The organism is Ideonella sp. FW305-24, assembly GCF_058788035.1.
Window position 1 is genome coordinate 169,080 of sequence record NZ_JBYTAI010000009.1, and the last position, 57,258, is coordinate 226,337.

Annotated in this window: 46 protein-coding genes and 1 pseudogene (2 of these 47 running past the window's edge); 22 read left to right on the plus strand and 25 right to left on the minus strand. The window is 68.2% G+C overall.

Features of this window, described 5'->3' with window-relative positions:
- On the minus strand, positions 1-98 hold the 5' end (the start) of the coding sequence (locus AC3WR5_RS22915; protein WP_492487405.1) for an IclR family transcriptional regulator. It extends 694 nt beyond the left edge of the window; only the first 98 of its 792 coding nucleotides appear in the window; the start codon lies at positions 96-98; its stop codon lies off the left edge, out of view.
- Positions 99-199: 101 nt separating this feature from the next.
- On the opposite strand from AC3WR5_RS22915, the gene AC3WR5_RS22920 reads away from it, so the two are divergent.
- From AC3WR5_RS22920 to AC3WR5_RS22960, 9 genes are all read left to right on the plus strand, one after another.
- The gene (locus AC3WR5_RS22920) at positions 200-1,165 is read left to right on the plus strand and encodes an MBL fold metallo-hydrolase (protein ID WP_492487406.1); all 966 of its coding nucleotides are present in this window, start codon (positions 200-202) and stop codon (positions 1,163-1,165) included.
- Between the two features lie 3 nt (positions 1,166-1,168).
- Positions 1,169-2,857: an FAD-dependent oxidoreductase gene (locus AC3WR5_RS22925; RefSeq protein ID WP_492487407.1), complete on the plus strand. Its 1,689-nt coding sequence runs from the start codon at positions 1,169-1,171 to the stop codon at positions 2,855-2,857.
- Positions 2,858-2,872: 15 nt separating this feature from the next.
- Positions 2,873-3,100, plus strand: coding sequence for a DUF2783 domain-containing protein (locus AC3WR5_RS22930; RefSeq protein WP_141284741.1), 228 nt, complete (start codon positions 2,873-2,875; stop codon positions 3,098-3,100).
- Entirely contained in the window at positions 3,097-4,071 is a 975-nt protein-coding gene (locus AC3WR5_RS22935; RefSeq protein WP_492487408.1) for a Bug family tripartite tricarboxylate transporter substrate binding protein, read from the plus strand. The genes AC3WR5_RS22930 and AC3WR5_RS22935 overlap by 4 nt, the downstream gene beginning before the upstream one ends.
- 14 nt (positions 4,072-4,085) lie before the next feature.
- Positions 4,086-5,405 (plus strand): homogentisate 1,2-dioxygenase, encoded by a 1,320-nt coding sequence (gene hmgA, locus AC3WR5_RS22940; protein WP_492487409.1) that lies wholly within the window; start codon positions 4,086-4,088, stop codon positions 5,403-5,405.
- 13 nt (positions 5,406-5,418) lie between these two features.
- The gene (gene fahA, locus AC3WR5_RS22945) at positions 5,419-6,744 is read left to right on the plus strand and encodes a fumarylacetoacetase (protein ID WP_492487410.1); all 1,326 of its coding nucleotides are present in this window, start codon (positions 5,419-5,421) and stop codon (positions 6,742-6,744) included.
- 614 nt (positions 6,745-7,358) lie between these two features.
- A complete protein-coding gene (locus tag AC3WR5_RS22950; protein WP_492487411.1) occupies positions 7,359-7,808 on the plus strand; it encodes an H-NS histone family protein in 450 nt (149 codons plus the stop codon).
- Between the two features lie 146 nt (positions 7,809-7,954).
- Positions 7,955-9,517, plus strand: a complete 1,563-nt coding sequence (locus AC3WR5_RS22955; RefSeq protein ID WP_492487412.1) for a C25 family cysteine peptidase — start codon at positions 7,955-7,957, stop codon at positions 9,515-9,517.
- Positions 9,518-9,524: 7 nt separating this feature from the next.
- Positions 9,525-9,788: a hypothetical protein gene (locus tag AC3WR5_RS22960; RefSeq protein ID WP_141284723.1), complete on the plus strand. Its 264-nt coding sequence runs from the start codon at positions 9,525-9,527 to the stop codon at positions 9,786-9,788.
- An 83-nt stretch (positions 9,789-9,871) separates the two neighbouring features.
- Here AC3WR5_RS22960 and AC3WR5_RS22965 read toward each other — a convergent pair whose 3' ends face one another.
- From AC3WR5_RS22965 to AC3WR5_RS23005, 9 genes are all read right to left on the minus strand, one after another.
- Entirely contained in the window at positions 9,872-10,906 is a 1,035-nt protein-coding gene (locus tag AC3WR5_RS22965) for a WcbI family polysaccharide biosynthesis putative acetyltransferase (RefSeq protein ID WP_492487413.1), read from the minus strand.
- A 60-nt stretch (positions 10,907-10,966) separates the two neighbouring features.
- The gene (recD, locus tag AC3WR5_RS22970; protein WP_492487414.1) at positions 10,967-13,075 is read right to left on the minus strand and encodes an exodeoxyribonuclease V subunit alpha; all 2,109 of its coding nucleotides are present in this window, start codon (positions 13,073-13,075) and stop codon (positions 10,967-10,969) included.
- Positions 13,069-16,785, minus strand: coding sequence for an exodeoxyribonuclease V subunit beta (gene recB / locus AC3WR5_RS22975; protein ID WP_492487415.1), 3,717 nt, complete (start codon positions 16,783-16,785; stop codon positions 13,069-13,071). The genes recD and recB overlap by 7 nt, the downstream gene beginning before the upstream one ends.
- Positions 16,782-20,462: an exodeoxyribonuclease V subunit gamma gene (gene recC, locus AC3WR5_RS22980; protein WP_492487416.1), complete on the minus strand. Its 3,681-nt coding sequence runs from the start codon at positions 20,460-20,462 to the stop codon at positions 16,782-16,784. The genes recB and recC overlap by 4 nt, the downstream gene beginning before the upstream one ends.
- 60 nt (positions 20,463-20,522) lie before the next feature.
- Complete coding sequence (locus AC3WR5_RS22985) at positions 20,523-21,251, minus strand: hypothetical protein (RefSeq protein WP_141287853.1); 729 nt, start codon at positions 21,249-21,251, stop codon at positions 20,523-20,525.
- A 68-nt stretch (positions 21,252-21,319) separates the two neighbouring features.
- Positions 21,320-21,706: an MAPEG family protein gene (locus tag AC3WR5_RS22990; RefSeq protein ID WP_492487418.1), complete on the minus strand. Its 387-nt coding sequence runs from the start codon at positions 21,704-21,706 to the stop codon at positions 21,320-21,322.
- A gap of 83 nt (positions 21,707-21,789) precedes the next feature.
- Positions 21,790-22,137 (minus strand): PilZ domain-containing protein, encoded by a 348-nt coding sequence (locus AC3WR5_RS22995; RefSeq protein ID WP_492487420.1) that lies wholly within the window; start codon positions 22,135-22,137, stop codon positions 21,790-21,792.
- Between the two features lie 124 nt (positions 22,138-22,261).
- Positions 22,262-23,344, minus strand: a complete 1,083-nt coding sequence (locus AC3WR5_RS23000; protein WP_492487421.1) for an alpha/beta fold hydrolase — start codon at positions 23,342-23,344, stop codon at positions 22,262-22,264.
- Between the two features lie 56 nt (positions 23,345-23,400).
- Positions 23,401-23,817, minus strand: coding sequence for a tautomerase family protein (locus AC3WR5_RS23005; protein WP_170200872.1), 417 nt, complete (start codon positions 23,815-23,817; stop codon positions 23,401-23,403).
- Positions 23,818-23,919: 102 nt separating this feature from the next.
- On the opposite strand from AC3WR5_RS23005, the gene AC3WR5_RS23010 reads away from it, so the two are divergent.
- On the plus strand, positions 23,920-24,843 hold the full coding sequence (locus tag AC3WR5_RS23010; protein WP_492487423.1) for a LysR family transcriptional regulator: 924 nt from the start codon (positions 23,920-23,922) through the stop codon (positions 24,841-24,843).
- A gap of 7 nt (positions 24,844-24,850) precedes the next feature.
- Here AC3WR5_RS23010 and AC3WR5_RS23015 read toward each other — a convergent pair whose 3' ends face one another.
- Positions 24,851-25,126 carry a metal/formaldehyde-sensitive transcriptional repressor gene (locus AC3WR5_RS23015; RefSeq protein ID WP_141287848.1) on the minus strand — a complete coding sequence of 92 codons (276 nt, stop codon included), beginning with the start codon at positions 25,124-25,126 and terminating at the stop codon, positions 24,851-24,853.
- A gap of 112 nt (positions 25,127-25,238) precedes the next feature.
- Between AC3WR5_RS23015 and dmeF the strand changes: the two genes are divergently transcribed.
- Complete coding sequence (gene dmeF / locus AC3WR5_RS23020) at positions 25,239-26,243, plus strand: CDF family Co(II)/Ni(II) efflux transporter DmeF (protein ID WP_492487425.1); 1,005 nt, start codon at positions 25,239-25,241, stop codon at positions 26,241-26,243.
- A 39-nt stretch (positions 26,244-26,282) separates the two neighbouring features.
- Here the strand turns inward: dmeF and AC3WR5_RS23025 are convergent, their stop codons facing one another.
- Complete coding sequence (locus AC3WR5_RS23025; RefSeq protein WP_492487427.1) at positions 26,283-27,335, minus strand: hypothetical protein; 1,053 nt, start codon at positions 27,333-27,335, stop codon at positions 26,283-26,285.
- Positions 27,336-27,543: 208 nt separating this feature from the next.
- Here AC3WR5_RS23025 and AC3WR5_RS23030 point away from each other — a divergent pair, with 208 nt between their 5' ends.
- The 4 genes from AC3WR5_RS23030 to AC3WR5_RS23045 all read left to right on the plus strand — a co-directional run bounded on the left by AC3WR5_RS23030 (position 27,544) and on the right by AC3WR5_RS23045 (position 32,660).
- Positions 27,544-29,298 carry an ABC transporter ATP-binding protein gene (locus AC3WR5_RS23030; protein WP_492487428.1) on the plus strand — a complete coding sequence of 585 codons (1,755 nt, stop codon included), beginning with the start codon at positions 27,544-27,546 and terminating at the stop codon, positions 29,296-29,298.
- Entirely contained in the window at positions 29,282-31,090 is a 1,809-nt protein-coding gene (locus AC3WR5_RS23035; protein WP_492487430.1) for an ABC transporter ATP-binding protein, read from the plus strand. The genes AC3WR5_RS23030 and AC3WR5_RS23035 overlap by 17 nt, the downstream gene beginning before the upstream one ends.
- A 213-nt stretch (positions 31,091-31,303) precedes the next feature.
- Positions 31,304-31,882 (plus strand): choice-of-anchor R domain-containing protein, encoded by a 579-nt coding sequence (locus AC3WR5_RS23040; protein WP_492487432.1) that lies wholly within the window; start codon positions 31,304-31,306, stop codon positions 31,880-31,882.
- A 7-nt stretch (positions 31,883-31,889) separates the two neighbouring features.
- Positions 31,890-32,660: an ABC transporter ATP-binding protein gene (locus tag AC3WR5_RS23045; protein WP_492487433.1), complete on the plus strand. Its 771-nt coding sequence runs from the start codon at positions 31,890-31,892 to the stop codon at positions 32,658-32,660.
- 2 nt (positions 32,661-32,662) lie between these two features.
- On the opposite strand, the gene AC3WR5_RS23050 is transcribed toward AC3WR5_RS23045, so the two are convergent.
- From AC3WR5_RS23050 to AC3WR5_RS23080, 7 genes and pseudogenes are all read right to left on the minus strand, one after another.
- The gene (locus tag AC3WR5_RS23050; RefSeq protein ID WP_492487435.1) at positions 32,663-34,408 is read right to left on the minus strand and encodes a diguanylate cyclase domain-containing protein; all 1,746 of its coding nucleotides are present in this window, start codon (positions 34,406-34,408) and stop codon (positions 32,663-32,665) included.
- A gap of 91 nt (positions 34,409-34,499) precedes the next feature.
- On the minus strand, positions 34,500-36,047 hold the full coding sequence (locus AC3WR5_RS23055) for a S10 family peptidase (RefSeq protein ID WP_492487437.1): 1,548 nt from the start codon (positions 36,045-36,047) through the stop codon (positions 34,500-34,502).
- Between the two features lie 63 nt (positions 36,048-36,110).
- Positions 36,111-36,851, minus strand: coding sequence for a 2OG-Fe dioxygenase family protein (locus AC3WR5_RS23060; protein ID WP_492487438.1), 741 nt, complete (start codon positions 36,849-36,851; stop codon positions 36,111-36,113).
- Positions 36,852-37,167: 316 nt separating this feature from the next.
- The gene (locus AC3WR5_RS23065) at positions 37,168-40,500 is read right to left on the minus strand and encodes a hybrid sensor histidine kinase/response regulator (protein ID WP_492487439.1); all 3,333 of its coding nucleotides are present in this window, start codon (positions 40,498-40,500) and stop codon (positions 37,168-37,170) included.
- Between the two features lie 8 nt (positions 40,501-40,508).
- Positions 40,509-40,937 carry a response regulator gene (locus AC3WR5_RS23070; protein WP_492487441.1) on the minus strand — a complete coding sequence of 143 codons (429 nt, stop codon included), beginning with the start codon at positions 40,935-40,937 and terminating at the stop codon, positions 40,509-40,511.
- Positions 40,930-41,370, minus strand: a complete 441-nt coding sequence (locus AC3WR5_RS23075; RefSeq protein ID WP_492487493.1) for a sensor histidine kinase — start codon at positions 41,368-41,370, stop codon at positions 40,930-40,932. Before AC3WR5_RS23075 ends, AC3WR5_RS23070 begins: the two co-directional genes overlap by 8 nt.
- A 51-nt stretch (positions 41,371-41,421) precedes the next feature.
- A pseudogene (locus AC3WR5_RS23080) lies at positions 41,422-42,552 on the minus strand (PAS domain S-box protein); the annotation flags it as partial.
- A 364-nt stretch (positions 42,553-42,916) separates the two neighbouring features.
- On the opposite strand from AC3WR5_RS23080, the gene AC3WR5_RS23085 reads away from it, so the two are divergent.
- Complete coding sequence (locus tag AC3WR5_RS23085) at positions 42,917-43,783, plus strand: hypothetical protein (RefSeq protein ID WP_492487443.1); 867 nt, start codon at positions 42,917-42,919, stop codon at positions 43,781-43,783.
- A gap of 9 nt (positions 43,784-43,792) precedes the next feature.
- Here AC3WR5_RS23085 and AC3WR5_RS23090 read toward each other — a convergent pair whose 3' ends face one another.
- Positions 43,793-44,785, minus strand: coding sequence for a quinone oxidoreductase family protein (locus AC3WR5_RS23090; protein ID WP_492487444.1), 993 nt, complete (start codon positions 44,783-44,785; stop codon positions 43,793-43,795).
- A gap of 97 nt (positions 44,786-44,882) precedes the next feature.
- Here AC3WR5_RS23090 and AC3WR5_RS23095 point away from each other — a divergent pair, with 97 nt between their 5' ends.
- The 5 genes from AC3WR5_RS23095 (at position 44,883) to AC3WR5_RS23115 (ending at position 50,424) form a co-directional block, all read left to right on the plus strand.
- Positions 44,883-45,797: a DMT family transporter gene (locus tag AC3WR5_RS23095; protein ID WP_492487445.1), complete on the plus strand. Its 915-nt coding sequence runs from the start codon at positions 44,883-44,885 to the stop codon at positions 45,795-45,797.
- Between the two features lie 37 nt (positions 45,798-45,834).
- Entirely contained in the window at positions 45,835-47,232 is a 1,398-nt protein-coding gene (locus AC3WR5_RS23100; protein ID WP_492487446.1) for a cache domain-containing protein, read from the plus strand.
- Entirely contained in the window at positions 47,229-47,885 is a 657-nt protein-coding gene (locus AC3WR5_RS23105; RefSeq protein ID WP_492487448.1) for a response regulator transcription factor, read from the plus strand. Before AC3WR5_RS23100 ends, AC3WR5_RS23105 begins: the two co-directional genes overlap by 4 nt.
- Positions 47,886-48,139: 254 nt before the next feature.
- Positions 48,140-50,206, plus strand: a complete 2,067-nt coding sequence (locus tag AC3WR5_RS23110; protein WP_492487449.1) for a carbon starvation CstA family protein — start codon at positions 48,140-48,142, stop codon at positions 50,204-50,206.
- On the plus strand, positions 50,203-50,424 hold the full coding sequence (locus tag AC3WR5_RS23115) for a YbdD/YjiX family protein (protein ID WP_492487451.1): 222 nt from the start codon (positions 50,203-50,205) through the stop codon (positions 50,422-50,424). The genes AC3WR5_RS23110 and AC3WR5_RS23115 overlap by 4 nt, the downstream gene beginning before the upstream one ends.
- Before the next feature lie 6 nt (positions 50,425-50,430).
- On the opposite strand, the gene AC3WR5_RS23120 is transcribed toward AC3WR5_RS23115, so the two are convergent.
- A complete protein-coding gene (locus AC3WR5_RS23120) occupies positions 50,431-51,708 on the minus strand; it encodes a hypothetical protein (RefSeq protein WP_492487453.1) in 1,278 nt (425 codons plus the stop codon).
- A gap of 330 nt (positions 51,709-52,038) precedes the next feature.
- On the opposite strand from AC3WR5_RS23120, the gene AC3WR5_RS23125 reads away from it, so the two are divergent.
- Positions 52,039-53,118 carry a DUF3466 family protein gene (locus tag AC3WR5_RS23125; RefSeq protein ID WP_492487455.1) on the plus strand — a complete coding sequence of 360 codons (1,080 nt, stop codon included), beginning with the start codon at positions 52,039-52,041 and terminating at the stop codon, positions 53,116-53,118.
- A gap of 60 nt (positions 53,119-53,178) precedes the next feature.
- Here AC3WR5_RS23125 and AC3WR5_RS23130 read toward each other — a convergent pair whose 3' ends face one another.
- The 4 genes in view from AC3WR5_RS23130 to AC3WR5_RS23145 are tightly spaced (at most 31 nt apart) and all read right to left on the minus strand, a layout consistent with a single transcriptional unit that may run on beyond the window.
- Positions 53,179-53,967, minus strand: a complete 789-nt coding sequence (locus AC3WR5_RS23130) for an SDR family oxidoreductase (protein WP_492487456.1) — start codon at positions 53,965-53,967, stop codon at positions 53,179-53,181.
- A gap of 31 nt (positions 53,968-53,998) precedes the next feature.
- A complete protein-coding gene (locus AC3WR5_RS23135) occupies positions 53,999-54,973 on the minus strand; it encodes a DMT family transporter (RefSeq protein WP_492487458.1) in 975 nt (324 codons plus the stop codon).
- On the minus strand, positions 54,970-55,815 hold the full coding sequence (locus AC3WR5_RS23140; protein WP_492487460.1) for a GNAT family N-acetyltransferase: 846 nt from the start codon (positions 55,813-55,815) through the stop codon (positions 54,970-54,972). Before AC3WR5_RS23140 ends, AC3WR5_RS23135 begins: the two co-directional genes overlap by 4 nt.
- A 7-nt stretch (positions 55,816-55,822) precedes the next feature.
- Positions 55,823-57,258 carry the 3' portion of a gamma-glutamyltransferase family protein gene (locus AC3WR5_RS23145; protein ID WP_492487461.1) on the minus strand. The gene runs 181 nt beyond the window's last position, so the window shows 1,436 of its 1,617 coding nt (coding positions 182-1,617); the start codon falls outside the window, past its right edge; its stop codon occupies positions 55,823-55,825.

A 57,258-nucleotide genomic window follows, 5' to 3' on the forward strand; every position in this document is an offset into this window, starting at 1 on the left:
GCCGGCCGGCCCAGGTGCACCAGCGCCCGCAGCAGCCGCCCACCGACCTCGATGCTCTGGATGCCGCGCGAGCCGCCGCCCTCGTCTTCAACGCTCATCGTTACCACACATTGGTAGTTATACCTAAACGAATTGTTTTGACATTATCAAACGAATTGACCAAGATCAACACACTTTCACATTGCCTAATCGATTCGTCATGAGCAAAGAACCCACCAAGGCATTTGCCTCGCAAGCCGATCTGGAGGAGAAGAAAGTCTCGTTCACGCGGCTGTCGGCCAACGCCTATGCCTACACCGCCGAAGGCGACCCAAACACCGGCATCATCATTGGCGACGACGCGGTGATGGTGATCGACACCCAGGCCACGCCGGTGATGGCGCAGGACGTGATCCGCCGCATCCGCGAGGTGACCGACAAGCCCATCAAGTACGTGGTGCTCAGCCATTACCACGCGGTGCGCGTGCTGGGCGCCAGTGCCTACCAGCCGCAGCACATCATTGCCAGCCGCGACACCTACGACCTGATCGTCGAGCGCGGCGAGGCCGACAAGGCCAGCGAGATCGGCCGCTTCCCGCGGTTGTTCCAGGCGGTGGAGTCGGTACCGGACGGCATGACCTGGCCGACCATGACCTTCACCGGCCGCATGTCGGTCTGGCTGGGCAAGCTGGAAGTGCAGTTGATCCAGCTCGGCCGCGGCCACACCAAGGGCGACACCGTGGCCTGGCTGCCCGAGCAGAAGATCCTGTTCAGCGGCGACCTGGTCGAGTTCGACGCCACGCCGTATGCCGGCGACGCCTACTTCAAGGACTGGCCGCAGACGCTGGACAACATCGCCGCGCTGCAGCCCGTGGCCCTGGTGCCCGGCCGCGGCGCCGCGCTGACCACGCCCGAACAGGTCGCCGCCGGCCTGGCTGGCACGCGCAGCTTCGTGTGGGACGTGTACGCCGCCGTGCAAGCTGGCGTGGCGGCCGGGCAGGACTTGAACGCGGTCTACAAGTCGGTCTACGCCCAGCTCAAGCCCAAGTACGGCCACTGGGTCATCTTCGACCACTGCATGCCTTTCGACGTGACGCGCTGCTATGACGAGGCCACCCAATACGTCGATCCGCGGGTGTGGACGGCCGAGCGCGACCGCCAGATGTGGGAAACGCTGGAGGGCTGAGCCATGGCCGCGGTCGAAACCGATTTCCAGCAACTGCGCTTTGGCTACCAGCGCAGCGCCGACCAGGACGCCGTCATGCCGGTGCGCCGGCCGGTGGTCGTCGTCGGCGCCGGGCCGGTGGGCCTGAGCCTGGCCATTGACCTGGCGCAGCGCGGCGTGCCGGTCGTGCTGCTGGACGAGGACAGCCAGCTCTCGGCCGGCTCGCGCGCCATCTGCTTTGCCAAGCGCACGCTGGAGATCTTCGACCGGCTGGGCGTGGGCGAGCGCGTGGTCGCCAAGGGTGTGAAGTGGAACGTCGGCAAGGTGTTTTTCGGCAACGAGGAAATCTACCGCTTCGACCTGCTGCCCGAGCCCGGCCATGAGCGACCAGCCTTCGTGAACCTGCCGCAGCACGCGGTCGAGGGCTACCTGGTCGAGCGCACGGCCGAACTGCCGGGGCTGGACCTGCGCTGGCATCACCGTATCACCGGCATCGCCCAGCAAACGGACCACGCGAGCCTCACTGTCAGCACGCCCGAAGGCGACTACACGCTGGAAGCCGAGTACGTGGCCGCCTGCGATGGCGCGCGCTCGCCGCTGCGCCAGATGCTGGGCCAGGAAAGCAGCGGCCGGGTGTTCCGGGATCGTTTCCTGATCGCCGACGTGCGCATGAAGCACGCGCAGCCCGCCGAGCGCTGGTTCTGGTTCGATCCGCCCTTCCATCCGGGCCAGAGCGTGCAAGGCGGGCAACGCACGCCGACCAGTGTGCTCATGCACATGCAGCCCGACGGCATCTGGCGCATCGACTTCCAGCTCGGCTGGGACGCGGACCCAGAGGTCGAGAAGCGGCCCGAAAACGTGCTGCCGCGGGTGCGTGCCCTGCTGGGCGAGGATCAGGACTTCACGCTCGAATGGGCCAGCGTGTACACCTTCGCCTGCCGCCGCATGCCGCGCTTCCGCCACGGCCGGGTGCTGTTCGCCGGCGACTCGGCGCACGGCGTGTCACCCTTCGGTGCCCGCGGTGCCAATTCCGGCGTGCAGGACGCCGACAACCTCGCCTGGAAACTCGCCGCCGTGCTGCAAGGCTGGGGCAGCGACGCCCTGCTGGACAGCTACGCCGACGAACGCGAAGCCGCGGCCGACGAGAACATCCTGAACTCGACCCGGTCCACCGACTTCATCACGCCCAAGAGCGAGATCAGCCGCGTCTTCCGCGACGCCGTGCTGCAGCTCGCCAAGCACCACCCGTTCGCCCGCAGCCTGGTCAACAGCGGCCGGCTCTCGCTGCCCAGCACGCTCACCGGCTCGCCGCTGAACACAGCCAGCGAGACGCCCGAAGGCTGCCGCATGGTGCCCGGTGCGCCGGCAGCCGATGCACCGCTGCAAGCCAAGGGCGATCAAGCGAGGTGGCTGCTGCGCGAACTGGCAAGGCGCGACCAGGGCTTCACGCTGCTGTTCTTCAATGAGGCGAACGATTGGTCTGACGCCGCATTGCGCCACGCCGCTGAAGGCTTGGCGCCGCTGCAGTTGCTGCACCTGCGTCCGCAAGACGACACGCAAGGCCTGCTGGCGCAACGCTACGCGCTGTTGCCCGGCAGCGCCCTGCTGCTGCGCCCCGACCAGCACCTGGCCGCGCGCTGGGAACGCCTGTTGCCCGACGCCACAGGCCAGGCCAAACTCCGCGCCGCGCTGCAACGCGCGCTGGCCCGCTGAACACCGGACACCGCCATGGCCTTGATCCTCACGCCCAACCTCGCCGCGCCCGACGACTTCTATGAAGCCCTGATCGCCGCGCACCAGGACCTGGACACCGCCGCGAGCCACGCGCTCAATGCTCGCCTGGTGCTGCTGCTGGCCAACCACATCGGCGAGCTTCCGGTGCTGCTCGAAGCGCTGCAGGCCGCGCGCGACAGCGGCCCCGCGCCCAAGAACAACGACCTGAGAGACAACGCATGACCGCCACCCACGTTTCCCGCCGTGCCGCCTTGCTGGCGACCTTGGCTTCGACCGCCTCCCCGCTGTTTGCGCAGGCCCAGGACCGGCCGCTGGAATGGGTGCTGGGCTACGCGCCAGGGGGCGGCTCGGACGTGGTGGCCCGCACCGTGGCCGATGCAATGAGCAAGACGCTGAACCGGCCCATCGTCGTCAACAACAAGCCCGGCGCCGCGACCAACATCGCCGCCGACTACGTGGCCAAGTCCAAGGACTACGGCAACGTGATGTTGACGGCCGACTTCGCCACGCTGGCTGCCAACCCCTCGCTGTTCAGCAAGCTCAGCTACAACGCGGAAAAGGACTTCACGCCGGTCGGCCTGCTGGCACGTTTTCCGCTGCTGCTGGTGGTCGCGCCCAATGTGCCGGTGAAGAACTGGAAGGAATTCCTGGCCTGGGCCAACAGCCATGCGGACGGCACCAGCTATGCCTCGGCCGGCGCCGGCAGCCCGCACCACCTGGCGACCGAGCTGCTGCGCGAGCGCACGGGGCTCAAGCTGATCCACGTGCCCTACCGAGGCGCCGGCCCTGCCGTCACCGACCTGCTGGGCGGTCAGGTGCCATTCGGCATGATGGACACCGCCAGCGTGCAGCAGTACCTCGGCAGCGGCAAGCTGAAGGCCATTGCGGTGGCCAGCCCGCAGCGCCTGAAGGTGCTGCCCGAGATCCCGACCTTCGCCGAACAAGGCCTGCCGAACTTCGTCGCCTATGCCTGGCAGGGCCTGGTCGTGCCCACCGGTACGCCGCCCGAAACCGTGGCTAAGCTGAACAAGGCCTTGCAGGCGGCGCTGGACAGCACCTTCGTCAAGGCCCGCTTCCAGACATTGGCGCTCGAAGCCCTGCCCGGCACGCCGCAGCAGATGGCCGACTACGTGCGAGCCGAGCGCGAACGCTGGGGCCAGCTGATTCGCGCCAACCACATCACCCTCGATTGATTCATCCCTGCCTCATGTCTGAATCCCCCCTCCGCTATCAGAGCGGTTTTGGCAACGAGTTCGCCACCGAAGCCTTGGCTGGCGCCTTGCCGCAAGGCCGCAACAGCCCGCAGCGGGCGCCATTCGAGCTGTATGCGGAACTGGTTTCCGGCACCGCATTCACCGCACCACGGCACGAAAACCGCCGCAGCTGGCTGTACCGCCGCCAGCCCTCGGTGGTCGCTGGCCGCTACCAGCCGTATGCACAACCTCTTTGGGTGACCGGCAAGCCCGAGGGCGCAGTGCTGCCGCCCGAGCCGCTGCGCTGGGGTCCGTTCCCGATGGACGATGCGGCCGCGCTCGACTTCGTCGACGGCCTGCGCACCGTCGCCGCCAATGGCGATGTCGAAGCCCAGCAAGGCTTGGCCGCGCTGGTCTACGTCTGCGGCCGTTCGATGGACCAGCGCGCGTTGGTGAATGCCGATGGCGAGATGCTGCTGGTGCCGCAGCAAGGCCGGCTGCGCATCACCACCGAAATGGGCTTGCTGGACGTGGCGCCCGGCGAGATCGCGCTGCTGCCGCGCGGCCTGGCCTTCAGCATCGCGCTGCCCGACGGCCCCTCGCGCGGCTACGTCTGCGAGAACCATGGCGCGCAGTTCCGCCTGCCCGAGCTGGGCCCGATCGGCTCGAACGGCCTGGCCAATGCGCGCGACTTCCAGGCCCCGGTCGCCGCCTTCGACGACACACCCATCGGCCCGGCCGGCAGCTACCGACTGGTCAAGCGCTTCGGCGGCCAGCTGTGGGCGGCAGACGCGCACCGCTCGCCGTTCAACGTGGTGGCCTGGCACGGCAACCTCACGCCGGTGAAGTACGACACCCAGCACTTCATGACCATCGGCTCGATCAGCTTCGACCACCCAGACCCGTCGATCTTCACGGTGCTCACCTCGCCTTCGGACACGCCCGGCACCGCCAACTGCGACTTCGTGATCTTCCCACCGCGCTGGATGGTGGCCGAAGACACTTTCCGCCCGCCCTGGTACCACCGCAACCTGATGAGCGAATTCATGGGCCTGGTCTACGGCCAGTACGATGCCAAGCCCGAAGGCTTCCGTCCTGGCGGCGCCTCGCTGCACAACTGCATGGTGCCGCACGGCCCCGACCAGGAAGCCTTCGAGAAAGCCAGCGGCGCCGAGCTGAAACCGCACAAGCTGGACCACACACTGGCCTTCATGTTCGAGAGCCGCTACCGTTTCACCCCAACCGACTACGCGATGCAGACCAGCGGCGCGCTGGACGCCGACTACCCCGCCTGCTGGGCCGGCCTGCAAGACCGCTTTGCCGCTTCGAACTGAAATGAATCTCCCGATGACCGCATCCTCCGACATGACCCTGAACCCGGCGCTGAGCAGTTGGGTGACCTCCGCCAACGCGGCCGACGCCGACTTCCCCGTTCAGAACCTGCCCTACGGCCGCTTCCGCCGAGCCGGCAGCGCGGACGCCTGGCGCATCGGCGTGGCCATTGGTGACCAGATCCTGGACCTGAAGCTGGCGGCCGACGTGCCCGGCTGGGCCGATGGCCTGAAGGACCTGCTGCTGCCGCTGGCCTCCGGCGAGCTGAACGACCTGATGGGCCAGCCCGCTGCGGCCCGCCATCAGTTGCGCGCCGCACTCTCGGCAGCGCTGCTGGCCAACAGCGTGTACGAAGCCGCGCTCGCGCCTTGCCTGCTGCCCCAGGCCGAAGCCGAAATGAGCGTGCCCTGCCGCATCGGCGACTACACCGACTTCTACACCGGCATCCACCACGCGACTACGGTCGGCAAGCTGTTCCGGCCGGACGAGCCGCTGCTGCCCAACTACAAGTGGGTGCCCATCGGCTACCACGGCCGGGCTTCGTCCATCATCCCCAGCGGCCAGCCCTTCCACCGGCCGCAGGGCCAGCTGAAGCCGCCCGAGGCCCAGCTGCCCTTCCTGGGCGCCACCAAGCGGTTGGACTACGAGCTGGAGCTCGCCATCTACGTCGGCCCCGGCAACGCACTGGGCGAGCCGGTGAGCCTGGCGCAGGCCGAGTCGCACATCTTCGGCCTGGGCCTGCTGAACGACTGGAGCGCGCGAGACGTGCAAGCCTGGGAATACCAGCCGCTGGGTCCGTTCGGCGCCAAGAACTTCGCCAGCACCGTCTCGCCGTGGATCGTCACGCTGGAAGCGCTGGTCCCGTTCCGCGCCGCCTTCGAGCGCCCTGCCGGCGACCCCGCTCCGCTGCCCTACCTCGCCAGCGACGCCAACCAGGCCAGCGGTGCGCTGGACATCCAGCTCGAAGTCTGGCTGCAGACACCCAGGATGCGCGAAGCCGGTGAGCCTGCCATCCGGCTCAGCCAGTCCAACTATCGCGACGCCTATTGGACCGTGGCGCAGCTCATCACCCACCACACCATCACCGGCTGCAACCTGCAGCCTGGCGACATGCTGGGCAGCGGCACCCTCTCCGGCCCGCGGCCCGAACAAGCCGGCTCGCTGCTGGAACTCACCAACGGCGGCAAGCAGCCGATCACGCTGCCCAACGGCGAAACCCGCCGCTTCCTGGAAGACGGCGACACCATCACGCTGCGCGCCTTCTGCCAGCGCGAAGGCGCGCGCCTCATCGGCCTGGGCCACTGTTCCGGCACGGTCCTGCCGGTGCGCGCGACGGCCTGACCAGACCGCCGACATACGTTTCCAGTCGAAACAGCCACAGCCGCAGCGGTCATCCCCTGCAATCGGAAAGAGAAATCTTGCGGGTAAACCACGAGATTGGCGTCAAAAATGGCGCCCGTCCGTGCAAAAGACGGCGGCTTCTCGGCAGAACCCCTAATCCCGAGAGAAACCCGGGGCTGGCCCGAATCCTGCAGATGAACGATAATGAGGGGCTGGCCGGAGCGCTTCTATCGTCTCATTCGTCTTACAGGGGAGGTGATCCAGGGTGAAAGCCTTGGGCGTTCATGATTTCGGGGGTCAACCCCGAAGGATCCGGCAGCCGTTGTTGAACCATTTTGTATTTTGAGGAGCGCATTCTGGCCAAGGACGATCCCAAGACCTCCATCGACGCTGGTGGTCTTCGTTACCGCTCGAAAGTAGCGGGTTCTCCCTTCTCTGCGACGGGTGCGTTTGGCGCCGCCACCATGTCGTGTTTCCTGTGTGGCAAACATCGCCCACGTGCCCAGCTGAAGTCCCGTAAGCTGCTGGGCAAGGCACAGGCGGTCTGCGCGCCGTCTTGCCGCGAACTTGACCAGGCTGCTCAAGCCTGATCCGCTGCGCACCGCGCTGGCGCGGTGCGCAGCCTCTTCTTCTTCGGGTTCCCCATTCCGATGCACGAGCATGAGCCGGCCGATGATGCGCGTCTGGACGCGAACGCTGACGCCGAACCCGGTGCCGACCGTCCGCTGAACCGACGCGAACGCGGCGTGGTGCTCGCCCGGATCCAGGCCTTGATGGAGTTCTGGGGCATCACGATCGACGACTTGCTGCAGGACACCCCGGCCCCCGAACCGGTTTTGATTCCCGACCTGCCGCCCAAATACCGTCACCCCGCGACCGGCGAAACCTGGGACGGCCAAGGCGCCCAGCCGGACTGGCTGCGCCGCGCGCTGCTCAAGGAAGGCATGCGCGTCGAAGAGCTGCGCCAGGCTGCGCTCGCGTCGCCGCCCCCACCACCACTCGTCGAGCCTGCGGCCGACGATGCTTCGCCCGCCGCCGACGACACGCCGCCCGCCGGCCACTGAAGCGCGCTGCCCTGCTTTACCACGCCTGCATTGCGCAGCGCGGCAGGGCAAGCCCACAATCCCCTCGCTGCCCACCGCCAGCATGCCAAGCCGGAATGCCTGGCAATCGCACGCAGCCAATACCAAGGGACCAAGGGAGATCGTCAATGGCAGAGGACAAACTGATCCTCATGCACCGCGCGGCGCTGCAGCGCAAGTACGGTGAAAAAGGACTGGCCAAGGTCGATGCGGCGCTCAAGCGCCTGGTCAAGGCCGATGCACGCCGCGGTTTCGACAGCCGGGTGATCCACCTGGACGATGCGGCCACGATGAAGCCCTGGGGCGGCGCCGTCTCGACCGAGCCCACGCCCAAGGAAATCAAGCAGGCGGTGGACCGCCTCTACGCTGCACTGTCGCCGCACTACCTGCTGCTGCTCGGCGGACCCGACGTGCTGCCCCTGGTGCCGCTGCGCAACCCCGCCTTCAGCACCGCCAACGGCGACCCGGACAAGTTGGTGCCCAGCGACCTGCCCTATGCCTGCGACGCCGCCTACAGCACCGACCCCGGACGCTTCCAGGGCCCCACCCGCGTCGTCGGCCGGCTGCCGGACCTGCCCGGTGCGCGCGAGCCGAGTGCACTGACATCGCTGATCGACGCGTCGGCGCGCAGCATCTCGCGCCCGCGCAACGACTACGCCCAGGCCTTTGGCATCAGCGCGCAGGCCTGGGAGGCCTCGTCCAGGCTGAGCATGAAGACCCTGTTCGGCAGCGCCAGCGCGCTGCACCTGGTGCCGCCACAGGCCTTGCCATGGAAGCCGGCGGACCTGGCTGCGCGGCTGCACTTCATCAACTGCCACGGCGCCAAGGACATGCCAGAGTTCTATGGCCAGCCGCCGGGCGTCAGCGAGTTCCCTGTGGCGCATCGCGCACGCAGGCTCAAGGGCCGCATCAGCGCCGGCACGGTGGTGGCCGCCGAATGCTGCTATGGCGCCCAGTTGTACGACCCGGCGCTGGCCGTGCCCTCCGGCGGTGGCGTGGACGAGCCCGGCATTGCACTGGCCTACCTGCTGGACGGCGCCAGCGCGGTCTTCGGCAGCACCACGATTGCCTACGGTCCCAGCGAAGGCAACGGCATGGCCGACCTGATCTGCCAGTACTTCCTGCTGCAGGTGCTGGCCGGTGCGTCGACCGGCCGGGCAATGCTGGAAGCCCGCCTGCGCTTTGCCGGCGCGCGCACCCACCTGGACCCCTGCGACCTGAAGACGTTGGCCCAGTTCTGCCTGCTGGGCGACCCTTCGCTGCATCCTGTCGCCTTCGAGGGCCACGCGCTGAACCGTACCAAGGCCTTCAAAAAGGCCTTTGCCGGTACGCAGGACCGCACCGTGCGCGGCCTGCGACGCGAGAAGCTGGCGCGGGACGGCCAGTTGCTGGGCAAGGCCTTGCCCAAGCTGGTGAACAGTGAAACGGCACCCGGTGAAGCCGCCACCACCACCTTGCGCGCAATGCTGCGTGAGTCCGGCCTGGATCCCAGCCTGGCCCCCGTCAGTTTTGAGGTGCGCGGCGGGCTGCAGGCACAGGCCAGCAAGCGCGTGGTGCACCTGGTGAACGGCCGGCGGGCGCTGAACCCGACCGAACATCCGCTGAACTCGCCTGCAGCCGGCCTGGTGGCGTTGGTGTTGACCGAGCAGGACGGCGAGCTGCTGCACGTGCGCCGCCTGCACGGCCGTTGAGACCCCTATGTCCACCAACGACCCCAACGCCTGCACCGCCAGCCTCTGCGGCCGCCTCGAATCGGCCGAGCGTGCCCGCGGCAGCAAGAGTGAACACCAGGCCACGCTGCTGCGCGACGATGCGGGCGACCTGCACCCGCTGCGCCGTGCCGGCGGCTCGCCGTTCACCGACCCCGCGCTGCAGGCACTGGAAGGCCAGCGCGTGAACCTGCATGGCCAGCCGCGCGACGGTTATTTCCTGATCATCCGCATCGAAGTGCTGCCCGGCTGAGGCGGGCAGCCGATTACGGCGCGGGCCCCAGCCGCAAAGTCTGCGCGGCTGCCCGGCAGGGATGGAAGGCCCTTCGTGAGGCGCTATCGCGAGCGGCTTTTCACAATGTCGCGCAGCCGGCCAAAGGCTGCATCGACCGGGCCGGGCCGCACAGGGGCGGCACTTGCCTTGACCACCTGGGCAGGGACCGGGTCACGGGATATCACCGAGTCCGGATCGCTCACAACTCCGTCGCTTTCCTGCCCGTCCACGGTGGCGAAATTCTGTCCGGTCCAGGCTTCCCGCAGCGCTTGGCCGTGCTGCACATACTGCGCGTAGCTCCTTTTGATGAATTCCTCCAGCTTCAAGAAACTCCCACCGCGCGAATCAGGTTGCCTAAATGCCATCGGCGTGGTGTAGCTCAAGCCATGCGCCTTGCCGAGTTCGCGGTACACGGGCCAGATCACCGAATTTGCCAAAGGGTTCTTGAGGAAGGCCGCCGGGAACCTGGGGAGGGTCATGCCAAGCTCCGCGGCCAGCCGGGCGCCATAGGCTTGAAACACCACCGAAGTCGGGTGGTTGAAGGTCATGAGGGTGGGAAGTTGCGGCACCATGCGCAGGAACTCCTGGGCAAAGGGGACGTCCACGCCGGCGTCACGCTCAAGCAGCTCATTTGCCGAACGCGCATAGGCGTCGAAGTAGCCGCGACGTTCGTACTCAAGCTGGTTGAACATGGCAACGCAATCTGCCTGTGATTGCCCTTCCAGAAAGGCGTCGAGGACGATGCGACTGTGATAGTCCCCCAAAGGCGACTGCAGGCGAGAATTCATCGCACCGACATAGGTGATGTCCGGATGCAGGCCGTTAAAAAACAAATTGGTGATGGTCTTGACCCTGGCGCCGCGCCGACGAAGTGCCTCGGTCGAGTAGCCGCCATGGTCACCTTTGATGGGGAAGGTAAATACCTGGGTCTCGGCCACGTCGAGCAGGGGTTGCAACTCCGCATCGATCTCGACAAAGCGCTTCGAACCCTGCTCGTTGACGGCCAGGCTACGCGCCGTGGGGACGCCGGGCAATTGCTGCAGCGTATTGGCCAGCGGCGCTGCCTGGCAATTGCCGATGACGATGACGATGGGCATGGATGAGCTGCCTCCCCTGATCTTCAAGATTGAGTCCGTGCCCGCGATCGTGTGTGCGGGTCATGTGGTGCGCAGCCTGTCCAGCAAGCCACTGGCGCGGCGCGTCGGCAGCGAGGCGGCCTGGGTCATCAGGCCGGGTCGCGGCGCGAGCAGCGAAAACGCCTCACGGGCTCGGGTAATGCCGGTGTAGACCAGTTCGCGCGACAGCAGCAGGCCTGCCTGTTCGGGCAGCACCAGCGCAGTATGCTCGAACTCGGAGCCCTGGCTCTTGTGCACCGTCATCGCAAATGCAGATTCCACCTGGGACAGCCGGGTGACTGCGACCGAGCGGAGTTTCGGGCCGTCCAGGAACCAGGCGCGCAGGTTGCCGCCATCCCCGGCCGCGGGAAGCACGATGCCAATGTCGCCGTTGAACACACCCAGCGCCGCGTCGTTGCGCGTCACCATCACCGGCCGGCCGATGAACCACTCGCCGCGAACCTGCAGCCAGCCCGCCTCGGCCAGGGCCTGCTGCACCGCGCGGTTCAGCCCGGCCGCGCCCCACGGGCCTTCGCGTACGGCGCACAGCAGCCGGAAGCGCTCGAACTGCAGCAGCACGTCGCGCACCCAGGCGCCGTGCGCGTCCACGTCGCCACTCGCCGGCCGCAGCGCCAGGCGCGACAGATAGGCCTGGTAGCTGGCCGGCGCGCCGGGCCGGCCGTGCAAGGCCAGCCGCACCACGTCGGCCTGCGTCGCGGTTTCCAGGCCCCACAGCGGGCCGAGCTCACAAGGAGCCGCAGGGCCGTCCCAGGTTTCCTTGACCCCCACGGGGGGCGGGTTGGGCGCAGCCCGACCCTGGGGGCACTCATCACGCAGCAGCTGCTGGGCGCGCGCACCGTCGCCCGCATGCACTGCCAGCGCCAGTTGGCCGATGGGCCCGCCGAAGCGGCGGCTCTCGCGCAGCATCACCGTGTGCTGGGCCAACAGTGCAGGCCGGCTTGCCTGCGCAAGGTATTCCTCGGGCAGGGAAATGCCGGCGACCGCCTGGGCATAACGTGCCGTCTGCTCGCTGTAGCCGCCCTGCTCCGCGCCTTCGCATAAATCGGCCAGCACCGCGCCGGCTTCCACCGAAGCCAGCTGATCCTTGTCACCCAGCAGGATCAGCCGGGCGTGGGGCGGCAAAGCGTCCAGCAGCGAGGCCATCATCTCCAGGTGAACCATCGAGGCTTCGTCGACGATCAGCACGTCCACGTCCAGCGGCTGGCCGGCATGGTGGAGGAACTGCCGGCTGTCGGGCCGCGCACCGAGCAGCGCATGCAGCGTGCGGGCCGCGCCAATGCGGCCGGCCAGCAGCGTCAGGTCCAGCTTTGGCTCGAGGCGCTCGGCCAGGCCTTGCAGCGCGCTGTCCAGCGACTGCTTGAGCCGCGCCGCGGCCTTGCCGGTAGGCGCGGCCAGCGCAATGCGCAGGCGCTCGGGCGCCGGGTCCACCGCGAACAGCAATGCCAGCAGTCGCGCCGCGGTGTAGGTCTTGCCGGTGCCCGGCCCTCCGGTGATGACGCTGAAGCCACCGCGCAATGCGATGGCGCAGGCCAGCCGCTGCCAGTCCACCGTGCCGGGCTTGGGCGCATCGAACAACGCATCCAGCCATTCGCGCGCCGCGGCTTCGTCAATCGGCTGCGCACGCCGCGCGCGGTCCAGCACCTGGGCCGCCACGCGGCGCTCGTGGTCCCAGTAGCGCCGCAGGTACAGCCGCCCTGCGGCCAGCACCAACGGCTGGCCGGCATCCGCCTCGCCTGCATCGACGCTGCGCAGCACTGTGCTGCCTTGCAAGGCTTGCTGCCAGCCGGCCGGCGCCGCGGGCATCGCCGGCCACAGCTCGGCCAGCGCCTGGGCGCCTGCCAACGGCCAGCCCAGCAAGGCATTTGGATCGCCGCACAGGTCCTGCAGCGGCAAACAGGTGTGACCTCGACCTTCCATCTGCGACAGCAGCGCGGCGGCCAGCAGCAGCTCGGGCGACGCGGCCGCATCCAGCTCGGCCAGGAAGACCGGCAGCGCCGCGTCCAGCCGACGCAGCCAGCCGGCGTCTGCCCAGGCCGGTAGCAGCGCGAGCACCGCCTCGCGGCTGGTCGCTGCTGGCTCAGGCGCAGGCTCGGCGTCGAACAGCGACAGCGTGGTGTCCGTCCTCAGCATGCGGCCTCCGGGGTTTGCAGCAGCGCGTCGAGTGCGTCCAGCCAACCGACATCGGCCGGCAGCAGGCAGACGCCGCCGGTCGGACCGTCGATGCCGCGCAGGAACAGGTACAGCGCGCCGCCGAGCTGCGCGGCCGGGTCGTAGGCTTCGCCCAGGCGCGCGCGCAGCAGCCGGTGCAAGGCCAGCAGGTACAGCGCGGCCTGCACGTCGTAGCGGTGCTCGCCCATGGCCGCGGCCAGCGCAGCCTCGGTGTAGGCGCTGCCGTCAGCACCCAACTGGTTGCTCTTGTAGTCCAGCACCCAGTAGTGGCCTCCGTGCTCGAAGACCATGTCGGCAAAGCCCATCAGCATGCCGTGCAGCTCACGCGACGGCAGCACCGGGCGCGGCTGACCGGGCAGCAGGTGCTCGCGGCACAAGGCGTCGATCTCGGCGGCCGGCAGGCGGCCGGCGGGCAGCCAGAACTCCATCTCCGGCAGCACCCGGTCCAGCCCGGCCAGCGCCACGCCAGGGCCTGGCAAGGGCAGCCGCACGATCGCGCGCAGCCAGGCCAGCAAATCGTCCGCCTGGGCTGTGCGGCCGGCACGCTGCGCGCGGCGGCGCACGGCTTGCGCCAGCGGCTCATCCGGCTCGTCGCCCAGCCCGAAGCGCTCGCCGGCCAGCCACTCCAGCTGGTCATGCAGGAAGTTGCCGGCGATGGCGCCGCGCTCGAAGCGGTGCCAGGGCGGCAGGTCCGCAGGCTGACGAACCGGGCCGGGCAAAGCTTCGGCCGCGGCTGTTTCATCATCGGCCGGGCGAGGCAGGGCATGCACGATCTGGCTTGGCCCGTGCTGGATCGCGCGCACCAGCGACGAGAAGCTGGCAATGCCCCAGTGCTGGTCGAAACGGCCAGGGTACGGCGGCGCGTCCTGCAGCGGCGGAAGCTGTTCGCGGGCAGCCAGCCGCGTGACCGGCACCACCGCGTCTTCGGCGCAAGGTGCGCGCTGCCAGGCCATCACGGCGGCATCGCCAATCTCGGCAGCCAGGTCTTCGATCGCCACCTGCAAACCTTCCGGCGTGACCGGCTCGGGCCCGCCCAGCAGGTAGCCGATGGCGCTCAGGTGGCTCAGCGTGTCCGGCACTTCCTTGTTGCGCGAGCTGCCCACGGCCAGCGGCACCAGCCCCAGCCACAGCGCATGCCGCGCACGGGTCAGCGCCACATAGAACAGCCGCAAGTCCTCGCGCAGCCGCTCGCGCTCGGCCTGGGCCATGGATTCATCGCTCAAGCTCAGGTCCAGCGTGCGCCGGCCGGCCTCGTCCACCAGCGCGACAAAGCTGGTGTTGCGCCGAGTTTCCGGGCGCAACGCGCCGGCAAACGGCAGGCAGACGACCGGATATTCGAGCCCCTTGCTCTTGTGCACCGTGACGACCTGCACCAGGTCCGCATCGCTCTCCAGCCGCACGATCTGCTCGTCGCCGCCCGCCATGCCCTCTGCGGCCTGGTTGATCTCGCCGGTCAGCCAGCGGATCAGGGCCAGCTCCCCGTCCAGCTGGCTGCTGGCTGCCTGCAGCAACTCGGCCAGGTGCAGGTAGTTGGTCAGGCGGCGCTCGCCATCCGGCAGCGGCAGCCAGCGCGCCGGCAGGTCCAGCTCGTGCAGCGTGCGGCGCAGCAGCGTCAGCACGCCCTGGCTGAGCCAGACCTGGCGCAGCGCGCGCAGCTGCTCGGCGCGCGCGTCGAAGGCCTCGTCGTCGCGCGCCAGCCAGGCCAGTTCGACCAGCGAAAGGCCCACGGTCGCGGTGGCCAGCGCAGCGCGCACCAGGCGCACGTCCGTCGGCTGGGCCACGGCGCGCAGCCAGCGCAGCAGGTCCGCCGCTTCGGGGCTGGCAAAGACCGAATCGCGGTCCGACAGGAAGACCGAGGCCACGCCGCGGCGGCGCAGTGCGCGGCGCACTGCACGGGCTTCGGTGCCATTGCGTACCAGCACCGCAATGTCGGCCGGGCGAAGCCGGCGCAACACTTCACCTTCGCGCGCAAAGCCGGCCTGTGCATCGTTCAGCCAGCCGACGATCTGCTCGGCGCACAGCGCTGAATGCTGCTGCCGGTAGCCCTCGGCATTGCAGGCTTCGGCCTGCCACTGCAGCAGCAGCGCAGGCACGTCGCCCAGGGTGCTGACAAAGCGCTCGCGCCGGCCGGCAGCGGCCACCGGCAGGAAGGGCAGCGGGTTGTCGCCAGCCGGCTGCCGAAAGCCGAAAGCGCCCTCGCCTTCGCGCTGCTCGCCGCGCAGGAAGATCGCGTTGACCGCCTGTACCACCGCGTCGGTCGAGCGGTAGTTGGTGTCCAGCACGTAGTGGCGGCCGGCCGTGGCGGCGCGGGCCTGCAGGTAGCTGTGGATGTCCGCGCCGCGGAAGCGGTAGATCGACTGCTTGGGGTCGCCGATCAGCAGCAGCGCCGTGCCGCGTGCATTCGCCGCCGTGTCGTAGAGGCGATCGAACAGGCGGAACTGCAGCGCCGAGGTGTCCTGGAATTCGTCGATCAGCGCGACCGGCGTCTGCGCCAGGATGCGCTCGCGCAGGCGGTCGCCGTTGGGGCCTTGCAACGCAGCGTCCAGCCGGCTCAGCAGGTCGGAAAAACCGAACTGGCCGGCCTGGCGCTTGAGCTGGTCCAGCCGTGCGGACACGCGGGCCGCAGCATGCAGCCGCAGCGCCGGCGCGATCTCAGGCAAGGCGTCCAGCGCCGTGAGCAGCGATTCGAAAGCCTCGAACACAGGCGGCAGATCAATGGCCGGTGCACCGGCCTTGCGCATGCCCCGCACACCGGCCGGCGTGAGCCGCTGGCGCCCGGTCTTGAGTTCGGGCAACTCAGCTTCGCTGTCGCCCCGCGCCCAGGTGGCCAGCGTGTCCAGCCACGGATTGAAGTACCGCGCCTGAAGACTGCGACCTTCCCAGCCCAGCTTGAGGTCGCACTGCGCCTGCAGCCAGTGGCGCATCTGCTCGGCTCGCTCGGCCCAGCCGGCACGCAGCGCGGCCAAAGCCTCGGCCCGCACCTGGGTGGCCTGGCGCAGGCAGTCGGCCAGGCTGCCCTCGCCAGCACCTTCAGGCAGGGTTTGCGTGCCCAGGCTGCGCACGTCGGCCACCAGCGCCGGCAGCCCGCGCCAGACGGACAGCACCGCGTTCAGCGACGCGCTGTCCAGCGGATAGCACTGCTGGCGCCAGTAGTCCTGCGCGGCCTCCAGCCACAGCGCCTGCTCGTCGGCCAGCAGCTCTTCGTCGAACAGGCTGCCGCTGTCGAAGGCATGCTCGCGCAGCATGCGCTGGCACCAGGCGTCGATGGTGTGCACCGCCGCGTCGTCCATGCCTTCGGCGGCAGTGGCCAGGCGCCAGGCGGCGGCTTCGCGCGCTTCACCATCTTCGTAGGCGGCCAGCAGCTCGCGCAGCAGCGGGTCGATCTGCGTGTCATCCAGCTCGCCACGAAAAGCCTTGGCGGCGTCCAGCAAGCGGGCGCGGATGCGGTCCGACAATTCGCGCGTCGCGGCCCGCGTGAAAGTCATCACCAGGATCTGGTCCGGCCGCAGCGGGCCGCCGAAGCGTGTGGCGTCATCACCATGGCCCAGCACCAGGCGCAGGTAAAGCGCGGCAATCGTCCAGGTCTTGCCGGTGCCGGCGCTGGCCTCGATCAAGCGGCTGCCCCACAGCGGAAAGTCCAGCGGCCGCAGGGCCTGGGCAGCAGCCGTCATGCGGCCTCCTCGGCCATGTCTTCTGCGCTCGGGTGCCAGGTCACGCTGACGTGGCGCTGCGCCCAGTCGCGAAGCGGCGCATACAGCGCCTGTGCCCAGTGGCCGAAGTTGGCTCCGGCGGCCTCGGCTTCGGTCAGCGCCTCGAAGTCCGGAAACAGCCGCGCCAGGCACGGTTCGTCCACCTCGCCGCGGCGTTGGAAATCACCCTGGTAGGTGGCGAGCGCGGTGACCTGCGCTTCCAGCCAGGCCAGTGCGGTGCGCGGCGCGACCGGCAAGGGCTGCTGCTGCGCCACCTGCCACGCGGCCAACAATGCTTGCGCCGCCGCGTTGGCCATCTCGGGCGCGGGGGGCGTGAAATACAAGGTCGCATCGCGGCCGATCAGCAGCAGGTCCACCGGCTGGCCGCTGGCGGCTGCGGCCATCGCGCGCAGCCAGGGGCCGACCAGCTTGTCCAGCCGCGGCGTGGCCTTGCCGCTCGCGGGCTTCTTGCCGCACAGCCGGCTGGCTTGCACCTGCAACCAAACAGGTCGTTCTTCGCCAACGCGCAAGCCGTCCAACCAGTCGTCCAAATGGTGCCCCCGGTCCGCCGGGTACGGCGCACCACCCGCCGAGCGGGTTGGCGCAGCCGCCTTGGGGCGGCCCGGCGACGGCTGCGCTGCCAGCATCGCCGGCACGTCCAGCGGCAACGCGTCTTCCGCCTGCGCCAGGTGCAATGGCAACCTCGGCGCGGCTTGCGGAAACTGCCGCTGCGCCTGCTGCCAGGCCTGCAGCATCGCAGCCAGGTCATGCGCCAGCAGCGCCTCGGTGCGCTCGCCAAAGCCGGCCAGGGGCAAGCGACCAGCTCGCCTCAGCCGGGCCAGGCGCTGCGTGACCACGGGCGCCAGTTCGGCCTCGGGCGCGGTCTCCAGCGTGCGCTGCAGTTCGGCCAGCGAGTCGGCAAGCAGTTCGTCGACCAACTGGTGCTCGTCCAGCCCGGCGATCTCGAAGGCTTCGTCGTCGGCGTCTTCCACTTCGTCCGCATCGAACACCACCTGCAAGCGGTGGCGGAAGAAGGCCTTGACGGGGTTGCGCAGGAAGGCGGTCAGCAGGTCCAGCGTGAGCGCCACGGGTGCGCCCTGCTGCTCAGGCGCAGCCGCCTCGGGCAAGGCCGCGGGCTTCGCTTCGGCGTGGGCTTGCCGCCATTCGCGGGCCCAGGTGTGCGCCGGGCTGCCGGGCTCGAAGTAGCGGCGGCTGAACGGCTGCAGCGGGTGCTCGTGGCTGCGCGCGTCCACCGCGGCCTGGCCCCAGGCCGCGGCCAGGTAGTCGCGCAGCTGCGAAAGCAGCACCGAAGGCGGCTGCTCGCTGTTGTCGCGCGCATTGCGGCCGGCCCAGCTGAGGTAGAGCACGCGGCGGGCGGACAGCAGGGCCTCCAGCATCAGCTGGCGGTCGTCGTCGCGGCGAGAGCGGTCGCCGGCGCGGGTCTGGCCAGGCGTGGCCATCAGATCGAAGTCGCTGCGCATCGCTCGGCGCGGGTAGTCGCCGTCGTTCATGCCCAGCAGGCACACCACCTCGAACGGAATGGCGCGCATCGGCATCAGCGTGCAGAAGGTGACGCCGCCTGCGCGAAAGCGGCGGTTCAGCGCCGGCTCGTCCAGTGCGTCCAGCCAGGCTTCGCGCGCCACGGCCAACGGCACCTCGGCCTCGAATCCCGCCTGGGCGCAGGCGTCCAGCCAGGTGGCCAGTGCGTCGTCCAGCGCGGCCAGGGTCTGGCGCTCGTCGTCGCTGCCGGCGCGAAAAAAGTCGGCCAACAATGCCCTGCCCCGCTCTGCCCATTGCACCGGCGTGGCGGGCGTGCGCAGCAGGGCCCACCAGTGCGCCAGTCGCCCCAGCAACTGGGCCAGGCCGCCGGCCAGCTCGGCGTCCAGTCCGCCGACTTCTGCGTAGGGCTCGATGCCGTCGAACGCCGCCGCTGGCGCGGCCTGTCCGTCAAAGTCCTGCATCACGTCCAGTGGCGCCGCGCCGCTGGCATAGCCCAGCAGCATGCGGCGCAAGGCCCACCAGCCGCTGTTCTGCGCACCACAGGCGCCCAGGCCCAGCGACGCGCGCTGGGCCTCGTGCAAGCCCCAGCGCATGCCGGCGCCGGCCATCCAGTGCGTCAGCTGCGGCAGGCTTTCAACGTCGAGACCAAACCGTGCGGCCAGCGCCGGCACGTCCAGCAGGTCGCGCAGTTCGCTGAAGCGGCAGCGCTGCTGAGGCAGGCGCAGCAGCCACTCCAGCGCGCCCACCAAGGGGCTGGCCTGGCGCGCGCCCAGGTCGGCAATGTCGAACGGAATGTGGCGCGCATCCTGCCGGGCGTATTGGCCAAACACCGCGCGCACGGCCGGTGCCACGGCGTCGATGTCCGGCACCATCACCACGATGTCGCGCGGCTGCAGCGCCGGTCGTTCAGTCGACGCGGGCTGGGCCAGCAGCGTCAGCAGCTGATCATGCAGCACCTCCAGTTCGCGCATCGCGCTGTGCGCACTGTGGAAGACGATGGACTGGTCGGCCGCGTCCAGCGGCGCTTCATCGTGTTCGGCCAGCGGCACCAGGTCGCGGATGCGGGCCTGCACGCGCGTGAGCAGCGGCGCATGTTCGGCCGGGTCTTCATCGAACAGGTCCAGCCGCGGCAGCTCGGCCTGTTCGAGGCCACGCTGCTGTTCGTCGAAGGCGTCCAGCTGGCGCACGAAGTCGCGGCCCTGGCGGCCCCAGGCGGCCAGCAGCGGGTGTGCATGGGCATGCATCTGCGCGAGCGGCAGCGCAGCCAGGTCGCGGCCCTCGCGCAGCGGCTGGCGGCGGCGCTCGATCTGCAGCAGCTCGCGGCCGTCCAGGATGTCGGCCCAGTGAAAGCGGCAGGGGTTGGGCACGGCCAGCAGCACCTGGCTGTGCGGCCCCATTGCGGCCAGCGCCTGCAGCGTGGGCAGCGGCACGTGCGTCATGCCAAACAGCACGATGCGACGCGGCAGCGGCAGGTCGCCGTGCGCCGCCTCGGCCAATCGCGCCAGCACGCGCTCGTGCAAACGCGGGCGGATCGCGGCGTGCTGCGCCTCCTGCAGCGGCGCCAGCAGCTCGCGCCACAGCATGGCCTGCCAGCGCTGGTCCACCGGCAGCGGGCAATCTGGCCTGCCCGGGTTGCGCAGCACGTCGCGCCCCTGCGCCCAGCCTTCCAGCCAGTCGGCGCGGTAGACCTGGTACTGGTCGAACAGGTCGGCCAGGCGACGGCTGAGCTGCAGCAGGCGATCCGGCTCGTCGCCCATCAGGAACCCGGCGACGGGCTCAAAGCCAGGTCGCTGCGCCAACTCGGGCAACAGCTGCATCAGCCGCCAGGTCAGCGGCGTCTTGTCCAGTGCCGAGTGCATCGGCACCTGGTCCCGCCCCAGCACCTGCCGGTACAGCCTCCACAGGAAACGCGCAGGCAACTCGACCCGCGCCGCAGCGCAAATGCCCGCCGGCCCGCCGGACTGCGCCAACGACATCTTCAGCCACTCCGCCATGCCGTTGCTCTGCACCAGCATGACCTCCTCTTCCAGCGGCGCCAGCGGATGCGCCCTGAGCCAGGCGAACAGCGTTTCGGCCAGCAGTTCCGCGCGGTTGCCGTGCAAGACCATCAAGCCTTGCGGGATCGCGGGACGGTTATCGGGAGCAGGTGGGAATGTCATCAGGGCGCGGAGAAGCGAACAGGCGCCTGGTGACTGTAAGCGACCGATCCGCCGGCACGATCAGTGCTCCCATTGATCTAGCCAAGGTCTCGGACAGGCAGCAGGACGAACGGCGAACTCAGGCGGCACCACATAGCCATCAGGCACCACCAGCCGCATCTGAAAGGCAATGCGCTTGATCACCCCATTGCGCTGCTCCTCACTGAGGTTCGCGGCTGACTTTCCACTGTCCGGACTTGGCCCGATGCCCGGGATCACGTCGGCGCTCGTGATGCTGAGCGTTGCTCTCCCCATGGGAAGGGCACCCAACTGAGCCACGCTCGTCTCTTGAGATTGAACAGGTGCGGAAAAGATCAGTTGGCGCACTGACCAGGACGCCTTCTTTCCATCTTTCACTGTGTAGTTGAACCAGAACTCCCGCTTCAGGCCTTTGTAGACAGCATCCTGCGCCTGGAAACCACCGTAACTGAGATCCAGATAGCTGTCGTTCCGATTGCGGTAGGGACGATTGAGAGGATAGATGTATTCCAGTTCATCGTCAGGAGGCTGAAGCCGGTCTGGCGGCCGAACTTCCATTTGCCAGCCACCCGAGACTCCTTTGCTGGGCACCATGACAAAGATGGCCTCGGGTCCGATCACGCGCCGAAACTCGTGGTGGCTGCTCACCGCGCCGGAAAACCCAAAGGCCTTGCACCCCATTGCGGGCGCGGCGGCAGATGCGGACTGCGAGGCAAGGTCGCAAGCGACTGCTGCTGCAAGCACGAATCGGCTGGCATGAGTCCGGATCATTGCGTCTCCTTGGATGTCAGGCACTTTGCCCTGAATTCCGCCACAACTTCAACATCCGATTTCCGGCCTCACCGAAAAACAGCCATCACTGCGCCCAGCAAACCCATCCCCAACAAGCCCAGCACCGGTGTCATGCTGACTGCATAACCGAGCGAGCGGCTGGTGGGGTCGCGGGTATAAGCGCGCAGGTAGATCACGCGGCCGACGAGGTAGACGGCGCCAGCGCCGGCTGTCCAGAGCGGCGACCAATGCTGGGCGGCCAGCCACAGGCTGGGCAACAGCACGACCAGCAGTTCCAGCGTGTTCATCTGCACCCGGTAGAGGCGCTCGAAGCCTTCATGGCCTGACACGGCCGGCGCATGAATGCCGTAGCGCTTGCGGCCCCAGCTCACCAGGATGGCGAAGTACACATACTGCAGCAGCGCAAGCGCCGCGACGATTTCAACCCAGGCCATGAGAGATTCCAAACTGAGGAGGTGAAGCGGCGCCCGCGCGGGAAAGGCCCGGCGTTCCGGTCTCCGGATGAACAGGCCAGCGTCTACTGACCCTTGAGAAATCGCGCAACGGCCTGCTCGCCAGCCGCCGACAGTCCTTCAAACTGCAGCCCCACCATGAACGCACCATGGTTGCTGCTGAGCACGCTGTGGGCGACCTGGACCTTGACTTCGACTGGCGTGCCGCCTCCCGTGAGCAAAGGCACCAGGAAGCGGATCACGCAGCGCAGCTTCGGTGGTGGATTGGCCGAGGCGATGATGGCGATGCCGCCGGCGCTGATGTCCCAGGTGCGCACTTCCAACGGCGGCTGGCTGGGGAAGACCAGCTGCGCCGTGCCGCGCAAGGGCTTGCGCTCGTGCAGGCGGCGCTCGGCCCCCTTCAGCTCCGCCATGGGGCGCGCAGTGCCGATTCCGGCCGGTCAAGGGTGCTGCGGCGGGGACTTGGAAGCGGTGCGGTACACATCGTGGGCGCAATCTAACATCGACCGCCGCGGCAGCGCTACCGCCTGCCAGCGCTCATTGGGTGAGTGGCAGTACCCGCTCTTTCAGGTACTTGAACTGCGCCCCCAGCATCGCCGGGTTCGGGTCGTGGCCCGTGCGAGGCAGCAGCACCCAGTCCTTCTGCGGCGCGTCGATGCTGTCGAAATAGCGGCGGGCCACGTCGGGCGTGGTCACCAGGTCTTCCTCTCCCTGCACGAAGAACACCGGCAGCTCGAACTTCAGGCCCAGGCTGGGCAGGTCGGTGGACGACAGCATGCCGTCGCCCTTCAGGCCGACGAACTGCAGGTAGGAGTAGTCCTCGCCGGCCTCGTAGTCGGCCTCGGCTTTGGCGGTGGTGTAGAGGGCGGAAGGCTGCCACCAGGCCTTGGGCGCGGGGTCGGTTCGGGCGGCTTCGTAGCGGCGGGTCACGCGGCGCAGGATGCCAAAGTTGCGCGGATCACGCCACGGCGGAGGGCCCAGCGCCTCCAGTTTCGCGATGTTCTCCTGGTCGCTCAGCGACTTGGCCCGCGCCAGCGTCGCGGCGTAGCTGGAAGCCAGGTTGACCTGCCCGTTCACCAGTTGGGCGGTGGTGATGTAGGCGTGGAACAAGTCGGGGCGTGCCTTGGCGATCTGGATGCCGAGGATGGAACCCCAGGAGCCGCCCATCAGGATCAGCTTGCGCGCACCGAGGTGCTGCATCACGTAGGTGGCCACGGCAATGCCATCGTCCCGCAGCTGCGCCACGGTGAGCGGTTCGTCTTCGGCTGGCCGGTTGCGGCCGTAGGTCATGCCGGAACCGCGCTGGTCCCAGTGCACGATGGTGAAGTCCTTCTGCCACGGGCCGTAGAGCCCGTCCGAGAACATGCTGACCGGGTTGCCCGGCCCGCCATGCACCACCAGCACCACCGGGTTGCCACAACGTTCGCCCTTGATCGTGACCCACTGCTCGATGCCATTGATCGGCACGAAGCCTTGTTCGTCCAGCCTCTGGGACGGCGAGCTGCAGACCGAGCCGGTGGTGGCCGGCGGCGCAGCTTCCGCGGCGCCAACGGCTTGCGCGCACACGGTCAGCGCGCAAGCCAGCCAGCGGCAGAGTGAAGAAGAGCGCAACAGGTTCAAGAGGACTCCTACCCAGCGGGGTACCGGCCCGCCGAAAGTCGGAGTATCCGCGAGCCTCAGTTCGCGGCCATTGACTGGCGCGAGGCATGGCGCTGCGCCTGCGTCTCGCCATCGTAGCCCCAGCTGTCGCCCGGGACCTGGTGCAGCACGACATACAGCGGCGCCTGCGCGGGCCGGCCGCTTTCGGCCAAGATCAGCGCGTTCGCCTCGGCGATGAAGCGGCGACGTTCTGCCGCGGTGTTGCTGCCATCGGTGATGAACACCTCCAACTGGGCAGACCAGTCCTGCGCGCCAAGCGCAGCACCGGCCACCGACCAGGACCCAGGCGGCGCCTGTTCGACGGCCACGACGGTCAGGGCTGCGTCCTTGCGCAGCGTGCTGGCCATCAGGCGGGTCAGGCCTGACTGAAGGCGCTGGCGGCTCGCGTCGTCAAACTCATTGGCGCTGGCAAGGGTCAGGCGGAGGAAAGGCATGGCGTCTCGAAGAAGAAGTGAAGGTGCGCCATCGTGAACCGGCGCCATCAAGGAGACAATCACACATTCACTTGACACACTGTTTCTCTTGAGGAAACCATCATGCGCCCATCCGCCATTGGCGACGCCCAGCAACTCGCGGCCATGGTGGTCTTCGCCCGGGTGGTGGCCGCGGGCAGTTTTTCGGCCGCGGCGCGGGAGCTCGGGCTCACCAAGTCGGCCGTCAGCAAGCAGGTCCAGCGGCTGGAGCTGGAACTGGGCGCGAAGTTGCTGAACCGCAGCACGCGCAAGCTGTCGCTGACCGAACCCGGGCAGATCGTGCACGCCCATGCGGAGCAGATCGTGCACCTGGGCAACGCCACCCGCAACGAGCTGGCGCAACTGTCCGAGCGCCCAAGCGGGCTGCTGCGCATGACGGCCTCGCTGGCCTACGGCAAGCATGTGCTGGCGCCGCTGCTGCCGGACTTCTTCGCGCAATGCCCCGAGGTGCGGGTGGCGCTGACGCTGGTGGACCGGCACGTGGACCTGATCCAAGAAGGTTTCGACCTGGCGATTCGGCTGACGGACACGCCGCCCGAGCCGCTGGCCGGGCGGCGCCTGCATGCCTGTGAATTCGTGCTCTGCGCGTCGCCCAAGTTCGCCGGGCTGGCCGACGTTCAGCATGCGCGAGACCTCGCGCAGCAAGCTTGCCTGGGCTTCTCGGCCGGCGTGTCCGCCAAGCTCACGCCCTGGCGGCTGACCGACCCCGACGGCAAGGCGGTGACCGTTGCCGTCCAGGGCCCGGCCGTGGTCAACAGCAGCGACGTGGTGCGCGAGCTGACGCTGCGTGGCCTGGGCATTGGCCTGCTGCCCCGCTTCACCGTGGAGCCCGATCTTGCCCAGGGCCAACTGGTCCAGGTGTTGCCGCAATGGCAAGCCGCCGGCGCATTTGGCCCGGCCTGGGCGCTGTGGTCACCGCAGCGGCAGATGCTGCCCAAGCAGCGCGCGATGATCGACTTCCTGGTGAGCCGCCTGAGCGCGGCCTGAGTGGCCGCTATTTCAGGTAGGACCTAAGCGCGCCCACCACCTGTTCCACATCCTCGCCACGCTGCTCGGCACTCACACCCTCAGCACCCAGGTGCTCGCGAATGTGGCCTTCCAGCACCTCGGCCATCAAGCCATTGACGGCACCGCGGATCGCCGCGATCTGCTGCAGGATGGCGCCGCATTCGGTCTCCTGATCGAGCGCGCGCTCCAGCGCGTCCGCCTGGCCGCGGATGCGGCGCACGCGGGCAATGAGCTTCTTCTTGGACTGGATGGTGTGGGCCATGGGGCAAGGGCATCGCCTCACGGCAGCAAGGCGTTTTGGCGAGGACAAAGGTACTGGGGGGTAGTATGCGGCCTTCGCGGCCATTCGGCCACTGAACCCTGCAGTCCCCGCCATGACCCTGCCTGTCGCACCGCCCGCCCCCGTCAGCAACTGGACCGACACCGGCCGCCACAGCCACGCCTTCGGCGAAGCCAACCCACTGGCCGAGCGGCGCACGCGCTGGGCCATGTGGATCACGCTGGCGATGATGGTGGCCGAGATCATCGGCGGCTGGTACTACAACTCGATGGCGCTGCTGGCCGACGGCTGGCACATGAGCTCGCACGCGCTGGCGCTGGGCCTCGCGGCCTTCGCCTACCTGGCCGCACGCAAGCTGGCGCACGACCGCCGGTTCTCGTTCGGCACCTGGAAGATCGAGGTGCTGGCCAGCTACACCAGCGCCATCTGCCTGCTGGGCGTGGCGCTGCTGATGCTCATCCAGTCCGGCGAGCGGCTGCTGAACCCAGGTGCGATCCACTACGACGAGGCGATTGCACTGGCCGTGCTCGGGCTGGCGGTCAACCTGGTCTGCGCCTGGCTGCTGAAGGATGGCCACCATGGGCACGACCACGGGCAAGATCACGGGCCCGGACATGGTCACGCCCACGGCGACGAAAGCCATGCAGACGAACTCCACCATGACCTGAACCTGCGCGCCGCCTACATCCACGTGCTGGCCGACGCCGCCACCTCGGTGCTGGCCATCCTCGCCCTCTTCGGTGGCAAGCTCTGGGGCGCGGACTGGCTGGACCCGGCCATGGGCATCGTCGGCGCAGGCCTGGTCGGCAAGTGGTCCCTGGGCCTGCTGCGCGACTCAGGCAAGGTGCTGCTGGACGCCGAGATGGACGCGCCGGTGGTCGCCGAGATCGAGGAAGTCATCGCCGCCAGCCCGGTGCCGGCCCGCATCCGCGACCTGCACGTCTGGCGCGTCGGCCAGGGCAGCTATGCCTGCATCCTGTCGCTGGAAGTGGACGTGCCCACCACGCCCGAATACTTCCGCCAGCAACTCGCGGTGCACGAGGAACTGGTACACATCACGGTGGAACTGATCCAACCCGGCGAGGCAGTGGCGCGCTGACGGTGCAGCCCCAGGTCCAGCGAGGCCACCCATCCAGTTTCACGGCCGCGATGCCCGCGCCGCCGTCGGCTTGAGCACTGCCTGGAACACCCGGTTCTGCGGGTCGTTGCGGCTTTGGGCTTGGACCACGATGGCGCCGCTGTCGTTGATCGCGGTCGGATACGAAATCATCCAGCCGGCCGCGCGGGCCTTGGTGTCCAGCAGTTTGGTGAGTGACGTGACCTGGCCATTCCGCCAGATCACACCAATGCCGGTGCAGTTGCCAACGGCCACGTCCAGGTTGTTGATTGCGGTGGCCGTGCAGACGGTGTGCGCCAGCGCCGGCAGCGGCAGCACCTGGCCCAGTTTCCAGAGCATGGCCAGTGAGCCCTGGCTCGGGTCGAGGTAGCCTCCCACCGCGGTGCCGTTGGCGTTGATGGCATTGATCGATGGATAGCCGAGCGCATCCAGTTCTGGCGTGGGCACCAGCAGACCGTCCTTCCAGACCAGCATCTTGATGCCGCCCGTCTCCGGCCACTGCCGCCAGCCGCTCATCCAGCCGTTGGCCGACGTGCGGTACACCGCCGACTCCGCCACGGCGACATCGGTGGGCAGCAGCGTGGGCGGCAGGGTGGGATCGGTCCACACCGCAGCCTGTTCGAGACCGTCCTTCGGGATGCGGCCCATCACCCGGCCTTGGGGGTCCACATCGAAGCCCTGGCAGGCGCAGTTCTCGTCGCCGCCATTCCAGGATGACAGCTGCACCGAAGAGCCGTCCGGTCGCCAGACCATGCTGAATCCCCTGTCGCCCTGGGCGCTGACGGTGTATCCGTTCTGCTCGCTGCGGCGCACCGTGTCCACGGTATGGCCGTCGGGCAGGGGCAGCACTTGCGGAACGCCTTGGGTCCACAGCACGGGCACCCACCGGGTGCCCGTCCACGCACGGCCGGTCACCACGCCCTGCTGGTCCAGCGTGCTGGTCACGGCGTCGCTGGCCCCGGAGGGGTTCTGCAGCAATTGCAGCCGGTAGGTTTCGGCGGCAGCAAGCCGCGGCACCAGCGCGGCGGCCAAGGCCACTGCGGCCACGGAGAAGCGATGAATCACGAAGCGCATGAACACACCTTTCAGGGTGATGAGGCAAATGCGTAGCTTTCGACCTCACGCTGCGCGCGTCTATCCTCGTTCAGAGGACGAACAGGCAGGGTCGGCCCCCTAGAATCGGCGGCCCTGCCAACCCACACCGCCGCTCGGGCCACCTGCCCTGGCGTGCCGGCCACCGGCTCGCGGCCACACGCCGCAGCGCCGGCCCAGCCAAGCAACGATGACCCTTGCCCGCCTGATCCTGAACTTCGTGCGCCGCCATGCCGCGGCCTACGGCCTGGCCGGCGTGATGCTGGCCGGCATTGCCATGTTGACGGTCTGGCTGCCGCGGCAGATCGGCCACCTGGTGGACGCGCTGGTGTCACACCAGCTTGCCGGACCGGCGCTGTGGCGCGAGCTGGGCTGGTTGCTCGCGGCAGGGGTGGCGATCTACTTCCTGCGCGTGGGCTGGCGAATGCGGCTCTATGCCGCCGCCTACCGCATGGGCGTGGAGCTGCGCGCGCAGCTGTATGGCCGGCTGGCAGACCAGGGCCCGCGCTTTTTCCAGACCCGCCGCACAGGCGACCTGATGGCGCTGGCCACCAATGACGTGGACGCCGTGGAGATGGCCTGCGGCGAAGCGCTGCTGGCCGGCTTCGACGGCACGCTGACGCTGGTGCTGGTCGTCGGCACCATGGCGGTGGGCGTGGACTGGCGGCTGGCCGCGGTGGCGCTGCTGCCCTTCCCGTTCATGGCCTGGGCCTTCTGGTGGATCTCGCGCGCCGTGCACGAGCGCTCGCGCCAGGCGCTGGACGCCTTTGGCGGTCTGAACGACCACGTGCAGGAAACCATTTCCGGCGTGCGCACGCTGCGTGCGCTGGGGCTGGAGGCGCGCAGCAGCGCACGCTTTGCCGAGCTGGCAAGCCATGCCGCCGAGACCGGCTTCCAGGCCCAGCGCTGGGAGGCGCGCTACGAGCCCGCGGTGGGCATGGCGCTGGCCTGCGCGAGCGCGTTTTCGCTGGGCCTGGGCGGCTGGCTGGTGTGGCATGAAGAACTCAGCATCGGCCAGCTGACCAGCTTCGGGCTGTACCTCACGCAGTTGATCTGGCCGATGTTCGCCGCCGGCTGGGTGCTGTCGCTCTGGGAGCGCGGCAAGGCGGCCTGGGCGCGGCTGTCCAAGGTGCTGGACGAACCACTGGCCATCGACGACGACGGCAGCATCAACCCGGTGCAGGCTGGCGAGATCGCGATCGAACAGCTGCGTTTTGCCTACCCGGGCGCACCGGCCCCGGCGCTGGACGCGCTGAACCTGCGCATCACGACTGGCAGCACGCTGGGCCTGGTGGGGCCGACCGGCTCTGGCAAAAGCACGCTGATCAAGCTGCTGCTGCGCCAGTGGATGCCGCAGGCCGGCAGCCTGCGCTGGGGCGGCGTGGCGCTGGCCGACTACACACTGGACGCGCTGCGCGCCGGCATTGCCTGGGTGCCGCAGGAGCCCATCCTGTTCTCCGCCAGCGTGGCCGAGAACATTGCGCTCTCGCGGCCCGAAGCCACGCGCGAAGCCATCGAAGCCGCAGCCAAACTGGCGGCGGTGCACGACGACATCGTGCGCCTGCCGCAGGGCTACGACACGCCCGTGGGCGAGCGCGGCGTGACGCTTTCCGGCGGCCAGCGCCAACGCGTGGCGATTGCCCGCGCACTGCTGGCCGACGCCCCGCTGCTGCTGCTGGACGACGCGCTCTCTGCCGTGGACACCGAAACCGAGCACCGCATCCTGCAGCACCTGCGCGAGCAGCGCCGCGGCCGCACGGTCATCGTCGTCAGCCACCGGCTCTCGGCCCTGGCGGACGCAGACCAGATCGCCGTGCTCAAGCAAGGCCGGCTGACCGAACTCGGCAGCCACGAACAACTGCTGGCCCGCGGCGTGGACGCCAGCTGGTACGCGCATCAATGGCGGGTGCAGCAACTGGAGACTTCGTTTGAGCACGACGACTGAGGCGCCTGTGGACGACGCGCACAAGAAGCCCCAAGGCGTGCCGGTGAAACGCGCCGCTGTGCTGCTGTGGCGTGCCGTGCAGCCGGACGTCGCCACCGTGCGCACCGGCCTGTTCTGGCTGGTGCTGGCCGCCGGGCTGGACGCCCTGGGTCCGGTGATGGGCAAGGCCTTCATCGACCGCTACCTGCTGCCGCACAACCCGCAGGTCGGCGCGATGCTGGGCCTGCTGGCCGGCGCGCTGATTGCCGGTTGCACGGCCAGCCTGCTGCGCTACCACCAGCTGTGCCGGCTGGCATCGGTGGCCATGCAATCGGTGCGGCGCATCCGCGAGTCGGTCTACGGCCATGTGCTGCGGCTGCCGATGAGCTTCTTCGACAGCGCCATCACCGGCCAGCTCGTCAGCCGAGTGACCAATGACACCGAGGCCGTCAAGCAGCTCTATGTGCAGGTGCTGTTCGTGATGCTGGACTCGGTCATCATGCTGACCACCTTGCTGGTCACCATGACCTTCCTGGACTGGCGGCTGATGCTGATCGTCGCGGCGCTGGTGCCTGCCGTGTTCGGCATCGTGTTCCTCTACCAGCGCCTCTCGGCACCGGCCGTCGGCCGTACGCGTGAGCTGCGCAGCACGCTGAATGCGCAGACGGCAGAGTCCATCGCCGGCATGGCGGTGCTGCAGGCCACCGGCGCCGCGGCCACCTACGGCAAGCGCTACGCCAGCGTCAACGAGGCGCACTACGCTTCGCGCCAGGTCGAGCTGCGCGCCAATGCATGGCTGCTGCGGCCGGCGCTGGACCTGCTGAACGTGGCGATGCTCGCGGTTGTCATCGCGGTCTTCGGGATGCGCGAGAGCGGCGGCCAGTTGAGCGCGGTCGAAGTTGGCGTGCTGTACGCGTTTGTCAGCTACATCGGCCGCGTGGTGGAGCCGCTGATCCAGCTGACCATGCAGTTCTCGCAGCTGCAGCAGGCCGTCGTGGCAGCGGCGCGGGTCAACACGCTGCTGGAGGAAGCCGAGGCGCCGCGGCCCCAGGCCAAGGGCCGCATCACCGCTGGCGCCGTCACGCTGCAGCGCCTGAACTTCGCCTACAAGAACGGCGTGCCGGTGCTGCGAGACGTGAACCTGGATGTGAAGCCTGGCGAGTTCCTCGGCATCGTCGGCCCCACCGGCAGCGGCAAGACCAGCCTGCTGTCGCTGCTGCTGCGCTTCTATCCCGTCGCCGAGAACAGCGGCCAGTTGCTGGTCGACGGCCAGCCCATTGCCGAGCTGGACGAAGCCGCCTTCCGCGACGCCGTCGGCCTAGTGCCGCAGGAGCCCTTCCTGCTCGCCGCCAGCGTGCGCGAAAACATCGCGATGGGCCGCGACTTGAGCGAAGCGCAGATCCACGCCGCCGCCGAATCCGCCGGCGCCGCAGGTTTCATCGCCCGGCTGGAGAACGGCTACGACACACCGCTCGGCGAAGGCGGCGCCCGCCTGGCCGTTGGCGAAAAACAGCTGCTCGCCATTGCCCGCGCGCTGGCCGGACAGCCCAAGATCCTGCTGCTGGACGAAGCCACCTCGCACATCGACACCGGCACAGAACAGGTCGTGCAGCAAGCCCTGGCCAAGCTGCACGGCAAGCTCACCATCATCTCCATCGCCCACCGCCTCTCCACCATCCGCGACGCCGACCGCATCCTGGTGCTGAGCCACGGCCATGTGGCGGAACTGGGGCCGCATGAAGCGCTGATGCAGATCGATGGCGGGCTGTACCGGCGCTTGGTGGAGTTGCAGCAGTTGGCAAGCGAAGACTGAGCGCCGACACCTCCGCCGAGCAGAACCAAGGCGTCTCTTACCGACATGTAAACTCGCTTCACCCCGTTCTGGCAACCATGCTATCGGGGATATCGAAGGGCAATTTCCTGCGCGCAGTGGTAGCCGGAGGAAAATCTACTGGAGGGAATCTTGGTTAGGAAAATTTTTCAAATAGCCTGCTTGCTTGGACTGGCATCTTCGGGCAACGCAGCAATGGCTGCTGGCGAATTCACAATACTCATCAATGACCCACAAAGCGACCAGCTTTCATTGAAAGAGCACAAGCAAGTCGCGGCATCAGAAAACAATAAGTCCATTATCTACAGCACTTTCGGCGCCGACCCGTCGAATCTCTATCAGTCGGCCGGCTGGACCATTGGTGGCGATATGAGCCCCTACGATCAGATGATCGCAATGTCATTCACTCCCAGCAGCACAACCTACCTCACCAAGATCAAAGTCGCTGCCGGAACCTTGGGCGGCGGCGAAGTCATCGTGGCGATTCACGAAGACGAGGCAGGTCTGCCAGGTGCTCAAATGAAGAAATTCAAAGCAGACAATTTGCCGGCTTTCGGAGAATGCTGTGACGTCGTCAAGAAATCATTCCAAGGCGTACAGGTGCTGGCCGGAAAGCAGTACTGGGTGGCAGTCCACGCGGCTGGCAAGAACTCCACGTTTCAGGGCGGATGGCATTTTGGCTACTCTGACAAATCCACCTTGGCGGCTTCTAGCGGCAACGGTTGGTATCAGATCACGGGAGCTGCCCCGGCTTTCTCGGTGCTGGGCGACTGATTAAGATTTGTCTTCAGCGCCGCCGCGGCTTGCTGCGGTACATGTCCGCATCGGCCTGGGCCAGCAGCGTGGCGACGTCGTCGCCGTGTTCGGGGTGGAGCGCCACGCCGATGGCCACGTCCAGGCCTTCGTCTTCGGTTGCGGCCCCACCGGCAGCGGCAAGACCAGCCTGCTGTCCCTTTTGCTGCGCTTTTATCCCGTTGCCGAGAACAGCGGCCAGCTGCTGATCGACGGCCAGCCGATTGCCGAACTGGACGAAGCTGCCTTCCGCGACGCCGTGGGTCTGGTCCCGCAGGAGCCTTTCCTGCTCGCCGCCAGCGTGCGCGAAAACATCGCGATGGGCCGCGACTTGAGCGAAGCGCGGATCCACACCGCCGCCGAATCCGCCGGCGCCGCAGGTTTCATTGCCCGCCTGGAAAACGGCTACGACACGCTGCTCGGCGAAGGCGGCGCTCGCCTGGCCGTCGGCGAGAAACAGCTGCTGGCGATTGCCCGCGCGCTGGCCGGACAGCCCAAGATCCTGCTGCTGGACGAAGCCACTTCGCACATCGACACCGGCACCGAACAGGTCGTGCAGCAAGCCCTGGCCAAGCTGCACGGCAAGCTCACCATCATCTCCATCGCCCACCGCCTCTCCACCATCCGCGACGCCGACCGCATCCTGGTGCTGAGCCGCGGCCATGTGGCCGAACTGGGGCCGCACGAAGCGCTGATGCAGATCGAGGGCGGGCTGTACCGGCGGCTGGTGGAGTTGCAGCAGTTGGCGTCAGAAACCTGACATCACCGCCGCCTCGGCTTGCGGCGGTACATGTCGGCATCTGCCTGGGCGAGCAAGGTGGCGACGTCGTCGCCATGCTCCGGGTACAGCGCCACGCCGATGGCCACGTCCAGGCCCTCGTCTTCGGTGGCAGGCAGGCCGGCGAGGCTGTCCAGCGGCTTGGCAAAGGCGGCCTTCAGCTTGGCCAGCACGGGCGCCAGCGCGGCTTCGGGGTCTGTGCCTTCGCCAGGTTCGTTGAGTTCCAGCAGCACCAGGAATTCGTCACCGGCCAGGCGGGCAACGCTGTCTTCCTCACGCAGCGCGCCGCGCATGCGTTCGCCGAGTTCGACCAGCACCTGGTCGCCCACGGCATGGCCGTGGTTGTCGTTGATGGCCTTGAAGCCGTTGACATCGAGGAACAGCAGCGCGAAGGGCTGGTGGTCGCCGGAGCGGCGGTGGTGGGCCAGGCGGTCTTCGATTCGCCGCAGCATGGCTTCGCGGCTGGCCAGGCCGGTGAGCCGGTCGGTCGCCAGTCGCTGGGTCATCGCGCTGAAGCTGCGCGCCAGGTCGCCGATCTCGTCCTGGCGCTGCACGTCCAGCGTCGGGTCGAAACGGCCTTCGCCGACCTGGCGGGCGGCAGTGGCGATCTGCTTCAGGTCGCGTGACAGCACTTCCAGGCTCAGCAGGCCGATGGCCACCACGGCCACCGCAGCCAGCAGGCCCAGCAACAGGCTTTGCATTGCGTTGTCGCTGACGCGTTGCAGGAAATCCCCGCGCGGCACGGCAACGACGATCAGCCAGTCCAGCCCGGCCGCGTCGCGGATGCGCGCATGCGCCAGTTGCACCGAGTCGCCGTCCGGCCCGTCAATGCGCATCGCCCGCGTGGCGCCAGCATCTTCGGGGCTTTGCAGCAGCGCCTGCACGGCGGCGTGGCTGGCCTTCAGCAAGCCGTCGCTGCTGTCGGCCGCATTCAGGCGGACCGGCTGGCCGTCGGCGCCGTTGCGCAGGTAGTCGCCGCGCGAAGTGGCGATCAGGTTGCCGTTGGGCTCGGTCACGAACGCAATGCCGTGCGGGCTCAGCGGCAGCGAGTGCACAAAGGCGCTGAGGTGGCGCAGCGTCACGTCGGTGGCGACCACGCCCTGGGCGTGGCCGTCTTCGGCGAGCACGCGGCGCGCGCGGGTGGAGATCAGCTCACGGGTGCGGAAGTCGATGTAGATCGAGGTCCAGGTTTCCGTGGGCGCGTCATGCCCGGCCTGGTACCAGGGGCGCTGGCGCGGCTCGAAGATGCGCTCCTCCGGCTTGGCGGGGCCCAGCGCGCCATGGATGCCCTTGAACTCGTACAGGCTGCGCGGGCCTTCGCCCTTCAGGCGCAACCGCAGCTGGGCCTGTTCGCCGCCCTCTCGCAGCAGGCCGAAGAAGTGGCCTTGTTCGTCGCCGTAGTAGACGTAGTTGTTCAGCTCGGGGTGCACCGAGGTGGCCAGCCAGAAGCGAGTGCGCAAGGCGTCCAGCTCGTCGGCCACGCGAGGCGGTGCGGCCATGCCGCGCGGGAAGGCGGTTTCCAGCACCGCGCCGGAGCCCAGCACATGCAGCTCGACGGCCTGTGAAATGCGGCCGACGGTTTCGGTCAGCAACTGGTCAGACAGGCTGTCGACCGCGATGCGGCCGGCGCGGTAGGACAGGCTGCCCAGCACCAGGGTCAGCAGCAGCACCAGGACCACGTAGGGCAAGGTCAACAGCTGGCGCAGGCTCAGCCAACGGAACACGGGCATGTTTGTCTCTCTCCAGGACTATCACGCGGCACCCGTGGGGCGGCGGCAGCCATGAACCGGCGTCGTCGCGCCGGTTCTTGTTGTGCAGGGCTCAGGCGGTGGCGGCCTGGCGCTGCGGCAGCGCGGCCAGCCAGTCCACCAGGTCACGCTGCAGTTGCTGCAGCTCGGATTCGCGTGAATACATCATGTGGCCACCGGCATAGCGCTTGTGCAGCAGGTTGGCGCGCACGGCCTCGGGCAGGTCCAGCTGGTCCAGCGACCAGTCGGTGGCGCTGACGGGGGTGGCCAGGTCGTAGATGCCGCTGGCCACCAGCACGCGCAGGTGCGGCAGCCGGCGCATGACCCGCGCCAGCTCCACCGAGGTGCAGGCGTACTGGTTGCCTTTGGCGCTGCCGCGCAGGAAATTCCACTGCTTGATGACCTCGGGGCCGAACAGGTGATAGCGCCGGCTGCTGTCCATGCCGAGCTGGCCGAAGTAGTGCTGCGCGGCCATCGCGAACGGGCCCCACAGCGGGTCCAACCCGGGGTCGAATTCCATGCCTTGCGGTTGGGCCAGGCCCATCGGGCCGGTGACACGCGCGTCCATGCGGCCAACGGTGCGGCCGCGCGAGCGCAGTGCCTCGACGAAGAAGGTCGAGTCGCTGATGCGCAGGTGGTGCTGCTCCACCAGCGCTGGCGCCAGCCCCGTGAGCTCGCCAACGCGGCGGGCCACGCGGCTGCGCGCCCGCGGCTCCAGCGCGCCGCCGCGGTGCAGGGCGCTGAGGTATTCGCGGTGCACGAAGTCGTTGGCTGCCGCCAGCGCCGCCTCGGGCGAGGCACCGGCCTCGCCCTTGAGCGTGCCGTGGTACTGGGCCACGGCCGCGAAGGCCGGCAGGAACAGCGCGTATGGCAGGTCGTTGCGCGGGCTGAATTCCAGCGCCTGGAAATCCATCGCGGTCGAGACCAGGATCAGGCCGGCCAGCGGCACGCCGGCATCGGCCAGGGTTTCGGTCATCGCCGCGCAACGCGTCGTGCCGTAGCTCTCGCCGCACAGCAGCACCGGCGAGCCCCAGCGGCGGTGCCGCGTGAGCCATTCACACACGGCGTCGGAAAGCACCGCGATGTCGCCGTCGACCGAGAAGTGCTTCTTGCGCACCTCGTCGCCGGCCGACAGTGAGCTGCCGGTGTGCGGCGGGTCCACGAACACCAGGTCGAACTGGGCCAGCCAGCTCAGCGGGTTGTCCTGCACCACGTAGGGCGGCGGCGGCATCTGGCCGTTGTCGAGGATGGTGACCCGCTTCGGGCCCATCAGGCCGATGTGCAGGAAGGCCGACGAGGCGCCCGGACCGCCGTTGAAGGCAAAGCAGATCGGCCGCTGCACGGCAGCAGCGGCCGGCTCACTGCCTTCCGGCGCTTCGAGCTGGTAGGCGGTGGTGAAGATGGCCGCCTCGGGCTCGGGCGATTGGCCGGGCACATGAGAAAACGCCGGCACGAAGCCGGCGTCGACCCGGTAGCGCAGGCGCTGGCCGGGCAGCTGCAGCTCACCCTGGGCGCGCAGCGGCGCACTGGCCAGGGCTTGTTGCACCGCCTCGCGCTGGCGGCGCACCGCCTCGGCTTCGGCGGGCGTGGGAACCGGTGGGGGAGTAGGCGTCGTGGTCATGCAATGGTGGCGCGGCGAAGCACGCAAGGCATCTGGTGGCGGTGAGAAAACGGCCGCCGCCGCTCACGGCGACGGCCCCTGGAAGCCGCCGGCGCGGAAGGTCAGCACGAGGGTGTCGCGGTGGCCTTCGGCCCCGGGCACCAGCGGCTGGATGGGCGTGGATTCATGGATCACGCGCTCGTCGTCCAGCAGCAGCGTGCTCCAGCGCTGGTCCAGCGTGAAGCGCTGGCCCTCGCGGCCCTGGGCGGCGAAGACACGCGTCTCGGCCCCCTTGATGCCTTCACGCGAAACCAGCGTCACGCTGACCAGGTCCACGCCGTCGCGGTGGGCGCCTTCGGGCGTCGGCCGGCCAATGCCGTCGGTGGTGTCGATGCGGAACGGGTGCGCCTCGACGTACCAGGTGCGCTCGCCCTTCAGCGCCGAGGCGCGCGCGGCAAGGGCCGCAAGCCAGCGCTGCCACAGCGGGTCAGTCACCAGGCCAGCTTCGATCGGCTCGAAATGGCGCTCGATGCCGCCGTGCAACGCGTTGTACTCGACTGGCTGCCAGTGCGGCCGCTGCGGCACCAGCGTGACCTGCTCTCCTTCAACGATGAAGCAGGCATGGCGGCGGCGGCGGTAGCGGCCACCGTCGCGCAGGTAGGCGTCTGCCGGCAGCCGGTCCCAGTGGGACAGCCAGGGTGCGAGGTCGTTGGCGGTGCAGTGCAGCAGGCCGAACAGGCCATCGGCGTCCAGCACGGCAAAGCCCTGGCGGGCCAGCGTGGCGTCGATCTCGGCCAGCGGGGTGACGGGAGGAGCGAGCATCATGATGCGCGGATTGTCACCGCTGCGCGCAAGCGCTTTGCTCAGGACCGGCCCGCCCTCAGCCCGGCAGCCGTGCCGGCGTGAATGTGCACCGGCAGACTGTGACTTTTCTCACAGCAGCCACCCCTCATGCGCCCCGCAGCCCGGGACCGGTCCGTCTGCGCCTCGATCGGGATCTCCATCTCTGGTGGCGCACCGCGGCGGGCTGTGTTTTCGCGGCGCGGTGACCGGTGCCGAAGGCCTGGCGCTCGACGCGATGTTCGGCCCGGCTGAACCGCTCGAACCCTGAGCAGACGCAGGCAGGAATGACCCGGCGGGGTCAGACTTGAACCAAGGCCCTCTGGGTCCCTGGCGGGCCGCCGCGCCTGGCCATGACCACACGCATGCGGTCCAGGACGGCATCCAGAACCGTGGCCAGTTGCGATGTGGGCGCGTCGATCGGCGCGGTGGTGCGCAATGCGCTCTCCAGCGCAGTACAGGCCTGCGCCACGCCATCCAGGCCCAAGGAGGCCGAAGCTTCGCGCAGCGTGTGCGCGCTGCGCTGCAGCGCGCCAAGATCGGCTTGCGCCAGCAGCGCCATCAGGCGTGCTCCCGCGTCCCGCTCCAGCGCCTCGAACTTGGTCAGCAGTCGCCAGGCCAACATGTCATCGCCGAGCACGCGCCTCCGCAGCGCGGCGTAGTCCAACCCTGGGATCCGCGGATCGCATCCGCCAGCCGGTGCTTCGGCTGGCGCGCCCATGGTGGCTTGCGTGCTCGTTTGGCGGACAGGTGCCTCGTGCGGGATCCACCTCAACAAGGTGTCGAGCAGACCCTCTGGAACCAGCGGCTTGGCCACATGGTCGACCATCCCAGCCTCGAAGCACAGCGCACGGTCCTCCGCGAGCGCGGCAGCCGTCATGGCGATCACCGGCAGCGCCGCCCACGCGGCACGCCCACGTATGCGCCGGGTCGCCTCGAGCCCGTCCATGACGGGCATGTGCAGGTCCATGAGCACCGCATCGAAGGGCCGCCCTGCCGGATCCTCCAGTGCCGCAAGCGCCTGCACGCCGTCGTCCGCGACACGCACTTCCAGGCCCATGCGCTCGAGGATCCGTCGCGCCACGATCTGATTGACCATGTTGTCCTCCACCAGCAGCACGCGGGCCCCAGCCAGCGGTGCCGCGCGGCGCAGCAACCATTCGGCCTGCGATGTCGGGGACGGCAACTCCAGGATCCGCTCCCCCGCGCTTGCCGCAGGGCCACGCAGGCCCGCCAGCGCGGCGGCTTTCTGCATGGCTGCGAGCAAGGGCGTGGCCAGCATCGGCTTGACCAGCACCACATCTGCCGGAAAGTCAGTGGCTGTATCGCTGGCCGCGGTGTGGGCCGACGAGAACATCACCACCACAACCGGGCGCGCCGTGCCATCGCCCGCGTGCCGCAGCCCGCGCAGCAGCGTGCGATGCTCGTCCGCGGCGAGCATCTGCCCATCGAGCAGTACCACGTTGAACGGGTCGCCCGTGCCCCGGGCCTGCTCCACCTGCGCGACCGTGCCGCACGCCTCACGGGAGCAGGTCACCCTCACTTTCCAGGCCTGCAACTGAACCTGCACTCCCCGCGCCGCCGCGCAGGACTCGTCGACCAGCAGCACGCGCAGGCCCTCCAGGCCGACCTGCGTTGGAACGGCGGCCGTCTGCGATGTGTCGCGCAGCAGGGCCGCCGTGAACCAGAATTCGCTGCCACGCCCGAGAACACTGTTCATCCCGATCTCGCCGCCCATCATCCCGACCAGGCGGCGGCAGATCGTCAGCCCGAGGCCGGTGCCGCCGAAACGGCGGGTGATCGAACTGTCGGCTTGCGTGAATGCATTGAACAGGCCGGCATGGTGCGCGACATCGATGCCGATGCCACTGTCGCTCACCGAAAAGCGCAACAGGCAGTGCTGGGCGTCGGCCGTCGGCAGTTCCTGCACCTCGACATGGACGTGGCCATGTTCGGTGAACTTCACGGCATTGCCCACGAGGTTGTTCAGCACCTGCGACAGGCGCAGCGCATCCCCCACCAGTTGCAGCGGCAGTTCGGGCGGCAGGTCGACGACGAGCTCCAGGCCCTTCTGGCCGACACGGGCGGCGAAGACATCGACCGTGCGCTGCAATACCTGCTCCAGGTTGAAGCCCACCTGCTCGAAGCGCAAGTGACCGGCCTCGATCTTCGAATGGTCGAGCACATCGTCGAGCAATCCCATCAGCGCGACTGCCGCGGTGTGGACCTTGTCGAGGTCGTCGCGCGCACCGGCCGGCAGCTCGTCTTCCAGCGCCAGGCGGCTCAAGCCGACGATGGCGTTCATCGGCGTGCGTATCTCGTGGCTCATGTTGGCCAGGAATGCGCTCTTGGCGCGCATGGCGACCTCGGCCGAGTCGCGCGCCAACACCAGCGCATCCAGGACCTTGCGCTGCTCGGTGACGTCGTTGGCAAAGAGCAGCAGGTGGGCTTGCCCCTCGCGCAGGATGCGCGCCAGCCTGCAGTCCAGGCGCGGCATTGGATCCGGCCCGCCGATCAGCTCGACATCGCAGCGGCGCTGCTGGCCGTCCTCCAGCGTGGCCCGGGCGGGTTCCACCAGCGCCGGTGCGTGCTGCGCCAGCCAGTCCCAGAGTCCCAGCCTGCCACGCCGCTCGGCGTCGGTGCCAAGTGCGCAGTCGAGCGCGCGGTTCGACATCACGCAGTGGCCGTCAGCGCGGTAAACGCCGCAGCCGACCGGGTCGGTGTCGATGATCGCTTCGGCGAACCGCGCCAGTTCCTCGGCCCGCGACTGGGCCTGCCGGATGGCGGTGACGTCGGTCGCCGTGGCGTAGAAGCCCCGCACCACGCCCTCGTCGTCGGTATCGGGACGCAGGTTGAACAGCGCATGGCGCGTGGTACCGCCGACGGTGGCGACGAAATCGTGCCCGAAGGCTTGCGGTTGTCCCTTCAGAACGGCATTGATCCGGCCCTCGTAACGCGCGAAGTGCAGCGGCCCGATCACGTCGCGCAAATGCCTGCCGGGCAAGGTTCGCGCATTGACCCCGAGCCAGCTGCGATGGGCCCGGTTGCCGAAGCGGTTGCGCAACTTGCTGTCCCAGTAGCCGACGACACTCGGTGTGTGATCGAGGATGGCACGCAGATCGCGCCTGCTCACGACGATCTGCGCCGCCTGCTCTTCGACACGCCGTTGCAGCTTCAGCTTCAGGGAATCGATCTCCCGGCGCATCTGCTGGTGCTCGAGTGCCCGTTGGATGGCACGTGTCAGGATGTCGGTGCTGAGCTGGAACTTGGGCAGATAGTCGGCCGCGCCATCGCGAAGCGCCTGCACCGCCAATCCCTCGTTGCCCGCGCCGGTGATCATGATGATCGGGCAGTCGCGCAGCGCCTCGCGGTGCAGTGCCGGCAGCAGTTCCGCGCCGGTGGCCGCGCCAAGCTGGTTGTCCAGCATCACGCAGTCGAATTCATGCTCTCGCACCAGGCGCAACGCATCGGCACCATTGGCTGCCTGCATCGAATGCACGTCCCAGTCCGCCCGCGTCAGCAGGCGCAGCACACGCTCGCGGTCAACGTCGTCATCGTCAACTACCAGCAGGTGGATGGCCAGGCGTTGGGCCGTCGCGCCGACCGTGCCGGCGGCAACCATGGCAGCGCTCATTGCCGCCCTCATGGCAGGCGCACGGCAAGCCGGTACGACACCAGCAGCTGCGCCAATTTCGCGAACTGCGGCCCGACCAGGGCCTTGACCATGTAGCCCGCGACATTCTCGTGATAGGCCCGCACGCGGTCCGCGTCGGCATCGGAAGTGGTGAGCACGAACACCACCTCGTCGCAGAGCGCCGGGTCGGCACGCAGCTGCTGCAGGAACTCGAAGCCGTCCATGCGCGGCATGTTCAGGTCCAGCAGCACGACACGCGGCCGCTGCGCGTGCCGCAGCGGGTCGGTGCCGCGCAGCACGCGCAGCGCCGCTTCACCATCCTCCGCCCATGCCACCGGCACGCTGACGCCGCAGCGCTTGAGGCCGCGCATCACCGCTTCGGCGGCGACGTCGTCATCCTCCACCAGCAGGATCGCCAGGTCCAGGGCTTCAGTCATTGCCAGCCTTGCGCGCCCGCCTGGGCCACCAGAAGCGGAAGCAGGCGCCGCGTCCGGCCTCGACTGGCGAGACCAGCTCGATGCGGCCGCCGTGCACCTCGATCAGGCGCTTGCTCAGCGCCAGGCCGATGCCAGAGTTGCCACGCTCGGTCGAGGTCAGGGTCTGGAACAATTTGAAGATGCGCTCGCGGGCCTGCGGTGGCACGCCCGGACCATCGTCGATGACGCTGATTTCACAGTCGCTGCGGTCGTGCCGCGCCGACACGCGCAGGCGCCCTTCGGTGCGATCATGGTGCTTGATGGCGTTGCCAATCAGGTTGCGCAGCACCGTTTCAAGCGGTGCGCCGATGGTCTCGAACGGTTCGACATCGAGCGCCAGTTCAACCACGAACCCCGGCGGTGCCGGCTGCATCTCAAGAATGCCGCGGACCATGGTGCCCAGGTTGACGACAGCGTATTCGGTGGCGGCGCGCCCGGCTCGTGCATAGCTCAGCAGGTCATCGATCAAGCGCTCCATGCGCACGATGCGTTGGCTCACGCGGTCCAGGTTGCGCTTGACCTCGGCTGGCGGTTCCGGGCCCAGGTCGGCCGCGATCCATTCCATCAGATCGGCGATGCCGCGCAGCGGCGAGCGCAGGTCGTGCGAAGCAACGTAGGTGAACTCCTGCAGATCGGCGTTGGTACGGCGCGACTCAAGCTCCAGGTGCCGGCGGTGCTGCTCGACTTCATCGGCCAGGCGTTTGCGAACCGTGTTGTCGGTGCCGATCAGGAGATAGCCAATGATGGTTTCCTGGGCATCGCGCAGCGCGGTCACCGAAACAACCGCCGGAAAGCGGCTACCGTCCTTGCGGATCTTGGTCAGTTCATAGATGTCTTCGATGCCGCGCGAGGCCTTGAACACCAGGGCCTCGAACCCGGGGGAAATGGTCCTGGAGAACTCGGCACTCAGGACCTGGGCACGGGCGATCAGCTCCTGCGGGTCGGAGATGTCGGCCGGCGTGATCCTGTTCACGACCTCTGCCGCGGCATAGCCGAGCATGCGTTCGGCGCCGACGTTGAAGATCTGGATGACGCCCTTGGCATCCGTGGCGATGCTGGAGAACATCGCACTGCTGAATATCGCGCCCTGCAGCGCGCCGGCTTTGGCCAGCGCCTCTTCTGCCTGTTTACGAGCGGTGTTGTCGGTGCCGATCAGCAGGTAGCCGATGACGCCTTCTCCAGCGTCGCGCAGCGCCGTCACTGACACCACCGCCGGCAAGCGGGTGCCATCCTTGCGGATGTAGGTCAGTTCGTAGATGTCTTCGATCCCACGTGAGGCCTTGAACACCAAGGCTTCGAAGCCGGGGGCAATCGGGATCTGGAGTTCGACGCTCAGCGCCGCAGCGCGTGCAATCAGCTCCTGCGGATCTGAAAGGTCGGCCGGCGTGATCTTGTTGACCACGTCGATGGCCGCGTAGCCCAGCATCTTGGCCGCGCCGACGTTGAAGATCTGGATGACGCCCTTCGCATCGGTGGCGATGCTCGAAAAGTTGGCGCTGTTGAAGATGGCGTTTTGCAGCGCGCCTGTCTTGAGCAAGGCCGCCTGCCGGCGCACCTCGGTGATGTACTCAGCCACTGGCGCGGAGTCAGGAACGACAGGATCGGAAAGGTGCGTAGTCAGAGGCCACTTTGTAGAACAGCAGTACCTTTCGCGGATCGCGCGACCGAAGATGCGGTGTGCACTGAAACCCGTTATACGCTGATCCCGCGATCAGCCGCGTGCCATGCCCCCAATGTGGAGACGATTGAGCCTGGCGCAGGGCAGTGAGCGCACGATTCGGTCGATGCGGGTCCGCAACGAATCCACCGGCCATGGCCGGGCAGCCCGGCACGGGATGTCTTGAATGCCCGGCGGATTCCGTACAGCAAGAAGGTCCGTGCGCGCGTCCCAGCGGCGCGGACCCGGTCGTTCGTCACTGCGATTCACCAGGAGCTTGAAAATGCAGGCACGCCACTCTTCCGTCCATCCGGCCATCAGCGCGTTGCTTGCGGTCAGCCTGGTGGCCAACTTCGCGCTGTTTGGCAACACCGCGGACTACGCGCCCTCCATTCGGCCAGTCCTCGTTGGCGGCTTGTTGATCCTCAATTGCGTGTTGGCATGGTTCGGCGGTGCGCGCGGGCTGCGCAGCGCCGAACCCGTTGGCCAGCTGCCGGCAGTGGCCGGCTGTCTGCTGATCGCACCGTTTGTGCTGTTTGCATTGCTGCTGGGCATCGGCCCGCCGCATGAACAGCCGCCGTCGGAAAACGACTTGCGCTTCTTGCTGCTGGCCATCAATTCGATCCTGGTCGGCGCTGGGCTGATCGTGCTGCGGGAGGCGCTTGTGCCGGGCGGTGAGCGGCTGTATTCAACGCTGGGCCTGGCCTGCGCGGTGCTCGCCACGCCGCTGTATTTCCTCTTCTGCGTCATCCAGCGCAACGACTATGTGGCCGAGCAACTGGGCTGGTCCTGGACAGCGTCTGTCTCGGGCCACCTGCGTGAACTGACGCCGCTGGACGCGCTGTCCATCACCGCGCTGTTCTTCGCTGGCGTCTTGACCTACCTGGCGACCGCGGCCTTCGCTCGCTCGCTGTCGAAGGCGGGCTGGCTGGGCCGCGGCGCCACATGGGCCTTCCTGCTGCTCAGCGGCCTCGGGTTGTTTTTCCTGATCGCCCGGGGCCTGGCCTATCCCAGCATGCAAGCGGCGATGTCGCACTGGTACACCGTACCCGGCTTTGTCGCCGGCATCCCGGCGGTGCCATGGATGATGCCGGCGGCGATTGGCGTGTTGATGCTCAGGCGCTGCGGGCCGGAAAGGCCGCAGGCCTGAGCCGGCGCTTCAAGGCAGCAGGATGCTGCAACCCGTGGTCTTGCGGGCTTCCAGGTCGCGATGCGCCTGCGCCACATCGGCCAGCGGGTAGCGCTGGTCGATGCGGATCTTCACCTGGCCGCTGGTGACCATGCCGAACAGGTCGTCTGCCATGGCCTGGGTGCGCTCGCGGGTGGCGATGTGGGTGAACAGCGTGGGGCGGCTCACGTACAGCGAGCCCTTGGCGGCCAGCAGGCCGATTTCCAGCGGCGGCACCTTGCCTGAGGAGTTGCCGAAGTTGGCCAGCAGGCCGAAGGGCTGCAGGCAATCCAGCGACTTCATGAAGGTGTCGGCACCGACCGAGTCGTAGACCACCTTCACGCCCTTGCCGCCGGTGATTTCCTTGACCCTGGCGACGAAGTCTTCCGTGCGGTAGTTGATGGTGTGAGCGGCGCCCAGTTCGCGAGCCAGCGCGCATTTCTCGTCGCTGCCGGCCGTGCCGATCAGCTGGTAGCCCAGGGCCTTGGCCCATTGGCAGGCGATCAGGCCCACGCCACCGGCCGCGGCGTGGAACAGGATGAAGTCGCCGGCCTGCAGGCCGCCTTGCGGCAGCGTGCCGCGCAGCAGGTATTGAGCGGTCAGGCCCTTGAGCATCATCGCAGCGCCTTCGTCGAAGCTGATCGCGTCCGGCAGCTTGACCACGCACTTGGCCGGCAGTACGCGGCGCTCGCAGTAGGCGCCGGGCGGCTGGCTGGCATAGGCCGCGCGGTCGCCCACGGCCAGGTGCGTGACGCCCTCGCCTACCGCCTCGACAACGCCCGCACCCTCCATGCCCAGCGACAGCGGCAGCGGGTTGGCGTACAGGCCGGTGCGCTGGTAGACGTCGATGTAGTTCAGGCCGATGGCGTGATGGCGGATGCGGATCTCGCCCGGGCCGGGCTCGCCGACCGGGCGGTCGACCACGCGGAGTTGTTCGGGGCCGCCAAAGGCGTCGATCACGATGGTGCGGCTGCTCAAGCTCATGGGTCGGAGTCTCCTTGGGGGAATCTTTGGGGGAATGCGGTGCAGGCCAGCTGCAAGAGAGGTAGTCGGTTATCGTGCCAGCCTTTTGTGTTGTCCGATGCCCAACCAGCCACTGACCCTTCGCCTGGCTCTGTTGCTCACGCTGCCGCCGCTGCTGTGGGCCGGCAACGCGGTCGTCGGCCGGCTGGCGGTGGGCGCGGTGCCGCCGGTGGCGCTGAACCTGGTGCGCTGGCTGCTGGCCTTTGCGCTGCTGTGGCCGCTGGGCAAGGCGGCCTTTGGCGACCTGGGCGCCATTCGCGCCCGCTGGCGCTACCTGTCGCTGCTGGGCCTGCTCGGCATGGGCAGCTACAACGCGCTGCAGTACCTGGCGCTGCACAGCTCCACGCCGCTGAATGCCACGCTGATCACCGCCAGCTCTCCCGTCTGGATGCTGGCCATCGGCGCGCTGGTCTACCGCATTGCGCCGCGGCGGCAGGACGTGGTGGGCGCGCTGCTGTCGCTGCTGGGCGTGGCGCTGGTCATCTGCCGCGGCGAGCCCGAGCGGCTGCTGGCGCTGCGCTTCGTGTCAGGCGACCTGCTGATGCTGCTGGCCATCATCAGCTGGGGCTTTTATTCCTGGCTGCTGGCCCGGCCGCCAGCCAGCATGCAGGGCGAGCAGCGGCCGGACTGGGACTGGGCCGGCTTCCTGCTGGTGCAGATTGCGTTTGGCCTGCTGTGGAGCGGCGCCGCCACCGGCGTCGAAACCCTGGTGGCCGACGCCCGCTGGCACTGGACGCCCTGGGTGCCGGTGATCCTGCTGTACGTGGCCGTCGGCCCGTCCTTGATCGCCTACCGCTGCTGGGGCCTGGGCGTGTCCACCGTCGGCCCGGCCATCGCCGCCTTCTTCGTCAACCTCACGCCGGTCTTTGCTGCGCTGCTGTCGGCCGCGATGCTGGGCGAGTGGCCGCAGTGGTTCCATGGGGCGGCGTTTGCGCTGATCGTCGTCGGCATCCTCATCTCGTCCCGGCGCTGAAAACCGGCAGGCCCACGCGCAGCGCGACAATTCGCGCATGCAACTCAAGCACAAGTTCCTGCTGCTCGCCGCGCTGCCGCTGCTGGTGACGCTGGCGCTGATCGCCGCCACCGTGCTGCACCAGGACAGCGGCCTGGCCCAGCGCGAGCGGGCGCTGGTCGAGCAGGAGTACATGACCGCGCGCAAGGCCGAGTTGCAACACTACGTGGAACTCGCCGTCAGCACGCTGCAGCCGCTTTACGACAGCGGGCGCGACGACGATGCCACGCGCGCCGAGGCCATCCGCCTGCTGGGCTCGCTGAACTACGGGCGGGACGGCTACTTCTTCGTCTACGACCTGCAGGGCCGCTCGCTGATGCACTCGCGACAGCCCGAGCTGGTTGGCCGGAACCTGTGGGAGCTGCGGGACGCCCAGGGCCGGCCCACGATCCAGCAGCTGATTTCCCAGGCCCGGCAAGGCGGCGGCTTCGTGGACTACCAGTGGCGCAAGCCCTCCACCGGCCAGATGGCGCCCAAGCTCGGCTACGTGGTCGCCCTGCAGCGCTGGAACTGGATGCTGGGCACGGGGCTGTACCTGGACGACATCCAGGCCACGCTGGCGCAGCTGGACCGCCAGGTCAGCGCCAATGTGCGCAGCACGCTGCTGTGGATCGCCGGCATGGCGGTGCTGGGCGTGGGCCTGATCAGCGCCACCGGGCTGATGCTGAACCTCAGCCAGTACAAAGACGCCGAAACCAAGCTGCGGCTGCTGGCGCGGCAGGTCGTGCAGTCCCAGGAGGACGAGCGCGCCTACCTCGCCCGCGAGCTGCACGACGGCACCAGCCAGTCACTGGTGTCGACCAAGCTGATGATCGAATCGGCGCTGGACGACATGGCCCACGACGGCAGCCAGCGCCCGCTGCCGGCCACGCTGCCCAAGGCCTTGAGCTGCCTCAACGAAACGCTGACCGAAGTGCGCCGCATCTCGCACCGGCTGCGCCCCGCCCTGCTGGACACGCTGGGCCTGCCTGCGGCGCTGGCGCACCTGGCCCGGGAGTTCGAGGGCCACGGCCTACCGGCGGTGGGCGTGGCGGTCACTGGTGAAGCCGTGGAACTGCCTGAGGAGGTCAACACCGCGCTGTTCCGCATGGCCCAGGAGGCGCTGACCAACGTGGCCAAGCATGGCCACGCCCATGCGGTGCAGGTCTCGCTTGGCTTTGCGGCCGATGGCAGCGTGAGCCTGGAGATTGCCGACGACGGCCTTGGCTTCGAGGTCGATCAGGTCATGCAGGCGCCCACGCGCGGCATCGGCCTGCGCAACATGCGCGAGCGGCTGGACACCATCGGCGGCCACTTCGAGGTCCACTCGCAACCCGAGGGCGGCACGCAGGTGCAGGCCCACGTGCCGCAGCGCGCACTGGCCCGGCTGCGCCCCACCGAGACAGCGCACACATGAACGACGACCTCTCGCCCGAACCCGCCGCGCCGCTGCGCGTGCTGCTGGTGGACGACCACCCGCTGGTGCGCGAAGGCCTGCGTGCCCGGCTCTCGCGCATTGCCCGCATCACCGAGCTGGGCGAAGCCGGCAGCGCGCTCGAAGCGCTGGAACAGATGACCCGCTTGCGGCCACACCTCGTGCTGATGGACGTGGGCATGAAAGACATGAACGGCATTGAGCTGACCACGCTGCTGTTGCAGCGCGAGCCGCAGCTCAAAGTGCTGATGCTGAGCATGTACGACAACCCCGAGTACGTGCAACGCGCACTGCAGGCCGGCGCCCGCGGCTACGTGCTGAAGGACGCACCAGCGACCGAGATCGTCGCCGCCATCGAAGCCGTCTCCGCCGGCGGCACCTTCCTCAGCCCCGCCGTCTCCAAAGGCCTGTTCCGCAACCAGGCCCCTCGTCCGCTGCTCACCCCGCGCGAAAGCGAAATCCTCTCCGCCCTGGGCCGAGGCGAGTCCAGCAAACACATCGCCTCAGCGCTGAGCTTGAGCGTCCGCACCGTCGAAACCCACCGGCAAAGCATCAAACGCAAGCTGAGCATCGAAGGCCAGGCGGAGCTGATCAAGTATGCGGTGGAGCATGGGAAGCGGTTGCCGGAGGGTTGACGATCACATGACACTTGGCGCTTCCATCAGTTGGCGCCTGATTGATTGAAGGCGTGCCGTTGGATCGCTTTGCGGGTGCTCCCACCTGGTATCGGCGAGCCTAATCAGGGTTGTCACCTACGTGGTCCTGCGCGCATGGCCTGCGCAGTGGCGCCGATGAATCTGCGCCGGTCGATTGCCACACTCGAAGCCCACATCAACGTCGGCCGTTTCGTGTCACCGGACACCGCGCCGCGAGCTTCGAGGAGACATCCGTGTTGAACATCCGCCGCCACCTGCCGTGGCTTGCCGTTGCCGTGCTCGGCGCATTTGCATTGGCCACGGTCGCGCTCGGGCGCGGCGAGGCCGTCAGCGCCTTGTGGATCGTGGTCGCCGCGGTCAGCGTCTACCTGATCGCCTACCGCTACTACAGCCTGTTCCTGGCCTACCGCGTGCTCGGGCTGGACGAAAAACGGCAGACGCCCGCCTGGCGCCACAACGACGGGCTGGACTACGTGCCGACCAACCGCTACGTGCTCTACGGCCACCACTTCGCCGCGATTGCCGGCGCGGGCCCGCTGGTCGGCCCGGTGCTGGCCGCGCAGATGGGCTACCTGCCGGGGCTGCTGTGGATCCTGGCCGGCGTGGTCTTCGCCGGTGCGGTACAGGACTTCGTCGTGCTGTTCATCTCCACCCGCCGCGACGGCCGCTCGCTGGGTGACCTGATCAAGCAGGAGATGGGGCCGGTGCCCGGCGTGATCGCGCTGTTCGGCGCCTTCATGATCATGATCATCATCCTGGCGGTGCTGGCACTCATCGTGGTGAAGGCGCTGGCGAATTCGCCCTGGGGCACCTTCACGGTGGCGGCCACCATCCCCGTGGCGCTGTTCATGGGCGTGTACCTGCGCTGGATCCGGCCGGGACGCATCGGCGAGGTTTCGCTGATCGGCTTCGTGCTGCTGATGCTGGCCATCCTCGGCGGCCAGTGGGTGCATGAAAGCCCTGCCCTGGCGCCGCTGTTCACCTTCGACGGCAAGGCCCTGACCTGGATGCTGATCGGCTACGGCTTCGTCGCCTCGGTGCTGCCGGTGTGGCTGCTGCTGGCGCCGCGGGACTACCTGTCCACCTTCCTGAAGATCGGCACCATCGTCGCGCTGGCCATCGGCATCCTGATCGTGGCGCCGGACCTACAGATGCCCAAATTCACCCAGTTCGCACAGGGCAACGGCCCGGTGTGGGCGGGCAGCCTGTTCCCCTTCCTGTTCATCACCATCGCCTGCGGGGCAGTCTCCGGCTTCCATGCGCTGATCTCTTCGGGCACCACGCCCAAGATGCTGGAAAACGAGACGCATGCGCGCTTCATCGGCTACGGCGGCATGCTGGCCGAAAGCTTCGTCGCGGTGATGGCGCTGGTGGCGGCCTCGGTCATCCAGCCGGGCGTGTACTTCGCGATGAACAGCCCGGCCGCGCTGGTGGGCAGTACGCCCGAAGCGGTGGCGGCCACGCTGTCCACCTGGGGCTTCGTCATCACGCCGGACGTGCTGATCCAGACCGCCAAGGACGTGGGCGAGAACACCATCCTGGCGCGTGCCGGTGGCGCACCCACGCTGGCCGTGGGCATGGCGCACATCCTGCACCAGGTCATCGGCGGCAAGGCCATGATGGCCTTCTGGTACCACTTCGCGATCCTGTTCGAGGCGTTGTTCATCCTCACCGCGGTGGACGCCGGCACCCGCGCCGGCCGCTTCATGCTGCAGGACCTGCTGGGCACCTTCGTGCCGGCGCTCAAGCGCACCGAATCGCTGCCGGCGAACCTGATTGCCACAGGCCTGTGCGTGGCCGCCTGGGGCTACTTCCTGCACCAGGGCGTGGTCGACCCATTGGGCGGCATCAACACGCTGTGGCCGCTGTTCGGCATCTCCAACCAGATGCTGGCCGCCGTGGCCTTGCTGCTGGGCACGGTGGTGCTGTTCAAGATGAAGAAGGACCGCTACGCCTGGACCACCATCGTGCCGGCCGCCTGGCTGCTGGCCTGCACGCTGACGGCCGGCTGGCTGAAGATCTTCTCGGCCGACGCGAAGGTGGGCTTCCTGGCCCACGCGGCGAAGTTCTCCGACGCGCTGGCGCAAGGCCAGTTGCTGGCGCCCGCGAAGACGCCCGAGGCCATGGCCCGCATCATCTTCAACGACCGGCTGGACGCCGTGCTCTGCGGCCTGTTCATGTTCGTGGTGCTCAGCGTGCTGGTCTACAGCGTGAAGGCCTCGCTGGCCGCGCGCGCCGCCAGCCGGCCGACGACCAGCGAAGTGCCGTTCCAGCCGCTGGCTTTGGGGGCGAAGGCATGACCACGGCCGCCAAGGTAGAGCGCCTGGGTCAGGACTTGAGCCGTGCAGGACGCTACCTGGCCCAGTCCTTCCGGCTGATGGTGGGCCTGCCGGATTACGACGCCTACCTCAGCCACATGGAAGCCACCCACCCGGACCAGCCGGCGATGAGCTACGAGCAGTTCTTCCGCGAACGGCTTGAAGCGCGTTACGGCAGCCGGGTCGGCCGCTGCTGCTGAGGTTCGTCACGCACCCAGCCCGATGCCCACGAAGGCGCTGGCAGGACTGGGCATCGGCGGGTCGGGCAGCGGTGCATCCAGGGTCCAGTCCGGCGCGGCCGCCAAGCCAGCGGCCAACGCCGGGTCGTGGCTCGTCAGCACGGCCTGGGTGGCCTCGCGCTGTCGAGCCAACAGGTTCAGCATCGGCGCCAGCGACCCGCCGGACAAGGCCGAGGGTCCATCCAGCACCTGCTGCAACTCGTCCAGCATGTCCGGGTGGTGCTTGAACAGGTCCTGAGCAACGTCGCATTCCGGTTGGTCGAACTGCAATGGCTGCGACCAGCGCTCGCGCGCCCGTTGACGCAGCATCGCCACCCGCGCCAGCGCAAACCCCACTTCGCGCAGCTGGAAAACGGCCTGCGCGGGCCGCCCTGCGTTGGCCAGCAACTGTGCCGCGACAAGCCTGGTTTCCAGTTCCCGCGGGTCATGCCAGTACGCATAGGCCCAGCGAATGCTGGTGGACACGCTGGCCGGCCAGCGTGCGTCGTCCGGGGTCATCCGCAGGCAGTCCCGCAGCAGCAGCATCTGCATGCGGCGCAGCGGCGTGGCCAGCCGCGCGGGGTCGTCATCCAGACCCAATGCGCTGGTCCAGTCTTCGGCCAACGCCATGCCCAGCAGCGCCTCGGCCGTTGGCCAGCAGGCCGGTGCCTGCGTGTCCACGGCTGGGCACCAGCGACCGCAGCCGTCCAGCAGCAGCGCGAGCGCGGCCGCATGGGCTTTCTGGAGCCACAGCCGGGCAAGGCCTGGAAAGGCCTGGCTGACGCCAGTCTGCACCACCGCGAAGCGTGCCCCCTCGGCGAAGCTGGCACAGCGCGCGGCGCGCGCGGCCGGCGCATGGGCGTATTCCAGCGAAGCTGCCAGCTGGCGAGCCAGCAGGGTTTGCACCGGGGGCGTGTCCAGCAAAAAGGCCTGCGCCATGCGGTGAGTCAGCAAGTCGGCGCAAGCCAGGCGGCCAGGCTCGGCCAGCCAGGCCGCAGGCAATCGGGTCAGGTCCAGCGAAGGCAGCCGTTTGCCATCGGCCATGCCAGCGGGCCAACAGCGCTGTTGCCGCGCATTTGTGCCATGGTCGAAGACCAGCAGTTCCAGCGTGTCGCCTGCCGGCGCGGCCACACCAGCGTCTGGTGGACGCAGCAGCAACAAGGCCTGCGCCGCGTCTCCGATCTGGCCCATCAGCCAGTCACAGGCCAGGCGGGCCGATGAGTTTTCAGGGAGGCGGTACAGCTCGGACCCAACGTGTGCTTGCATGTGCGCGCCGAGTGCCCCGCAAGCCCCGCGCTGTGGTCACGGGTGAGGGCCTGCTCGCTCCTTGCTGTGGCCGGTCGAGGCGGCCTGTGGCATGAACAAATCAACCATACGGCAAGCTGTTGCAGCGCACAACGCATAAGCACGGCGTTTGATTCGGGGTTTTCCCGCGAGGTTGCCCGCATTGCTCCTCAAACGGAACGCCGGCTACGCGGGCATGGCGTCCTACCGATTGGGGATGGCAGCACCAGCACCCCTGTCGTTAGCATGCCGCTCGGCAGCCCACTGCCGCGACACATCAATCAAGAAGCGAACTTTCTGGAGGGAATTTCCATGCGTGTTCACGCGCCCCTGCGCCGCCTTACCGCGGCTGCGGCCATCTCTGCCATGGCCATGTCTTTCGCCTTGCCTGCCCATGCTGCGACCTACACGGCAAAGCGGGTGAAGTTGACCCATGACATTGGCGCCGGATGCAACGTTGCCGGCATCAACGATGCCGGACAGCTTTCCGGAGGCTGCTTCACAGCAGATGAGCTGTTCTCCGTCGGTTCCGTGACCGAAGCCAAAGGCAAGAAGCCGACGGACTTCGGGCTGCTCGGCGGGATCGACAGCTATGGCTATGACATCAACAACAACGGCGTTGTGGTCGGCGAAGCTACGCTGCCGGGCGATGTGATCTACCACGCCGTGTTGCGCAAGCCTGGCGACGCCGGTTTGACCGACCTCGGCACGCTGGGAGGAAGCTACGCCTACGCGGCTGGCATCAATGACAACGGTCAAATCGTGGGCTACTCGTACACCACCGACGATGCCCAGGGACAGATCTTCGTCGCCAGTTTGGCTGACACGCGATTGGTGAATCTCGGCGCCGTGAATGACGTAACTTCCAGTACCCCAGTTGGCATCAACGGCAAAGGCGTCATCGCAGGCTATGGCTACACAGCCGCAAGTCCGAACTACACGCACGCGTTCTACGCCAAGCCGCCGAAATACAAGTTCATTGACCTCGGGACACTGGGCGGTGCGATCAGCCTTGCGACAGCCATCAGCGACAACGGTCTGGTGGTCGGATACTCCAAGATCGATTCCACCAGTTTCCGCCGCGCTTTCATCGCCGACGTCAATCAAGGTGGCGTGATGAAAGACCTGGGAACGCCAGTCGGCCTGAATACGCGTGCCTACGGGGTGAACAATCATGGCCAAGTGGTCGGCAGCTACCTCCTCGCAGACGGGGTGACCTACGCGCCTTTCATGTGTTCCGGCGACTGCAGCGACTTCGTTGACTTGAATACGGTGACCAGCGGGCTACCGGAGGGCGTCCTGTTGACCTCCGCCAGGATCATCAACAAGAAAGGCCGCATCGTCGCGCACGGCAGTGACGGCTACGCCTACCTGTTGACGCCGCAGCAGTAACCCCGCTGTGCAGCGAGCTCAAGCCGCCCATTGGAGTTCACTCAATCGCGGCCAACACGTTTAGAACGTCCCCGAAAATGACCCGCCGTCCTGGAGGACGTTCTGCCCAGTGATGTAGCCCGCCTGCACACTGCACAGGAAGGCACACGCCGCGCCGAATTCTTCAGGTTGGCCGAAACGCTGGGCCGGGATGGCGAGGCGGCGTTGGTCGCGCAGGGACTCGACCGGGCGGCCGCTGGTGGCGGCGGCGCCGGCCATGGTCTTTTGCAGGCGCTCGGTGTCGAAGGCGCCGGGCAGCAGGTTGTTGATCGTCACGTTGCGGGCGGCAAGTTGGGGCTGACGGGCCAGGCCGGCGACGAAGCCGGTCAGGCCGCTGCGGGCGCCGTTGGACAGGCCCAGCGTGGCAATCGGTGCCTTGACGGCGCCGGAGGTGATGTTCACCACGCGGCCGAAGCCGCGTTCGGCCATGCCGTCCACCACGACCTTGATCAGCTCGATGGGCGTGAGCATGTTCGCGTCCAGCGCGGCGATCCACGCGTCGCGGTCCCAGTCGCGGAAATCGCCGGGCGGTGGGCCACCTGCGTTGTTGACCAGGATGTCGACCTGCGGGCAGGCGGCCAGCGCGTTGGCGCGGCCTTCGGCGGTGGTGATGTCCCCCACCACGCCACGCACCTGCACGGACGGGTTCGATGCGCGCAATTCGGCCACGGTGGCGGCCAGCGCCTCGGCACCGCGGGCGGTGATGACCACGTTGACGCCTTCGGCCGCCAGCGCCTGCGCGCAGCCCTTGCCCAGCCCCTTGCTGGCGGCGCAAACCAGCGCCCATTTGCCGTTCAGCCCCAGATCCATGATGTGTTGTGCTCCATTGAAGAGTTGAGATTCAGCGCTCGACCGTTGGCTCGGCCGGCGCGCCCGGCGGCGCGACGGTGGCCGCAGCCGGGGTGCGCGAACGGGTGACGATCCAGACGCCGCTGAGCACCAGCGCCGTGCCCAGCAGCAGCACCGGCGTGAAGCTTTCGCCCAGCAGCGCAATGCCCATGAAGATGGTGCTCATCGGGCCGATCATGCCGGCTTGCGCGGTCAGCGTGGGGCCCAGGCGTTCGATGGCCATCATCGTCATCAGGACCGGCGCGACGGTGCAGGCGGTCGCGTTCAGCACCGACAACCACAGCACCGCAGGCTGCACTTCGGCCAGCCCGCTGATCGGCCGGGTCACCAGGAAATGCGCGATGCACAGGCCGCAGGCCACCGTGGAGGCCAGACCCGTGAGGCGCAGTGAGCCGACCCGCTTGACGACTTCGCCGCTGGCAACCAGGTAGCACGCATAGCTGATCGCGCTGCCAAACACCAGCAGGCCGCCCAGCACGGTGTGCGTGCCTTGCAGGCTCATCTCGCTGCCAAACACCAACAGCGTACCGGCGTAGCTGACCAGCATGGCCAACACCGCGCGCGGCGTGAAGCGCTGCCGGCCCAGCAGCACCGACATCACCAGCACGATGGTCGGGCCGAGGTAGAGGATCAGCCGCTCCAGGCTGGCGCTGATGTAGGCCAGGCCCATGAAGTCCAGCAGGCTGGCCAGGTAGTAGCCGGAAAAACCCAGGCCGAGGATGGCCAGCCAGTCGCGCAGACCGAGTGCGGGTTTGCCGCGCCCGGCCCACCACGAAAGCAGCAGGAAAAACGGCAGCGCGAACAGCATGCGCAGCATGATCAGCGTGACCGCGTCCACGCCGTGCCGGTAGGCCAGCTTGACGATGATGGCCTTGCCGGAAAACGCGATGGCGCCGGCAAAAGCCAGCGGCAGGCCGGTGCGCAGCGGGTGCGGCTGGGCGAGGCTGGCCGAGGAGGCGGCGCTCATGCTTCGGTCTCCAGGACTGCGAGGCCACCGTCGTCTGGTGCGCGCCGCTGCAGCGCCCAGTCGCGGTCGAAACCCTGGAAGCCGACAGAGCGGTAGATGCCAATCGCCACGTCGTCCGGATCGGCCTTCATCAGCAGGCGCTGCAGGTCCCAGTTCGCGAACCCCCATTCGCAGACCGCGGCGACCAATGAGCGGCACAGGCCGCGGCGGCGCCAGTCCGGATGCGTCTCGACGTGCTGGAAGCGGCCGACTTCGCCGTCACGCAGCAAGCCGCAGTCGGCCGCCAAAACGCCATCGCACCAGACGCCGAACCACTCGGCAATGCCGCTGCGCTGCATGGCCGCATAGCGCGCCATCTGGCGCTCGCGGAAACGGCGGTAACCGGCTGGCGCGTGGCCGTCGGTGTCGGTGCATTGCAGTTCCACCAGCGCGGGCAAATCCTGGGCCCAATCGACAGGCCGGACGAGGACTTCGCCGCGCGGCGCAGGAGGCCGCTGCAGTTCACCGCGCTGAAGCGCCAGTACCTCGCTGTCGTAGCGCTCGAAGCCTGCGGCGCGCCAGCTCGGCAGCGCGTCGGGCGGTGGTGCGTCGCTGTTGAAGGCAAAGGCCACATGCCGCACTTCGGGCCGGCCAGCGGCCACTTCGTCGTTGAAACGGCCCAGCCAATGCGCCAGGTCGCCATCAGCCGGCGTATGCGGCAGCGCGAGGAAGTTGCCCCAGTAGAAGTTGGGGTTGGCGGGGGTGCGAACGACCAGGCAGTCGTCACGTTCGATCAACTCGGCGTCGAAGCGGTGCAGGATGAAGTCGGTGCGCCAAGCGGCGCGCAGGTCTTGGAATTTCATGCGGGGGTCAGAAGCCGACGGCGGCGCCGTCGCGGCGGGGGTCGCTGGCGGCGACAAAGCCGTCCACCGCGGGGTCGCCAAGGCGCCAGATGAACTGGCCGGCGCCGAAGTCCTGGTAGCTGTCGTTGATTTGCTCGATCTGGTGGCCACGCTCGCGCAGCCCCGCGAGCACGGCAGGCGCAATGTGGGCCTCGACGTTCAGCGACAGGCCCTGGTTGTAGCGCCAGCGCGGCGCGTCGCAGGCGGCCTGCGGGTTCTGGCCATGCGCCAGCATGCGCACGAGGGTCTGCAGGTGCCCCTGTGGCTGCATGTTCGCGCCCATCACGCCAAAGCTCATCACCGGCTTGCCGTCCTTGGTCAGGAAGGCCGGGATGATGGTGTGGAACGGGCGCTTGGCCGGCGCAACGACATTCGCGCTCGCCGGGTCCAGCGAAAAACCATGGCCGCGGTTCTGCAGGCTGATGCCCCACTCGGGCAGCACCACGCCGGAGCCGAAACCCATGTAGTTGCTCTGGATGAAGCTGACCATGCGGCCTTCTTCATCGGCGGCGGTCAGGTAGATGGTGCCGCCCTTGACGGGATTGCCGGCGCCGAAGTCCTGGGCCCTCGCAGGGTCGATCAGCTTCGCGCGCTCGGCGAGGTAGGCCGGCTCCAGCAGCTGTTCCGCCGTGACGGCCATTGCGCCAGGCTCTGCAACGAAGCGGTACACATCCGCGAAGGCCAGCTTCATCGCTTCGATCTGCAGGTGCTGGGCCTCGGCGCTGTCGATGGGCAGCGATGCGTGGTCCCACTGCTTCAGGATGCCCAGCGCGATCAGCGCGGCAATGCCCTGCCCGTTCGGCGGAATCTCGTGCAGCCGGTGGCCCAGGTAATCCATGCCGATGGGATCGACCCACTCGGGCTGGTAGCCGGCCAGGTCGGCCACCGTCATCGCGCCGCCTTGCGCCTTCGCGGCTGCGGCCAGCGCCTCGGCGATCTCGCCCTCGTAGAACGCTCGTCCGCGGGTTTCGCCAATGGCGCGCAGCGTGCGGGCCGCGCCAGGCATGGCCCAACGTTCGCCCACCGCTGGCGCCCGGCCCCTGGGCAGGAACACATCCGTAAACCCGGGCTGGCGGGTGAGTTCGGGCAGCGCGGCGGCAGCGGCCCATTTCTGCTGCACGACGACAGGCACCGCGTAGCCGCGCTCGGCGATCTCGGCGGCCGGCGCCAGCACTTGCGCCAGCGGCAGGCGGCCGAAACGCTCACTGAGTGCGACCCAGGCAGCCACCGCGCCGGGCACGGTCACGGCATCCCAGCCGCGCACCGGTGGCGTGGCGCGGCCGTCGCCGTATTTCTGCTGGAAGTAGCCGGGCGACCAGGCGGCGGGCGCGCGGCCCGAGGCATTCAGGCCGTGCAGTTGCTGGCCGTCCCAGAGGATGCAGAAGGCGTCCGAGCCCAGACCGT

Excerpts from the sequence above, each read along its gene's own strand:
- AC3WR5_RS22920 (WP_492487406.1), top strand. The coding sequence starts at position 200 with ATGAGCAAAGAACCCACCAAGGCATTTGCCTCGCAAGCCGATCTGGAG.
- AC3WR5_RS22925 (WP_492487407.1), top strand. The coding sequence starts at position 1,169 with ATGGCCGCGGTCGAAACCGATTTCCAGCAACTGCGCTTTGGCTACCAG.
- AC3WR5_RS22930 (WP_141284741.1), top strand. The coding sequence starts at position 2,873 with ATGGCCTTGATCCTCACGCCCAACCTCGCCGCGCCCGACGACTTCTAT.
- AC3WR5_RS22935 (WP_492487408.1), top strand. The coding sequence starts at position 3,097 with ATGACCGCCACCCACGTTTCCCGCCGTGCCGCCTTGCTGGCGACCTTG.
- hmgA (WP_492487409.1), top strand. The coding sequence starts at position 4,086 with ATGTCTGAATCCCCCCTCCGCTATCAGAGCGGTTTTGGCAACGAGTTC.
- fahA (WP_492487410.1), top strand. The coding sequence starts at position 5,419 with ATGACCGCATCCTCCGACATGACCCTGAACCCGGCGCTGAGCAGTTGG.
- AC3WR5_RS22955 (WP_492487412.1), top strand. The coding sequence starts at position 7,955 with ATGGCAGAGGACAAACTGATCCTCATGCACCGCGCGGCGCTGCAGCGC.
- AC3WR5_RS22960 (WP_141284723.1), top strand. The coding sequence starts at position 9,525 with ATGTCCACCAACGACCCCAACGCCTGCACCGCCAGCCTCTGCGGCCGC.
- AC3WR5_RS22965 (WP_492487413.1), bottom strand. The coding sequence starts at position 10,906 with ATGCCCATCGTCATCGTCATCGGCAATTGCCAGGCAGCGCCGCTGGCC.
- recD (WP_492487414.1), bottom strand. The coding sequence starts at position 13,075 with ATGCTGAGGACGGACACCACGCTGTCGCTGTTCGACGCCGAGCCTGCG.
- recB (WP_492487415.1), bottom strand. The coding sequence starts at position 16,785 with ATGACGGCTGCTGCCCAGGCCCTGCGGCCGCTGGACTTTCCGCTGTGG.
- recC (WP_492487416.1), bottom strand. The coding sequence starts at position 20,462 with ATGACATTCCCACCTGCTCCCGATAACCGTCCCGCGATCCCGCAAGGC.
- AC3WR5_RS22985 (WP_141287853.1), bottom strand. The coding sequence starts at position 21,251 with ATGATCCGGACTCATGCCAGCCGATTCGTGCTTGCAGCAGCAGTCGCT.
- AC3WR5_RS22990 (WP_492487418.1), bottom strand. The coding sequence starts at position 21,706 with ATGGCCTGGGTTGAAATCGTCGCGGCGCTTGCGCTGCTGCAGTATGTG.
- AC3WR5_RS22995 (WP_492487420.1), bottom strand. The coding sequence starts at position 22,137 with ATGGCGGAGCTGAAGGGGGCCGAGCGCCGCCTGCACGAGCGCAAGCCC.
- AC3WR5_RS23005 (WP_170200872.1), bottom strand. The coding sequence starts at position 23,817 with ATGCCTTTCCTCCGCCTGACCCTTGCCAGCGCCAATGAGTTTGACGAC.
- AC3WR5_RS23010 (WP_492487423.1), top strand. The coding sequence starts at position 23,920 with ATGCGCCCATCCGCCATTGGCGACGCCCAGCAACTCGCGGCCATGGTG.
- AC3WR5_RS23015 (WP_141287848.1), bottom strand. The coding sequence starts at position 25,126 with ATGGCCCACACCATCCAGTCCAAGAAGAAGCTCATTGCCCGCGTGCGC.
- dmeF (WP_492487425.1), top strand. The coding sequence starts at position 25,239 with ATGACCCTGCCTGTCGCACCGCCCGCCCCCGTCAGCAACTGGACCGAC.
- AC3WR5_RS23025 (WP_492487427.1), bottom strand. The coding sequence starts at position 27,335 with ATGCGCTTCGTGATTCATCGCTTCTCCGTGGCCGCAGTGGCCTTGGCC.
- AC3WR5_RS23030 (WP_492487428.1), top strand. The coding sequence starts at position 27,544 with ATGACCCTTGCCCGCCTGATCCTGAACTTCGTGCGCCGCCATGCCGCG.
- AC3WR5_RS23040 (WP_492487432.1), top strand. The coding sequence starts at position 31,304 with ATGGCTGCTGGCGAATTCACAATACTCATCAATGACCCACAAAGCGAC.
- AC3WR5_RS23050 (WP_492487435.1), bottom strand. The coding sequence starts at position 34,408 with ATGCCCGTGTTCCGTTGGCTGAGCCTGCGCCAGCTGTTGACCTTGCCC.
- AC3WR5_RS23055 (WP_492487437.1), bottom strand. The coding sequence starts at position 36,047 with ATGACCACGACGCCTACTCCCCCACCGGTTCCCACGCCCGCCGAAGCC.
- AC3WR5_RS23060 (WP_492487438.1), bottom strand. The coding sequence starts at position 36,851 with ATGATGCTCGCTCCTCCCGTCACCCCGCTGGCCGAGATCGACGCCACG.
- AC3WR5_RS23065 (WP_492487439.1), bottom strand. The coding sequence starts at position 40,500 with ATGAGCGCTGCCATGGTTGCCGCCGGCACGGTCGGCGCGACGGCCCAA.
- AC3WR5_RS23070 (WP_492487441.1), bottom strand. The coding sequence starts at position 40,937 with ATGACTGAAGCCCTGGACCTGGCGATCCTGCTGGTGGAGGATGACGAC.
- AC3WR5_RS23075 (WP_492487493.1), bottom strand. The coding sequence starts at position 41,370 with ATGGTCCGCGGCATTCTTGAGATGCAGCCGGCACCGCCGGGGTTCGTG.
- AC3WR5_RS23085 (WP_492487443.1), top strand. The coding sequence starts at position 42,917 with ATGCAGGCACGCCACTCTTCCGTCCATCCGGCCATCAGCGCGTTGCTT.
- AC3WR5_RS23090 (WP_492487444.1), bottom strand. The coding sequence starts at position 44,785 with ATGAGCTTGAGCAGCCGCACCATCGTGATCGACGCCTTTGGCGGCCCC.
- AC3WR5_RS23095 (WP_492487445.1), top strand. The coding sequence starts at position 44,883 with ATGCCCAACCAGCCACTGACCCTTCGCCTGGCTCTGTTGCTCACGCTG.
- AC3WR5_RS23100 (WP_492487446.1), top strand. The coding sequence starts at position 45,835 with ATGCAACTCAAGCACAAGTTCCTGCTGCTCGCCGCGCTGCCGCTGCTG.
- AC3WR5_RS23105 (WP_492487448.1), top strand. The coding sequence starts at position 47,229 with ATGAACGACGACCTCTCGCCCGAACCCGCCGCGCCGCTGCGCGTGCTG.
- AC3WR5_RS23115 (WP_492487451.1), top strand. The coding sequence starts at position 50,203 with ATGACCACGGCCGCCAAGGTAGAGCGCCTGGGTCAGGACTTGAGCCGT.
- AC3WR5_RS23120 (WP_492487453.1), bottom strand. The coding sequence starts at position 51,708 with ATGCAAGCACACGTTGGGTCCGAGCTGTACCGCCTCCCTGAAAACTCA.
- AC3WR5_RS23125 (WP_492487455.1), top strand. The coding sequence starts at position 52,039 with ATGCGTGTTCACGCGCCCCTGCGCCGCCTTACCGCGGCTGCGGCCATC.
- AC3WR5_RS23130 (WP_492487456.1), bottom strand. The coding sequence starts at position 53,967 with ATGGATCTGGGGCTGAACGGCAAATGGGCGCTGGTTTGCGCCGCCAGC.
- AC3WR5_RS23135 (WP_492487458.1), bottom strand. The coding sequence starts at position 54,973 with ATGAGCGCCGCCTCCTCGGCCAGCCTCGCCCAGCCGCACCCGCTGCGC.
- AC3WR5_RS23140 (WP_492487460.1), bottom strand. The coding sequence starts at position 55,815 with ATGAAATTCCAAGACCTGCGCGCCGCTTGGCGCACCGACTTCATCCTG.